General features: G+C 63.4%; 56 protein-coding genes, 1 tRNA gene and 2 pseudogenes (2 of these 59 cut by a window edge). 41 read left to right on the top strand and 18 right to left on the bottom strand.

What is annotated here, in order from left to right; all coding sequences use genetic code 11:
- The 17 genes from ACDI39_RS08210 to ACDI39_RS08130 all read left to right on the top strand — a co-directional run.
- Window positions 1–149 carry the final stretch of a phage tail protein I gene (locus tag ACDI39_RS08210; RefSeq protein ID WP_486538303.1) on the top strand. Its footprint begins 574 nt before the window's first position, so only the last 149 of its 723 coding nucleotides appear in the window; its start codon lies off the left edge, out of view; its stop codon occupies window positions 147–149.
- Window positions 146–1,012, top strand: a complete 867-nt coding sequence (locus ACDI39_RS08205; protein ID WP_486538301.1) for a phage tail-collar fiber domain-containing protein — start codon at window positions 146–148, stop codon at window positions 1,010–1,012. Before ACDI39_RS08210 ends, ACDI39_RS08205 begins: the two co-directional genes overlap by 4 nt.
- 2 nt (window positions 1,013–1,014) lie before the next feature.
- Window positions 1,015–1,776 (top strand): hypothetical protein, encoded by a 762-nt coding sequence (locus tag ACDI39_RS08200; RefSeq protein ID WP_486538299.1) that lies wholly within the window; start codon window positions 1,015–1,017, stop codon window positions 1,774–1,776.
- Between the two features lie 17 nt (window positions 1,777–1,793).
- Complete coding sequence (locus ACDI39_RS08195; protein ID WP_486538297.1) at window positions 1,794–2,258, top strand: hypothetical protein; 465 nt, start codon at window positions 1,794–1,796, stop codon at window positions 2,256–2,258.
- Window positions 2,259–2,323: 65 nt separating this feature from the next.
- Entirely contained in the window at window positions 2,324–2,635 is a 312-nt protein-coding gene (locus tag ACDI39_RS08190; protein ID WP_486538295.1) for a hypothetical protein, read from the top strand.
- Between the two features lie 90 nt (window positions 2,636–2,725).
- Window positions 2,726–3,892, top strand: a complete 1,167-nt coding sequence (locus tag ACDI39_RS08185; protein ID WP_486538293.1) for a phage tail sheath subtilisin-like domain-containing protein — start codon at window positions 2,726–2,728, stop codon at window positions 3,890–3,892.
- 11 nt (window positions 3,893–3,903) lie between these two features.
- Window positions 3,904–4,413: a phage major tail tube protein gene (locus ACDI39_RS08180; RefSeq protein ID WP_486538291.1), complete on the top strand. Its 510-nt coding sequence runs from the start codon at window positions 3,904–3,906 to the stop codon at window positions 4,411–4,413.
- A 29-nt stretch (window positions 4,414–4,442) separates the two neighbouring features.
- On the top strand, window positions 4,443–4,739 hold the full coding sequence (locus ACDI39_RS08175) for a phage tail assembly protein (RefSeq protein ID WP_486538289.1): 297 nt from the start codon (window positions 4,443–4,445) through the stop codon (window positions 4,737–4,739).
- 131 nt (window positions 4,740–4,870) lie between these two features.
- A complete protein-coding gene (locus ACDI39_RS08170) occupies window positions 4,871–7,861 on the top strand; it encodes a phage tail tape measure protein (protein ID WP_486538287.1) in 2,991 nt (996 codons plus the stop codon).
- Between the two features lie 9 nt (window positions 7,862–7,870).
- Complete coding sequence (locus ACDI39_RS08165; RefSeq protein ID WP_486538285.1) at window positions 7,871–8,716, top strand: phage tail protein; 846 nt, start codon at window positions 7,871–7,873, stop codon at window positions 8,714–8,716.
- Window positions 8,691–8,897: a tail protein X gene (locus tag ACDI39_RS08160; protein WP_368815588.1), complete on the top strand. Its 207-nt coding sequence runs from the start codon at window positions 8,691–8,693 to the stop codon at window positions 8,895–8,897. Before ACDI39_RS08165 ends, ACDI39_RS08160 begins: the two co-directional genes overlap by 26 nt.
- A 54-nt stretch (window positions 8,898–8,951) precedes the next feature.
- Window positions 8,952–10,004, top strand: coding sequence for a phage late control D family protein (locus tag ACDI39_RS08155; RefSeq protein WP_486538282.1), 1,053 nt, complete (start codon window positions 8,952–8,954; stop codon window positions 10,002–10,004).
- A gap of 22 nt (window positions 10,005–10,026) precedes the next feature.
- A complete protein-coding gene (locus ACDI39_RS08150) occupies window positions 10,027–10,578 on the top strand; it encodes a glycoside hydrolase family 19 protein (RefSeq protein ID WP_486538280.1) in 552 nt (183 codons plus the stop codon).
- Entirely contained in the window at window positions 10,575–11,132 is a 558-nt protein-coding gene (locus tag ACDI39_RS08145; RefSeq protein WP_486538278.1) for a lysis system spanin subunit, read from the top strand. Before ACDI39_RS08150 ends, ACDI39_RS08145 begins: the two co-directional genes overlap by 4 nt.
- 153 nt (window positions 11,133–11,285) lie before the next feature.
- A complete protein-coding gene (locus ACDI39_RS08140) occupies window positions 11,286–12,080 on the top strand; it encodes a DNA adenine methylase (RefSeq protein WP_486538276.1) in 795 nt (264 codons plus the stop codon).
- A gap of 176 nt (window positions 12,081–12,256) precedes the next feature.
- The gene (locus ACDI39_RS08135) at window positions 12,257–13,231 is read left to right on the top strand and encodes an ATP-binding protein (RefSeq protein ID WP_486538274.1); all 975 of its coding nucleotides are present in this window, start codon (window positions 12,257–12,259) and stop codon (window positions 13,229–13,231) included.
- Between the two features lie 89 nt (window positions 13,232–13,320).
- Entirely contained in the window at window positions 13,321–13,632 is a 312-nt protein-coding gene (locus ACDI39_RS08130) for an STAS-like domain-containing protein (RefSeq protein WP_486538272.1), read from the top strand.
- A 109-nt stretch (window positions 13,633–13,741) separates the two neighbouring features.
- On the opposite strand, the gene ACDI39_RS08125 is transcribed toward ACDI39_RS08130, so the two are convergent.
- Window positions 13,742–14,101, bottom strand: coding sequence for a helix-turn-helix domain-containing protein (locus ACDI39_RS08125; protein WP_486538270.1), 360 nt, complete (start codon window positions 14,099–14,101; stop codon window positions 13,742–13,744).
- Between the two features lie 32 nt (window positions 14,102–14,133).
- Window positions 14,134–14,475, bottom strand: a complete 342-nt coding sequence (locus ACDI39_RS08120; protein ID WP_486538268.1) for a hypothetical protein — start codon at window positions 14,473–14,475, stop codon at window positions 14,134–14,136.
- A 230-nt stretch (window positions 14,476–14,705) separates the two neighbouring features.
- On the opposite strand from ACDI39_RS08120, the gene ACDI39_RS08115 reads away from it, so the two are divergent.
- On the top strand, window positions 14,706–14,915 hold the full coding sequence (locus ACDI39_RS08115) for a hypothetical protein (protein WP_486538266.1): 210 nt from the start codon (window positions 14,706–14,708) through the stop codon (window positions 14,913–14,915).
- Here ACDI39_RS08115 and ACDI39_RS08110 read toward each other — a convergent pair.
- The 4 genes from ACDI39_RS08110 to ACDI39_RS08095 all read right to left on the bottom strand — a co-directional run bounded on the left by ACDI39_RS08110 (window position 14,886) and on the right by ACDI39_RS08095 (window position 19,644).
- Window positions 14,886–15,739 (bottom strand): IS5 family transposase gene (locus tag ACDI39_RS08110; RefSeq protein ID WP_277888226.1). Its coding sequence is split into 2 segments (ribosomal slippage): window positions 14,886–15,395 and window positions 15,398–15,739, totalling 852 coding nucleotides; the frame shifts between segments, so codons are not numbered across the junction. The two genes, ACDI39_RS08115 and ACDI39_RS08110, sit on opposite strands and share 30 nt — an antisense overlap.
- A 394-nt stretch (window positions 15,740–16,133) precedes the next feature.
- Window positions 16,134–16,874 (bottom strand): hypothetical protein, encoded by a 741-nt coding sequence (locus ACDI39_RS08105; protein ID WP_486538264.1) that lies wholly within the window; start codon window positions 16,872–16,874, stop codon window positions 16,134–16,136.
- A 470-nt stretch (window positions 16,875–17,344) separates the two neighbouring features.
- Window positions 17,345–18,253 (bottom strand): hypothetical protein, encoded by a 909-nt coding sequence (locus tag ACDI39_RS08100; RefSeq protein ID WP_486538262.1) that lies wholly within the window; start codon window positions 18,251–18,253, stop codon window positions 17,345–17,347.
- Window positions 18,250–19,644 (bottom strand): AAA family ATPase, encoded by a 1,395-nt coding sequence (locus ACDI39_RS08095; RefSeq protein WP_486538260.1) that lies wholly within the window; start codon window positions 19,642–19,644, stop codon window positions 18,250–18,252. The genes ACDI39_RS08100 and ACDI39_RS08095 overlap by 4 nt, the downstream gene beginning before the upstream one ends.
- A gap of 858 nt (window positions 19,645–20,502) precedes the next feature.
- On the opposite strand from ACDI39_RS08095, the gene ACDI39_RS08090 reads away from it, so the two are divergent.
- From ACDI39_RS08090 to ACDI39_RS08060, 7 genes are all read left to right on the top strand, one after another.
- Complete coding sequence (locus ACDI39_RS08090; RefSeq protein ID WP_225786887.1) at window positions 20,503–20,820, top strand: hypothetical protein; 318 nt, start codon at window positions 20,503–20,505, stop codon at window positions 20,818–20,820.
- Window positions 20,821–20,831: 11 nt separating this feature from the next.
- Entirely contained in the window at window positions 20,832–21,464 is a 633-nt protein-coding gene (locus tag ACDI39_RS08085) for a hypothetical protein (protein WP_225786886.1), read from the top strand.
- Between the two features lie 107 nt (window positions 21,465–21,571).
- Complete coding sequence (locus tag ACDI39_RS08080; RefSeq protein ID WP_225786885.1) at window positions 21,572–22,387, top strand: matrixin family metalloprotease; 816 nt, start codon at window positions 21,572–21,574, stop codon at window positions 22,385–22,387.
- Window positions 22,388–22,646: 259 nt separating this feature from the next.
- The gene (locus ACDI39_RS08075) at window positions 22,647–23,129 is read left to right on the top strand and encodes a formate dehydrogenase subunit gamma (RefSeq protein ID WP_225786884.1); all 483 of its coding nucleotides are present in this window, start codon (window positions 22,647–22,649) and stop codon (window positions 23,127–23,129) included.
- On the top strand, window positions 23,123–24,682 hold the full coding sequence (locus ACDI39_RS08070; protein ID WP_253081127.1) for a formate dehydrogenase beta subunit: 1,560 nt from the start codon (window positions 23,123–23,125) through the stop codon (window positions 24,680–24,682). Before ACDI39_RS08075 ends, ACDI39_RS08070 begins: the two co-directional genes overlap by 7 nt.
- Window positions 24,679–27,564 (top strand): formate dehydrogenase subunit alpha, encoded by a 2,886-nt coding sequence (fdhF, locus tag ACDI39_RS08065; RefSeq protein ID WP_253081126.1) that lies wholly within the window; start codon window positions 24,679–24,681, stop codon window positions 27,562–27,564. Before ACDI39_RS08070 ends, fdhF begins: the two co-directional genes overlap by 4 nt.
- Window positions 27,561–27,782, top strand: coding sequence for a formate dehydrogenase subunit delta (locus ACDI39_RS08060; RefSeq protein ID WP_225786881.1), 222 nt, complete (start codon window positions 27,561–27,563; stop codon window positions 27,780–27,782). The genes fdhF and ACDI39_RS08060 overlap by 4 nt, the downstream gene beginning before the upstream one ends.
- Before the next feature lie 77 nt (window positions 27,783–27,859).
- Here ACDI39_RS08060 and ACDI39_RS08055 read toward each other — a convergent pair.
- Window positions 27,860–27,970: pseudogene (locus ACDI39_RS08055) on the bottom strand (helix-turn-helix domain-containing protein); the annotation flags it as partial.
- A gap of 258 nt (window positions 27,971–28,228) precedes the next feature.
- Between ACDI39_RS08055 and ACDI39_RS08050 the strand changes: the two are divergent.
- From ACDI39_RS08050 to ACDI39_RS08025, 6 genes are all read left to right on the top strand, one after another.
- A complete protein-coding gene (locus ACDI39_RS08050) occupies window positions 28,229–30,469 on the top strand; it encodes a TonB-dependent siderophore receptor (protein ID WP_225786880.1) in 2,241 nt (746 codons plus the stop codon).
- A 145-nt stretch (window positions 30,470–30,614) separates the two neighbouring features.
- On the top strand, window positions 30,615–30,902 hold the full coding sequence (locus tag ACDI39_RS08045) for an iron transporter (RefSeq protein ID WP_410045824.1): 288 nt from the start codon (window positions 30,615–30,617) through the stop codon (window positions 30,900–30,902).
- On the top strand, window positions 30,899–32,425 hold the full coding sequence (locus tag ACDI39_RS08040; RefSeq protein ID WP_486538255.1) for a PepSY-associated TM helix domain-containing protein: 1,527 nt from the start codon (window positions 30,899–30,901) through the stop codon (window positions 32,423–32,425). Before ACDI39_RS08045 ends, ACDI39_RS08040 begins: the two co-directional genes overlap by 4 nt.
- Complete coding sequence (locus ACDI39_RS08035) at window positions 32,422–32,763, top strand: DUF3325 domain-containing protein (RefSeq protein WP_225786877.1); 342 nt, start codon at window positions 32,422–32,424, stop codon at window positions 32,761–32,763. The genes ACDI39_RS08040 and ACDI39_RS08035 overlap by 4 nt, the downstream gene beginning before the upstream one ends.
- Before the next feature lie 56 nt (window positions 32,764–32,819).
- Window positions 32,820–33,359, top strand: coding sequence for a histidine phosphatase family protein (locus ACDI39_RS08030; protein ID WP_368815612.1), 540 nt, complete (start codon window positions 32,820–32,822; stop codon window positions 33,357–33,359).
- A 116-nt stretch (window positions 33,360–33,475) separates the two neighbouring features.
- Window positions 33,476–33,916: a hypothetical protein gene (locus tag ACDI39_RS08025; RefSeq protein ID WP_225786875.1), complete on the top strand. Its 441-nt coding sequence runs from the start codon at window positions 33,476–33,478 to the stop codon at window positions 33,914–33,916.
- A 14-nt stretch (window positions 33,917–33,930) separates the two neighbouring features.
- Here ACDI39_RS08025 and ACDI39_RS08020 read toward each other — a convergent pair whose 3' ends face one another.
- Together ACDI39_RS08020 and ACDI39_RS08015 are read right to left on the bottom strand one after the other, a co-directional pair.
- Window positions 33,931–34,716 carry a sulfite exporter TauE/SafE family protein gene (locus ACDI39_RS08020; RefSeq protein WP_225786874.1) on the bottom strand — a complete coding sequence of 262 codons (786 nt, stop codon included), beginning with the start codon at window positions 34,714–34,716 and terminating at the stop codon, window positions 33,931–33,933.
- Between the two features lie 123 nt (window positions 34,717–34,839).
- Window positions 34,840–35,463 (bottom strand): helix-turn-helix domain-containing protein, encoded by a 624-nt coding sequence (locus ACDI39_RS08015; RefSeq protein WP_225786873.1) that lies wholly within the window; start codon window positions 35,461–35,463, stop codon window positions 34,840–34,842.
- A 113-nt stretch (window positions 35,464–35,576) separates the two neighbouring features.
- Between ACDI39_RS08015 and ACDI39_RS08010 the strand changes: the two genes are divergently transcribed.
- The 3 genes from ACDI39_RS08010 to ACDI39_RS08000 all read left to right on the top strand — a co-directional run bounded on the left by ACDI39_RS08010 (window position 35,577) and on the right by ACDI39_RS08000 (window position 38,230).
- Window positions 35,577–36,713, top strand: coding sequence for an NAD(P)/FAD-dependent oxidoreductase (locus ACDI39_RS08010; RefSeq protein WP_225786872.1), 1,137 nt, complete (start codon window positions 35,577–35,579; stop codon window positions 36,711–36,713).
- Window positions 36,714–36,725: 12 nt separating this feature from the next.
- The gene (locus ACDI39_RS08005) at window positions 36,726–37,103 is read left to right on the top strand and encodes a RidA family protein (RefSeq protein WP_225786871.1); all 378 of its coding nucleotides are present in this window, start codon (window positions 36,726–36,728) and stop codon (window positions 37,101–37,103) included.
- Between the two features lie 62 nt (window positions 37,104–37,165).
- On the top strand, window positions 37,166–38,230 hold the full coding sequence (locus ACDI39_RS08000) for a YkvI family membrane protein (RefSeq protein ID WP_225786870.1): 1,065 nt from the start codon (window positions 37,166–37,168) through the stop codon (window positions 38,228–38,230).
- Between the two features lie 86 nt (window positions 38,231–38,316).
- On the opposite strand, the gene ACDI39_RS07995 is transcribed toward ACDI39_RS08000, so the two are convergent.
- From ACDI39_RS07995 to ACDI39_RS07965, 7 genes and pseudogenes are all read right to left on the bottom strand, one after another.
- Window positions 38,317–39,105, bottom strand: a complete 789-nt coding sequence (locus ACDI39_RS07995; RefSeq protein ID WP_486538971.1) for a methyl-accepting chemotaxis protein — start codon at window positions 39,103–39,105, stop codon at window positions 38,317–38,319.
- 114 nt (window positions 39,106–39,219) lie between these two features.
- Window positions 39,220–40,203 (bottom strand): annotated as a pseudogene (locus ACDI39_RS07990) (cache domain-containing protein); the annotation flags it as partial.
- 141 nt (window positions 40,204–40,344) lie between these two features.
- Entirely contained in the window at window positions 40,345–41,346 is a 1,002-nt protein-coding gene (locus ACDI39_RS07985; RefSeq protein ID WP_253081342.1) for a hypothetical protein, read from the bottom strand.
- A 228-nt stretch (window positions 41,347–41,574) separates the two neighbouring features.
- Window positions 41,575–42,270, bottom strand: coding sequence for a GntR family transcriptional regulator (locus ACDI39_RS07980; RefSeq protein WP_225790133.1), 696 nt, complete (start codon window positions 42,268–42,270; stop codon window positions 41,575–41,577).
- A 16-nt stretch (window positions 42,271–42,286) separates the two neighbouring features.
- Window positions 42,287–42,997: a FadR/GntR family transcriptional regulator gene (locus ACDI39_RS07975; protein ID WP_225790134.1), complete on the bottom strand. Its 711-nt coding sequence runs from the start codon at window positions 42,995–42,997 to the stop codon at window positions 42,287–42,289.
- Window positions 42,998–43,063: 66 nt separating this feature from the next.
- On the bottom strand, window positions 43,064–44,377 hold the full coding sequence (locus ACDI39_RS07970) for a C4-dicarboxylate transporter DctA (RefSeq protein ID WP_253091345.1): 1,314 nt from the start codon (window positions 44,375–44,377) through the stop codon (window positions 43,064–43,066).
- Window positions 44,378–44,594: 217 nt separating this feature from the next.
- Entirely contained in the window at window positions 44,595–44,930 is a 336-nt protein-coding gene (locus tag ACDI39_RS07965) for a helix-turn-helix domain-containing protein (RefSeq protein ID WP_225790136.1), read from the bottom strand.
- Window positions 44,931–45,337: 407 nt separating this feature from the next.
- Here ACDI39_RS07965 and ACDI39_RS07960 point away from each other — a divergent pair, with 407 nt between their 5' ends.
- Window positions 45,338–47,020, top strand: a complete 1,683-nt coding sequence (locus ACDI39_RS07960; protein ID WP_486538249.1) for a putative bifunctional diguanylate cyclase/phosphodiesterase — start codon at window positions 45,338–45,340, stop codon at window positions 47,018–47,020.
- Between the two features lie 222 nt (window positions 47,021–47,242).
- Here ACDI39_RS07960 and ACDI39_RS07955 read toward each other — a convergent pair whose 3' ends face one another.
- The gene (locus ACDI39_RS07955) at window positions 47,243–49,021 is read right to left on the bottom strand and encodes a sigma-54-dependent Fis family transcriptional regulator (protein WP_486538247.1); all 1,779 of its coding nucleotides are present in this window, start codon (window positions 49,019–49,021) and stop codon (window positions 47,243–47,245) included.
- Between the two features lie 223 nt (window positions 49,022–49,244).
- Here ACDI39_RS07955 and ACDI39_RS07950 point away from each other — a divergent pair, with 223 nt between their 5' ends.
- From ACDI39_RS07950 to ACDI39_RS07925, 6 genes are read left to right on the top strand one after another with little or no spacing between them, the layout of a single operon-like run.
- Window positions 49,245–50,339, top strand: a complete 1,095-nt coding sequence (locus ACDI39_RS07950; protein WP_225790139.1) for an ABC transporter ATP-binding protein — start codon at window positions 49,245–49,247, stop codon at window positions 50,337–50,339.
- Window positions 50,339–51,436: an ABC transporter ATP-binding protein gene (locus tag ACDI39_RS07945; RefSeq protein ID WP_253081337.1), complete on the top strand. Its 1,098-nt coding sequence runs from the start codon at window positions 50,339–50,341 to the stop codon at window positions 51,434–51,436. The genes ACDI39_RS07950 and ACDI39_RS07945 overlap by 1 nt, the downstream gene beginning before the upstream one ends.
- Window positions 51,433–52,296, top strand: coding sequence for a carbohydrate ABC transporter permease (locus ACDI39_RS07940; protein WP_225790141.1), 864 nt, complete (start codon window positions 51,433–51,435; stop codon window positions 52,294–52,296). The genes ACDI39_RS07945 and ACDI39_RS07940 overlap by 4 nt, the downstream gene beginning before the upstream one ends.
- Before the next feature lie 3 nt (window positions 52,297–52,299).
- The gene (locus ACDI39_RS07935) at window positions 52,300–53,100 is read left to right on the top strand and encodes a carbohydrate ABC transporter permease (RefSeq protein ID WP_225790142.1); all 801 of its coding nucleotides are present in this window, start codon (window positions 52,300–52,302) and stop codon (window positions 53,098–53,100) included.
- A gap of 12 nt (window positions 53,101–53,112) precedes the next feature.
- Complete coding sequence (locus ACDI39_RS07930) at window positions 53,113–53,385, top strand: DUF2160 domain-containing protein (protein WP_225790143.1); 273 nt, start codon at window positions 53,113–53,115, stop codon at window positions 53,383–53,385.
- 34 nt (window positions 53,386–53,419) lie between these two features.
- Window positions 53,420–55,156 carry an ABC transporter substrate-binding protein gene (locus ACDI39_RS07925; protein ID WP_253081336.1) on the top strand — a complete coding sequence of 579 codons (1,737 nt, stop codon included), beginning with the start codon at window positions 53,420–53,422 and terminating at the stop codon, window positions 55,154–55,156.
- Window positions 55,157–55,482: 326 nt separating this feature from the next.
- On the opposite strand, the gene ACDI39_RS07920 is transcribed toward ACDI39_RS07925, so the two are convergent.
- A tRNA-Leu gene (locus ACDI39_RS07920) sits at window positions 55,483–55,516 on the bottom strand; it runs 51 nt beyond the window's last position.

Here is a 55,516-nt window from a genome sequence, read left to right as displayed (position 1 = left end):
AGCTGGCCAATGCCGCCAACATGCGTTGCCTGATTCGACAGTCTGTCAATCTGCAATGCGACCCCATCAACGCTGAATCGGGCCTACAGGTTGCCTGTGTGACCCGCGTCCTTGCTGTCGTGCGCGGCACGATGGAGGCTGTTCTATGAGTACACCGTTACAACCCGTTATCACCAAAGCTGGCCTGGCGGCGATCTTCACTGCCGATAAAACCGGGATCTCCGCCCGACTCGGCAGTGTTGTGCTGGGTACGTCCGGTTACGCGCCGAGTGCGAACCAAAAGAGTCTGGTCAGCCAGGTCGCTGAGTACCCCATCATCGGGGGTGAGCGCTTGAGCGACACGCTGTTGCATATCGTGGCCTTGGCTGACGGGCCCAAAGCGTTCTGGGTGCGTGAAATCGGCTTCAAGCTGACTGACGGCACCCTGCTGGCCGTGTGGTCCCACCCAACGGAGGCGCTGACCTACAAGGCAGTCAACGCCTCATTGCTGCTGGCGTACGACTTGTCGCTGGCCGCGTTGCCAGCGAACAGCGTGACGATCATCAGCAATGAGGCCGGGCTGAGTCTGAGTTTGGCAGAGCCGCTGGCTGCCCAAGCGCAGGCGCTGATTGCCGAACAGCTGCGTGGTCTGCGGCAGCAGGACCAACTGGACCTGCAGGCGGAGAAGCAGCGCATTGCCGGAGACCAGATCGCTCGCCTGCTATCGCGCATGCAAGTGGCCGAACAGCGTCAGGACGCTGACCGGGCGGGGCAGACGAGTGTTGCTCTCAGCCTCGCATCGGCGGTGGCTGGTGATCGGCTTCGAGGTATGCGGCAACAAGATCAGCTTGATGCCCTTGCGGAAGCCTCGCGCCGTTCTGGCTCGGCAATCGCACACCTCTCGTCACGCGTGCAGGCCACTGAAAAGCGTCAGGAAGATGACCGAAACGGCCTACTAAGTGTGGCTATCAGTAACGCAGCAGCAGTGATTGCTCTGCAATTGCAAATCTCAAAAGCAACCTATGGAGTGTAAAGATGAGCCTCGAATCGCAACTCGCGGAACTGGTGCGCGTAAATAGCAACCTGGTCGAATATTTTGCTAGCAAGAAAGACGGCATCGATAAGGCAGTGCGGGATGCAATTGCTGCCGTACCTGAGCCGGCACGGGTCTGGTACGTCGACCAGGTGAACGGCTTGGATACGAACCCTGGTACTCAGGAAAAGCCGTTGAAGTCGATCAACCAAGGGATCGCGATGACCCCGAAGAACGGCATCTGCACCGTCAACGTGATCGGCGACTATGAAGTGTCGGCGGGTATTGGATCGCTCAACTCGGTGCTAATCGTTGCGGGGGTGGCGAATAACGGCGTTCGCCCGAAACTCAAGCCCAAATATGCTTCGACCGTCGGCAATGATGGGGTGCTTACCACGACAATGGCGGGCTTCAACCAGTACCTGGCGTCGAACCTGATTTCGTTCCGCGATATCGACATCGCCTTGCCGTCGCCGGCGGGGGTAAACCCGGCGCCCAACAACGCCCGAGCAGGCTCGTTTATCCGAGGTTTCTCGAGCGTGAACGTTCCCACCGTCTTCAACGTCTCCCTCGAAAACGTGACAGTCACGATGGCTGATGACTGGTTCGGCAACTTCATCGGGCTGACTGCCAGCAGCCTGATCCTGGCCGTGACCAACGTGTCTTTCCCCAGCGGGTTCGCGGGTCGTTACGTCAGTAACGTGTCGGCGGGTGCGCTCACGAAAGATCTTCCCCACGTCATGTCCAATCTCACTTCCCTGTAACTTTGGAGAGTCATTCAATGCAAACACGTAACCTGAGCGTCAACTACGGCGGCCAGTTCTATGCCGGGTTCGACTACGAGAATTTGCCGCTGGCTGCGGCCCGGATGGTCGCTGCCGTGCAGATCGATCAGGCGGCGGACATTGCACGGGCCTCGGTGGTCAATGATCCGCTGCGCGCCTTGGAGCATCAGCGCGCCGCTGATGAAGCGCGTGTCTTCGCCCAGTCCGGCTATGTAGGCGAGGCACCACCGTACGTGAAAGCCTGGGCTGATGCCGCTGAACTGGAGCCACAGGCGGCTGCTGACAGCATCCTGGCCGAGGCCGAAGCGTGGTATGAGGCGCTGCTGACCCTGCGGGCCCTTCGCCTCAAAGGCAAGCAGGAGGTGCTCAAGGCGAACAGCCATGAAGAAGCTGAATCCATCGCAGACGCGGTCATCCAGGCCATCAAGGAAAGCGTCCAGGGCGTCGGCAACGCCGCCTGACTCGTTCTCCCGCAATGTCACTCCCAAGGCCGCTATGCGGCTTTTTTTGTGCCTGGAGGGCACGCATGAATCGAACTCACTTCGAGCACGTCCTGGCGGCGCTGCTGATCATGGGCGCCGTGTGGGGCGTCTTGGCCCTGCTGGGCGTCCCGGCCGGTCACTGGGCCGGCGCCGCTGCCGGCGTCTTCTTCTTCGCTGGTCGCGAGTACACCCAGGGCGAGCGCACTTTGGCCCAGGCCGAGGCAATCTACCTGGATGAGCTGAGCTGGTACGACGGCCTGCGCATCTGGCGTTGGACCCCTGACGGTCGCCTCGACTTCCTCTGTCCCCTGGTGGTGTGTCTGGTCGCGGCGCTATTGGTGCAGTTGCTGTTCTGACCTCAAGCCTCTGCAGCCCCGCCAGGCGGGGCACCTTTCCTTCATTCCAGGGCCGCGTACGACGCGGCCCTGTCCTTTCTGGAGTTTCACATGGCTGGATTCTTTCACGGCGTTACCGTTTCGAACGTCGACATCGGCTCGCGCAGCATTGCGGTACCGTCCTCCTCGATCATCGGTTTGGTCGACACGTTCACCGAGGGCGCGAATGCCACGGCCAAGGTGGGCGACCTGGTGCTGATCACCAGCGAGCGCGAGGCGGTGGCCGCATTCGGCGCTGATGCCGCAATCACCAAGGCCTGTCGGGCGATCTACACCCGGACCAAGGCGGTCATCGTGGCGTGTGGCGTGGCGAAGGTGGCCGACGCAGCTGCACAGACCTCTGCGATCATCGGTGGCGTCCAGGCCAACGGCAAGCGCACCGGCCTGCAGGCGCTGCTCGATGGCAAGAGTCGTTTCAATGCTCAACCGCGACTGCTGATCGCGCCCAAGCACAGCGCGACTCAGGCGGTGGCGACTGCCATGGACGCGCTGGCCGGCAAGCTGCGCGCTCTCGGCATCATCGACGGGCCGGGCACCTCCGATGAAGAGGCCGTTGCCTACGCCGGCAACTTCGGCACGCGGCGCTTGTTTATGGCTGACCCCGGTGTGCAGTACTGGGATACCGTGGCGAGCTCTACCGTAGACGCCCCCAGCTCGGCCTGGGTAGCCGGCCTGTTCGCCTGGACCGACAGTGAGTATGGCTTCTGGGCTTCGCCATCGAACAAAGAGTTTGTCGGTATCACCGGCACCACCCGTCCGGTGGAGTTCCTGGATGGTGATGAGACTTGCCGGGCCAACCTGCTGAACAACGCGAACGTGGCCACCATCATCCGCGACGATGGCTATCGCCTGTGGGGTAACCGCACTCTGTCGAGCGACCCGAAGTGGGCCTTCGTCACGCGCGTTCGCACGATGGACATCGTCATGGACGCGATCCTGTACGGCCATAAGTGGGCGGTCGACCGCTCGATCACCGCGACCTACGTCAGGGACGTCACCGAGGGGCTGCAGGCATTCATGCGTGACCTGAAGAACCAGGGCGCGATCATCAACTTCGAGGTCTATGCCGACCCGGAGCTGAACACTGCCAGCCAGCTGGAGCAGGGCAAGGTGTACTGGAACATCCGTTTCACCGATGTGCCGCCGGCCGAGAACCCCAATTTCCGCGTTGAGGTCACCAATCAGTGGTTGACCGAAGTGCTTGATTCCGCTGCTTAAGGAGCTCCCCGATGGCAATGATCCCCGAAACCCTGGCCAACCTGAACCTGTTCGTTGATGGCATCAGCTTCCAGGGCGACGTGCCCAGCCTGACGCTGCCCAAGCTGACCCTCAAGATGGAAGAGCACCGCACCGGTGGCATGGACATGCCCGTGGAGATGGACATGGGCATGGAGAAGCAGGAGGCCAGCTTTACCACCACCGGTGTGCGCAGGGAGTCGCTGAGCTTCTTCGGCCTGGCTGATGGCACCGCGTTCAACGGCACCTTTCGTGGTGCCTTCAAGGGCCTCAAGGGCAAGATCACCCCGGTGATTGTCACCCTGCGGGGCACCTTGAAAGAGATCGACATGGGCGACTGGAAACCCGGCGACAAGGCCGAGATCAAGCATGCCGTATCGGTCACTTACTACAAGCTGGAGGTCGACGGTCGCCTGGTCTACGAGATCGATCCGATTGGCATGAAGCGGGTCATCGACGGTGTCGACCAGCTCACTGCTCAACGCCAGGCCCTTGGCCTGTAACTCTCCCTCCGAACACAAGGAACTGACACATGAGCAAGAAAGCCCCCTCCTGGATGACCTTGCAGGCTGATCGCGTGACCGTCCGACTGAGCAAGGCCAGCGAGGCCAATGGCGTACAGGTCGACATGTTGACCCTGCGTGCCCCGACCGTGCGTGACGTGCGCGCCGCCCAGAGCGGTAGCGATGGCGACGATGATCAGCGTGAACTGAACCTGTTCGCCACGCTTGCCGAGGTCGGAGTGAAGGACCTCGAGGGTCTGACCATGAAGGATTACACGCGCCTGCAGGCCGGCTATTTTCGCCTGGTGCAAGACGACGAACTTTAGCCCACAGGTGCAGAAGTGGCTGGCCAAACGGCTGGCCCGCGAGCTGGGTTTCTCAGCCGCTGAAATCTCGACCATGCCCTGGGCGGACATGGTCTGGTGGCTCACGGATTGAGCCTGCTTGGGGGTAGCGTATGGCAAGAAAACTGGCGTTAGCGCTGGAAATCGGTGGCGCCGTCGCACCGTCAATCGGCGCCGCATTCAAGACTGTCGATGGGCACATCAAGAAGCTGGAGGAGAAGGGCAACAAGGCCAAGGTGCTGAAAAGCACCATTGGCGAAACCATCAAGCTGCGTGATGAGTGGAAGCGGGCGCACGATGCCGGTGCGGCAGGAGCCGACAAGCTGTTGCGCAAGCTGGACAGCAACCTCGAGGCCTTGCGAAAGCAGGGGGTGGAGATGGGCCGGCTGGGGCGCGAGTACCAGCGCCTCGGGCGTGAGGCCAAGGCTGCGGATCTGCAGTTCAAAGGCCACCAGCAGATCCAGCAAGGTCGGGATGGACTGAAGTCCAGCCTGGGCAAGGTCGCAATCGGCGTGGGTGCGGCGGCGGTACCAACGACGATCAGTGCCAACTACCAGGCGATCATTCGGGATATCGCGATCAAGGCCGATGTCGCGAACAAGCCTGAAGAAGCGCAGCTCACTCGGACGGTGATCGACACCGCTAAGGACACTGGCATGTCGCGCAACGACGTGGCGGACCTGGTCAACCAGTTGGTTGGTGCCGGCATGGAGCTGGACAAGGCCTTGGCCTATGCGCCGACGGCGGCCAAGTTCGCTGTTGGCCAGGGCTCCTCGGGTGTGGACACGGCCAGCATGATCATGGCGCTGCAACAGAACGCCAAGATCACCGACCCGAAAATCATGCAGCAGGCGTTGGAGGCGATCGCTTACCAGGGCCAGGCCGGCTCGTTCGAGGCCTCGGACATGGCGCGATGGTTTCCGCAGTTGCTCGCGGCGATGGAGAAGAGCGGCAGTACCGGCATGGATGCCGTCACGTCGCTGGGTGCGATGCTGCAGGTGCAGATGAAGACCGCCGGCAGTTCGGATGGCGCGGCGAACAACCTGAAGAACTGGATCGAGAAGATCGGTGCGGGGGATGTGGTCAAGGCGTACAAGGACGCCGGCATTGACTACCAGGCATCCCTCAACACCGGGATCCAGAAGGGCATGAACATGCTCGAGGCCAGCATGGCCTTGGCGCTGCAGTATGTTGAAGCCACCGATCCGGCGAAGGCGAAACAGATCAAGGATGCCCAGGCGAAGATCGACAAGGAAGCCGATCCGGAGAAAGCCCGGGCCGCGTTGGATGCCCTGGAGAAGACCCTGCGTACCGGCGACCTGTTCGCCGACATGCAGGTCAAGGCGGCGCTGACTGCCTATGCGCAGAACCGAGGCTTGTACAACGAGCTGAAGAGCGATTCGCAGAAGGCCAGCGGCATCCTGGAGAAGAACCTGGCAGAACGCCGAGAGACGTCGGCACAGCGCTGGGCCGAGCTGGGACAGGCGGTGGATGACACGATGCGTAGCATCGGGGATGCCATCCGTCCGGCCACGGATGCTGTTGCCCAGGGGCTGACCTGGGTGGCACGTGGCATGACGTCTCTGTCCGACAACTTCCAGCCGGTGGTCCTGGGCATCGCGGGCATCACGGCGGCGGTGGGGGCTTTCCTCACCGTCTCCAGCGCAGCGAAGATCGGGCGGGGGGTGTTCAATCTTGCCCGAGGCAAGCGCCTGGAGCGGCGTGCCAGGGACGGGCAGGGCGCCGATATCGAGTTGCCTCAAACCGGTAACCCGGTAGTCGATAGCGGCATTGGTGTCCTTGGGCAGGTGTTGGGCGCGAAGGCGTCACCAGAAGAAGCCACCAAGGAGCCCAGCGCTGGGCGCAGTGCCAAGGTGCAGAACGTCTTCGTGGTCAATGCGGATGCGATCAGTAGGACGAGTGGTGGCCTCACCAGGCGCGCTCCTGCAGCGGCGGGTGGTAGCCGACGGGCGCGTCGGCGCCGACGCCACCAGGCACGTGCCGTGGGCAGTACCGTCCGCCCCCGGGCCAGGGGCACGCCTGCGCCGTTGAGCACGCCGTCGACCAAGCCAGCAGTACCGGCCCTCAGTCGTGCAGGGCTCTTCGCCGCTGTGCCTGCTGCAGCGGGGGCGGAAGATCTTGGTCGGGTGGCTCGCTCGATCAGGGGTGTCACCCGGTTGGCCAAGCGCCTGCCGGGCGGCAACGTCGTGGACGCTGGTGCGGAAGCGCTTGATGTTGCGCTGAATGCCGAGACTCAGGACGAAAAAGCCGAGGGCTACGGTGGTGCAGCGGGCAGTCTTGCGGGGACGCTTGCGGGAGCAGCTGCAGGCGCGGCGATCGGCTCGGTCGTCCCGGTGTTGGGGACGGCAGTCGGCGGTGCGCTTGGCGCAGTCCTGGGCGGCATGGGAGGTGAGTCGCTCGGGGGCTGGCTGGGCAAGAAGCTGTTCGGTGAGGCTGAGCCAGACGGCCCGGCCAGGGATCGGGAAGCACCTGCTTCGCCGGCCATCGGTGATGCGATGCGCACCAATGTCCTGCCGGGTGCCGAGGCTTCCAGCAAGCCGCCCATGTCGGATCCGTCCAATACGTTGGGGGATGCTTCACGCACCACGAAGGCTGTAGTACCGACGGTGGTTTCACCGGTGGTCGGTGATGTTGTGCGCCCCAAGCCAGAGTCGCCTGCTGAAGCCGCCAAGCCGGTCAGATCCGATCCACCAGGCGCTTCGATGGGAGAGACACGCACGGCGCTGCCCGTGGTGCCGAGGGTAGTCCCGCCGGTTGTCGGTGACACCGTGCGCGCCAAGCCAGAACCGGCACCGCTGGCTCCCGGAGACCTGGTCCGCGACTTGGTGAAGGCGGTGCCACCAGCGCCGCCGGTGTTGGAGGTGGCCAAGCCGGCCCCGGCCGCGAAGGCGCCGCCGCCGAAAGTAGAGCAGTCGTTTCAGCTCTCGCTGAGCATTCCGGTGGTGGTGCAGGGCGACATGAAGGATCCGGCTCGGTTTGCCAGCGACTTGGAGCCTCACATCAGGCGTCAGGTGGACGCGATCTTGCGCGATGTCGCGAGTCGGCAGAGCGCGGTCCAGTTGTTCGATGCCCCACACGTTTAAGGAGGTACCATGGCATACATGGAGCAATTGCAGTCTGCGCTGAAATGGCTGGTCGCGGCCGGGGAAGCGGGCAGGCAGAGCCTGGATGGCATGTTGGGGCCGTTGACGGGAGCGGTGAGTGACATCACCGGCGCTGCGGCGGACTTGGAAAACGTACCGTTCGTGGGGCCGGTGATCGGCGAGAAGCTGGGCAGGGTAGTGCGTGGTATTGGGGTTGCACAGTCCCGCGTCGGTGAGGTGGCGGCCAAGTACGGTCAGGCCGTATCCGCGGCCAGCCAGGTGCAGGAACGCCTGGGGGCATTGAAGGAGCAGGCCGCCAAGGTCCGCTCGGAAGTGGGGCGGGTGGCGGGCACCATCAGCCCGACGCTGGCCCCGGTCGTGCCGACCGCCAGCCTCGCCGCCGAAGTCACGCCGCAGCCCGAGGCGGTGAAGCCGTTTCCACACCTGTTGATCATTCAACCCCACCGGCCGGACGCACAGCCGTACTACTTCAACCTGGACACGGCGGCATTCGACGAACTTCGTCGACAAGCGTCGTTCCGCTGGGCGGGGCAGGAGCGCTTGCGACGCACTGTAGCCCAGCAGGCGGTCAGCCTGGGCGAGGAGAAGATTACCCTCAAGGGGGTGATCTTCCCGGGTTACAAGGGCGGTATTGGCCAGCTCAATACGCTTCGCAGTATCGGTCGGAACCTGCAGCCGCTGAACCTGGTGACGGGGTATGGCGAGGTGCTGGGGGACTGGTGCTTGCTCAGTGTCGAGGAAGAACAGAGCAACCTGCTCGCCGGCGGCATTCCTCGAAAACAAGCCTTCTCGTTGGAGTTCGTGAGCTATGGCAACGACCTGCAGAACGTCTGACGGGGATCTGCTCGATGTGATCTGTCAGCAGTACTACGGGCACCTGAACGGCACGGTTGAGGCGGTGCTCGAGGCAAATCCGGATCTTGCCAGGGAGGCGCAACCCTACCGCGCCGGCCTGGTCATCCATCTGCCAGACCTGTCCGCACCGGCCGTGGAACTGCTGCAGATATTCGGCTGATTCCGCTTCACGTTACGAGCCCCGCCCAGTGCGGGGCTTTTTATTGGAGGAACCATGCAACCCACCTATCGCATCATTGCCGACGGCAAGGACGTCACTGCGCTGATCAACGACCGTCTGGTGTTGCTGCGGCTGTCGGATAAGCCCGGGATGGAGTCGGATGAATTCGAGCTGCGAATCGATGATCGCGACCAAGCGGTTGCGCTGCCGGGGCGCGGCAGCAAAGTTGAGATTCTGATGGGATACCAGGGCCAGGTGCTGACGCGTATGGGTTCGTACCTGGTGGATCAGGTTCAACTGTCTGGCCCGCCTGACACGCTGATCATTCGCGGCAAGGCCAGCGACATGCGTGGCAGCGGCAAGACCATTCGCAGCGGCAGTTGGGAAAACGTCCCGCTCTCCCAGATTGTCAGCGACATCGCCAAGCGCAATGGCTGGGAGCCGGTCTGCCCAGTCCAGACCAAGGTCGAGCGCGCCGACCAGCGCAATGAGTCGGATTTCAACTTCATCACCCGCCTGGCTAAGCAATACGACTGCACCGCCAAGGTCGCCGACGGCAAGCTGCTTGTCATGCCGCGCCAGGCTCAGGTGAGCACCAAGGGCAAGGCCTTTGGCGCGGTGATCATCCACAAAACCGATGTGGCTCGCTACGAGTTCCGCCTGGGTGATCGCTCGACGCAGAAGTCCGTGAAGACCCAGCACCAGGACAAGAAGACCGGCGAGCTGAAGGTGATCGAGCTGGGTAACGAAGATGCTCCCGACGGCCTGCCGGCGGTCCACACAGACCGCCACATCTACCCCAACAAGAGCGCTGCCGAGGCCGCTGCCAAGGCTCGTCTGGCTGCGTTCAACCGCAGCACCGCCGGAGTGCGTCTGGAGATGGCGGGTAGGACCGACCTGTTTGCTGAACGGGTAATCGATGCCCAGGGCTTCAAGATTGGGCTGGATGGCCAGTACCTGGTCGATGGAGTCGAGCAGGTGTTCACCCCGGCTGGTTGGACGACCGCAGTCGAGTGCAACGGCGGCAAGAAAGGCAAGGCCAAGGCCAAAGGCAAAAAGAAGAAAGAAACCAAGCCACTGAAAGTGGTGCAACTGAATTCGGCCTGAGCGGCCACCACAGGAGATACCCATGGCAATTACTGAAAAACAGCTGCAGCAGATCCTCCCCAACGCCGGCCGCCAAGCCGGCGTTTTTGTTCCTGGCCTCAACGCCGCGATGGGCAAGTACGGCATTGTTACCCGCCTGCGGATGGCAGCGTTCATCGCCCAGGTCGGCCATGAGTCGGGCCAGCTTCGCTACGTGCGCGAGCTGGGCAACGACAAGTACCTGTCGAAGTACGACACCGGCCGCCTGGCCCAGCGCCTGGGCAACACGCCCGAGGCCGACGGTGATGGTCAGAAGTATCGCGGTCGCGGCCTGATCCAGGTCACCGGGCGGGCCAACTACGAAGCCTGCAGCGAAGCGCTGTTCGGTGACAGCCGCCTGCTCAGCACGCCGGAGCTGCTCGAGCACCCGGTGTACGCCGCGATGTCGGCCGGCTGGTACTGGCACCGGGAGGGCCTGAACAGCCTGGCGGACAAAGGCGACTTCCTGGCTATCACGAAGCGTATCAACGGCGGTACCAACGGCCTTAAGGATCGCGAAGCCCTCTACAAGCGTGCGCTCGAGGTGCTGCAGTGAAGGCGCTGGATTGGCGTCTGGCCTGCCTGGCGCTGCTGCTGGGCTTGGCCCTGGGTGGGCGTGGCGCCTGGTTGTGGCAGGCCAACGCCTACGGCAAGCAGCTCGCCGACCAGGCGGCGGACTATGGCAGCCAGTTGGCGGCAAAGGACCGCGATCACAGCCGTGAGCGTGAGGAGGCCGCTGCGGCGGCGCTGGATCAACTGGCAGAACAGCAGGGCGCCCGTCGCGCCCTGGAAGCCCGCCTGCAGGAACAGAACCAGGCACACTGGAAGGAGATGAACGATGCTCAACAAACTCAAGCTCGCCTGCGTGACAGGCTTGCTACTGCTGACCTGCGGCTGTCAGTCCTTCTCGACGCCGGATCCCTTGCCGCCCAGGGTTGTGACGGTGGGCTGCGAGAAACCGCCGGCGCCGGAAGCCTGGTTCATGGAGCCGTACGCGCCGAACTTGACCGAGCGCATGCTCAACGAATTGTCGCCATCACCGACGAAGGCGACCGGGGGCTGATTGCACTGCAGGCCTGCCAGGCCTACGTGCGCGAAGTCACCAAGTAATTAAAGAGGCGAGCCGGGTGGATGCGCCAACATCCAGCCCGGCCCGCCGAACCCGCAGACCCTTCCTGCAAGTCCAGCCGTGGCCTCTGCCTTGTGCACAAAGCGCGGCGAGCCTAACACCTGTTTATCCATACAGTAAAGACTTGCAACCTTATGACCTCTCCAATCATCCCCTGGATGGGTGGCAAACGCCGCCTGGCCGACCGCTTGATCCCTCTCTTTCCCCCTCATGAATGCTATGTCGAAGTCTTCGCCGGCGGCGCCGCGTTGTACTTCATGCGACCTCAACCTGCACCGGTAGAGGTGCTCAACGACCTCAACGGTGACCTGGTGACGCTTTACCGGGTGGTGCAGAACCACCTCGAGGAATTCGTGCGCCAGTTCAAGTGGGCGCTCAGCTCCCGCCAGATCTTCGAGTGGCAGAAGATGACCCGTCCGGAGACGCTGACTGACATCCAGCGAGCGGCCCGGTTCTTCTATCTGCAGCAGCACGCCTTCGGTGGCAAGGTGACCGGGCAGACCTTCGGTACCGCGACCACCGGGCCGGCCATAAACCTGTTGCGCATCGAGGAGAACCTTTCTGCGGCGTGGCAGCGCCTGGCCGGCACGTACGTGGAGAACCTCTCCTGGCTCGACTGCGCCGAGCGGTATGACCGGGCGCACACGTTCTTCTACATGGACCCGCCCTACTGGCAGACCGCCGGCTATGGGCTCGACTTCCCGTTCGAGGAGTACGAGCGCATGGCCGACTTCATGCGGCATTGCAAGGGCCGGGTGATGGTCAGCATCAACGACCACCCGGATATCCGGCGAGCGTTCGGCGGCTTCCACTTCGAGTACCTGGATATCCGCTATAGCAACACGAACCAGCGCCAGGGCAAGGCGGAGGTGACCGGTGAGCTGGTGATCATGAACTGGCAGCCCGAATCGCTCGGTGGGTTGTTCTGAACTGCTTTGGTTCGGGGGCGGCTACTCATGGTCTGAGTAGCTGTCCTGCTGGCTACTCGTCCGCCTGTCGCCAAGGGGTGGCTGGAGCAGTCGAATCCTTGAAACTATGATGGCTAATAGATATAGTCGATCGCCCAAAAATTTCGCAAGGATTCGCTGGTGTGTGGGGAATGAATATGAGTTTGTCGGATGATGCTATCCATTTCCCCAAGTCGCTGAGCGAGTCGGATCCGGAGACGCTTTTTCGATTCTGCGCTAGTCTCAATGCTTGCACCGGCAACGCTACTTTGGATGCTTCGGACCTGTGTTTCATCGATCCCCTAGGCCTCGCAGTTTTGAGGGCGACGTTGGAGTGCCAGCCGGAGGAGCGAACATTCCACGTGCGCTTCATGAAGCGTGAAATGATCAAATATTTCGTGCGGATGGACTTCTTCCAAGGCCTCAGCGTCGAAGGTGTTGACGTTGAAAGCGGGAGGAATCCAGAGGGTGAGCCTGATAGCTGTGTAGAGCTCCAAAGGGTAGTAGACGGGCAGTCAGAGACTATCGCCTCTCGACTGGTGCAAGCCATGATTGGTCAGATAGCTGATAATCCTGACCAGATGATGGAGGCTTGTAGGAGGCCCATCGAGTATTCCCTCAAGGAACTGCTTGAGAATGCGCTGTCACATGCGAAGAAGGAAGGAAATTTTGGGTCATCGGTGTGGGTAGCATGCCAGCACTTCCAATCAAATGGCGTAGTACGGCTAGCGATTGTGGACAATGGGTGTGGGTTTCTTGCTACGCTGAAACACCACCCTGAGCTGGCTGAGCAGACCGACAGCGCTGCGATCCAGGCTGCTTTGAAGGAGCGGGTGAGCTGTAACCGAGGGCCTCTTGTCGGCTATGAGACCGATAGTCAAAATCAAGGGGTGGGCTTGACGACTACAGCTAAAATAGCTGAAGCAGCAGGTGGATTTTTAGTAGTAGCCAGCGGCGAAGCATGGCTCCGTACAGATCTTGAGCACGATCAGAGCAGTAGCCTCAGTGAGTGCCCGTGGAAGGGGGTGGCGATCTCTTTCCACTGCAACCGTGACCAGTTGCCGCAAGTCGACATCCCAGCATTGCTGCCTGCAGTCGAGGACGATGTCGGTGATGAGATCACGTTCGACTAGCCCTGTAATCTGGGTAACGGTTGCACATAGCGAAATTTTTTTCTGATGCGTACGATACAAGATACGCTGACATTGCCGAGGGAAGCGTCATGCAAACGATCAATCTGGCGACGGGACGAGAGTCCATCGGAACGCTGGGGATGAGAGCCTCTGCCACACCATTTCGACAGGAAATCGAAGGGTGTATCGGAAATGGATCCAAAGTGGCGATCGATTTTTCCGGTAAGGATGCTACTCAGTCTTTCGTGGATGAACTGATTGGCGGCTTGATCCTCAAGCATGGTCGAAAGGTTTTGTCGAGCCTGACCTTCAAGAATTGCTCCGATGACGTCAAGCTGATCATCAAATTTGTTGTCAATGATCGAGTTCATCAAGTGGAAGCAGAGCGTGCGATCGCTTGAGTCGCACCTATGCATGAAAAGGCCCCCTAAATTAGGGGGCTTTTTCTTTGGACGGCTCCTGCCCTAGCAGGTCAGTTCTAACGACTATCCTGCTAGATCGCGTGGGCGATCACTCGAGTAGATGGTAGTCATCTCTCCCTTTCGGGTCGGGGGTTGCCCCCCGGCAGTTCGCTCCTCGAGATGGCGGGTGGCCTGGGAAGAACATCAAGCCCTCGGCTTCTAGGGCATAAGCTAGGGCTTGCATCGTTACGCGGCGCAGCTCGGCCCCAGCCTCGATCTTTCTGATTGCGGCGGGAGATACGCCTGACCGGAACGCCAGGGCTTCTACGCTCCAGCCAAGCAATGAACGTGCTGGTTCGCAGTGGGCGCTTCGGAAACCGAGCGGGAGGCTGTCTAGTAACCTTGTGATGTCATCCCAGGTGATATCGCTACGCGGTCTACGTGGGAAGTCAATGATGTCTGCAGACATTGTGGTGCACTCCTATATCGCGGTGTCCTGAATCAGCACTGGTCCGATGACCCCTCACGCCGCTTGACCTGCTCAATGGGGTCAAGGTCGTAGCCATCGCGAGTGAGGTCTATGCCGTATTTGCACCGAGCCATGTTCATCAGGTGGATGTACTCGACGTGCGCCTCGTTTGCCCGGCGGTGCTCGACTGTGATCTGGGCCTGCAGGTTCTGGTTGATGTCGACCAGTTTCTGGATGTTGCGCCTGGTCCTGGCCAAGTCTCGTCGTAGCTGGTCGTTCTCGTTGCTGAGCGTGTGGCATTGGTGCTTGAGCAGTTCGACGTGTGTCGGCATGCCAAGCTCGAAGCCGGTTGTGTCGATGTCGGCGATGTTCACGGGGCACCTGTAGGTATACTGGTTTTATATACAGTAATTCAGAACGGTGGAATCGACTAGCCCCAGGTGACGATGTGCTGCTTTTCCAGGGGGCCGTAGGACGCTATGGGGAGGATTGGTGTTGGGGTTGGCTGCGTCAGTAGCTGATCGGGCATGAGAAGCAGCTTAGGCCGCTGTGAGCGCATGCCGCTGCCTATACTGCCCAGACCGTCTGGACGGAGCAGTCACCCATGAAGCGCACCTTGGAAGGAATGATTCTCGCCGGCGAGCCGCTAATGCAGCAGGCGATCGATGCGTTGCGTCGGTATCACGAAGCCGAGGACTCTGGCGCGGCCTCGGACGAGGTCGAGCGCCTACGGCTGCTGGCAGAGTCGCTATATCAGGCCGTGACGGACTATCAGTTGTACGCGCTAGGCACTGTACGAAAAGTACTGTCGTAGGCATCGCCGCCAGCAGGCCAATGTGACCATGGCGGCATAGCTTTTCGCGAGCTTGCAGTAACGGGTCGCCAAGCGACGATGCTCCTTCAGCCAGCCGAACAGTCGCTCGATAACGTTGCGTTCCCGGTACTTGGGTTTGTCGAACAGACGCGGCAATCCAGGTTTCGGTTTGCGCTTCATGATTCGGTAGGGAATCACGGGCTGCATGCGATACCGGTCGCAGTACTGCCGCAGCGATTCTGCGTCATAGCCTTTGTCCGCTATCAGCTTGCGGCATCGCTTACGGGGCCTACCTCGTTCGGTGGGAATGTGAACACCGTCCAGCAAGGGTTCAGCATGGGAAATATCGCTGGCTTGTCCACCGGAGAGGATGAAATGCAATGGCACACCTCGGGTGTCGCAGACCATGTGAATTTTCGTTGTCAGCCCACCCCGGCTTCTTCCGAGGGCGTGGTCCGTTGGTTCTTCCGCCCCCCTTTTTTGCCTGCTCCAGATGAGGCCCGGGACGCTTTGACTGCCGTTGAATCAATGCACCAAGTGTCCAAGTCGATCAGGCCTTGAGCGTTGAGTTTCACGTGTAGGCGCTTGAGCATTTTGTTGAAGATGCCCTGGTTTCGCCAATCTCGGAAGCGCTGATAGACCGTGGACCAAGGCCCGAATCGCTCCGGCATGTCTCGCCATGCGGCGCCAGAGCAAAGCACCCACAGCACGCCATTGAGCATCAGGCGATCATCAGCTCTTGGGCGTCCGGTACGCCGAGGGGCAGTAAAAAGATCGGCGACTATTTCCCAGTCTGCGTCGGAAAGTTCGTATCGCTTGGGCATGGCAGAATGCTTCGCCTAAAAGGTGAGAACTCTACGGAAAATCAGGCTTTCAGCGGCTCTGGTGGCGTTTCAAAGGTTTTCATACAGAGCCTAGGACATCAGGACTTGGTTCGCCACTAGATTGCGGCTAGACATTGCTTTCGGGGGCGGGATTGAAGGTTGTCAGAGTGTCGGGGGGCTGTCTAAAACAGCGCTGATGGCCCTTGCCATTACTGGGCGAAAACGGACGAAACTTGAGAAAAAGTATTAGACGAGGGAATAGTGTAGGCCGCATGGCTGGCGGCCTGCACTCGAATTTTAATGCTACTGCTGCATCATCGGGGTATGGCCGGAGGACATGTGAGCATGTAGTAATGCTGATTCAGCGTGCTGCTTGGCGAGTATTTTGTTGATGTTACTCAATCGGATCAGCTCCCTCCCAGATCCGTGCGTGAGCTTGGATTTTGAGCTGGGCTGTTTCTTGGTCCGCACGAAGAAGGCTGGTAGGGGCGCGGGCGGCCAGTGCATTGAATGATTGCCCAAGGCTCCACGAGTCTCGGCCATCAATGATGATCAATCGGTCATGTAGTGATCTATTTGGCGCAAGCCTGGCTTCCAAGGGGCGTGCTGATCCGTATTGCTGTGCCCAGGTTCTTACCGCCGGTGCGAGCGCGGGTTTGCGCCCGCTTGCATCTGCCAATATTTGCGTTGGGATGCCTTCTGGAACTAAGACAGCAAAATCTGTCAGTAAATTAGCATCCGCGAAAGGGTCGATGAAAAACACTGTACTTTGAGCTTCGGTCAGAATTTTTGCGAGGGCGGTGAATGCGGAAAAAGCCTCGCCCACCGGGATGAAGGCACCGCGGACGGACGGTGATGCCTGCAGTTCCGCACGGGCCAAGGTGCGATAAAGAATAGCTTTCATTGACTGGACATGGCCAGGGTAACTCTGCATGGAGTTCAAGTTTTGAGTTGCGATGTTGAAAGTGGCTATATCCGCAAGATTGCCACCTTGCTCAATGAGAGCTGCCGCCCGCCCCAACCATTGCTGGCCGTTGGGGGTCTGCCACTGAGTTGTATTCATATCAGGCATCTCGGCAATGAGGTAACCGAGTTCGTGGTAGAGGCGATCAGCTTCCATGGGCATGGTAGTCATGGCTCTTCTAAGGGTGGGGCATGACACTAGAATAGGCGAGAGGGTGAGGAATTTGTAGGGCAGATTTAGGGCAAATTCTAGGGCGCTATAGGCATAACCTGGCCATTTGCCGAAGGCAGAATAGCCGGTTTTGCTGGCCTATAGCGGTCTACTGATGAGGTTGGGCGGGTTTAGCTCTCTATGAGGAGGCGTTCGACTCGCGGCCTGGTGAGTCCATGACAAGAGCGCTGGCTTGGGGAGTGGGGCGTGCGCGGATGATCGCAGAAGAGGAAGTGCAGATCTACGCGCCAATACGGCTTGAATCGCTGCGTTAGGCGTGGGGCAAAAATGGGGCAAACCGAGCGCCATTCTATGCCCCTCTATGCCCTTTGGGCGCCTGGCGAGCAGATACAGAAAAGCGCCCAAGCCCTTTGTATATGGGGCTTGGGCGCTTTTTCTGGTTAATACCCCAGCACAATTGGTGTGTGTTTTTAACAAGCACCTCTGATCCAATTAAGCATTGCCGGGAATGGGCTGCATATTTCCTCGGGCAGAGTAGTCACATGGTCCGCATCTAGCTTTAATTTCTCTATTTTAAATCCATGAGTAATCGATTGTATTGTCGAATGCTCATAGCCCGCCTGAAGTGCTAATTGTCCCAAGCACGCTCGAATGGCTTGCTCTCCAAGATGGCCATGACACATCCATTGTAATGTAGCCTCATCTAACTGGCTAGTGAACGCAAGATGCTCGCTTACTTTGCCCGACAGATCACATGGTAGCCCTCTTTCATTAATTTTTGTGTTGATGCACGGTTTCGCTTCAAATTGGCCATTTTTACAGTCAAGGTTTTCATAGCTGATCATTTCGTCGGCTCTATTTAAAATTGCGAAATCGCGGCACGCCAGCGAATACGCAGCGGAGAACTGAAGAATTGCCGTGTAATTTCTGGAAACATCTTGAAGATATTGTGCGGAAACTGTTGTTGGATGCGTATGAATTATGAACTGAATAAAAGACTCGGAAGTAAACCAGTAGTTTTCAATGGAGTGGCCTTTTGTGGTGTAGGTGTTGTCTAAATACCCTATTTGGGTGTATTTCAAACTGTCTGGATCTAAGCCATCCCATTCTCGGTCTACAAGGCATCTAAATTTTTCGACATTTAATTTTTCGGCTATATTCAAAATTTTCTGCTTTGCCCCAATCGGACCAAGTGATTTGTCATCCACTAAAGAGGCATCGTCGATGCAATAGTCCGATGACGCGTTCTGCAGGAAGTTTTTTTTGAGAATGAAGTGGGACAGAACTTTTTTATCAGTTGATCCCTCAACAAGCAATGTCTTTTTGGTACGCAGTTGGACTGCTAGGAGATAGGAAGCAACGCTTGAGTAGCTACTCATTCACGGTCATCCAAGAAAGACTCATCATCCTCTGTAGAAGAGTTCTGAGTGTTGATTACCGGAGAGAAAAACAGAATGGAATCAGGATGATCGGCGCCCACTTCTGGTGAGTGTGTGCAAGCAATGATCTGCCGGTCAGTTGCTTGTTGTATGAGCTGACTTAAAATTATGCGTTGCCAATCAATATGTAGTGAAAGCTCTGGCTCATCAATCAAGAAAATACCAGTAGAATCGGTGCTCATTCGACTGGCGGTGAACAGCATTGTCAAAATTTGCCTTTCGCCGGAGGAAAGGGTAGTTAGGGGATACTCGTTGTCGTTTTCTTTGACGAATGCGTATTCACCCCATCTGTGATGCTTGGCTGCGAAATTCGAGGAAATTTCTAAGCTTTTATCATCAAAGAATTCATTGACCGCGGACTCAAAGCTTCTTATTTTTTTGAAGATTCGATCGTTGTCATCCTTGAGTCGTTCAAGCATATCTGCATAAAGCTTTAGTACACGCTTCGTTGCGTTATTATCTTGCGCGCCGGCGAATTTAGCTTGTCGCACGGTATCTACAAGTTTGTTTGTTACAATGCTAGAGCGAAATTGGTTTTGACTATCATCGAAAGCGTTTCGTACCCTCGCAAGTAAGGGTTCGACTTCAACATCGCTAGGTGTCTCATCCTTGGCGGTGATGGAATTTAGTACGCCCACAAAGATCGAGTTAAGCATTTGGCTTTGAGCTTGAGTCGCGCCCATTTGTGCTTCGTTGAACTCTTCGCCAATGATCTCAATTACTTCATTCAAACCGGGATATCTTATGGTGGGTACAAATGGCCCGAACCAGTCACGACACTGCAAAGTTTTAAAGGCCACCATGCCTGCTCGTTGCTCTTGACGGTGGCGAATGGGGCCTCCCTTGTCTTTTGAAAACTCATTTATCTCTTTGCGTTTAATCCTGTCGTATTCTACTGAGCGGTCCCTTTCGTACGGATTTCCAATGGCCTTAACTTTTTCCAAGATAGAACGGTACGCGGGAAGATACACCGGTCGGCCACCAAACGCGCTTCTGACCTCATCTTGCTCCTCTGGTGAAAGGACGGGATGAAATGAATCTTCAACAAATCCAAGCGGGCTTTCATTGAAGTAAGCGTGGATTCTACCGTCATACTGTCTGATCAGCCGCAGAACGCTATCATTGAAACTGACGGCTCTAATTGAGCTGAACTTTATGTGTCTAAATCTCTGGAAGTCAAGTTCTAGAATATTGGCTATAATGTGAAGTACTGTGGTTTTGCCTTTCCCGTTTTTGCCGTATATAACATTTAAACCTTCGGTGAAGCTTAAATGTATATCGATATAATTGTGCAGCATGCTGACAGATAGCTGCTTGATGGCTTGGTGCATTGATCTTCCCTGGCAGTATTGTCGAAAACTCGACTGTAACCGCTCAGAAGGCGAAATGCCATCGCCGCGGGGAGCGGATTGAATGAGGAAAACGCGCCTTGGTCGCTGGAGGCAGGTGAACGGCTGATTGCGGAGGCCATTGAGGCCCGACGAAGACGTCACCAAGCAGAAGCGAAGCTAGGCCGGCTGATGAGATTGAGTGGCTGAGAGTTTTGGAGATTCGCTGTACCTAGCAGTGACAAAGTACCGGACGTTGAAGGATGCTCCTAAGACGCTCCACTGGCTACGGCAATTTAGGGCAGATTTAGGGCGAATTTGGGATCGCAATAGGTCGTTTCAGTCCACCACTAGACTGAGATGATGCAACAAAACCGGGCCTAGCGCTGCCTCACATGGATGAAAGACGTGTTCAAATCCCCATGCCGCAGGCGGGTTGCCTCGACTGTTTTCAGGAAGAGGTCTCAAAGCAAGTGGTACAAAAGTGGTACTAAGGTTGGATGGGGCACCTGGAGACTGCTTGATCAGAGGCATTTAGAAAATATCTGCCCAATCCATCATCGGTGCCACGGAAAAGCGGCGGGATGGCTCAGGGCGCGTGGTGGTGGTTGGGATCACGGTTTCTGCTGGCATGGTTCACGGCGGGTAACGAAAGCGGTCGGGAATGTCTGCGGCGCACGCATGTCGGGGTGGACACATCGGGAAAGATTGCGAAAGCGGCGGTTACATTGCTGGGCGCCGCTGCGCAGACAACAGGGCCATAGTCTACCAAGAGTGTTCGCGGTTTACCTCCCGAAGGGTTGGGCAACCGTCGGTCGCTCAGGTTCACCACATGGGTGGACGTCCTCATGAATTTGTACGATGATTTTCGTATCGACAGGGAAGACTATGGAGAATGGCTTCAGGAAGGCCAGGCGCGACCTGATCGCGGCCCTTGAGAGGGGTGACTACCTGCATGTGTCGCGTGGCGACATCGAGGTGAAGAACCTGCTGGCGACAGGGGCGGTTTCGGCGCAGGAGGTGATCGGCATCGTTCGCGCGTGCAGCGGCATGCACCACGCCTGCAGCCCCCATCACGCCGTCGCGCAAATCGATGTCCATGTGCTCAGGCGGCACGGCTGGTACATCAAGTTCTATTTCATCGAGCCAGGAGCCTGGTTCATCAGCGTACATCGGTGAGACCCCAGATCATGAAGATCCTTTTCGAAGGCGATAGCGGCAAGGCGCTCTGCGAGCATTGCCAGGCCGTGGTGCAGACCCGCTACGTGCGTCGCGACGTGCCATTCAGCGATGGCCAGGGCCAGGCGCGGGACATCCTGGTCGGCGTGTGCACGCACTGCGATACGGTAGTCGCCATTCCGCCGCAGTCCACGCCGGCCATCCGCGAGGCGCGCAAGCAACAACTCAAGTCCATCGAGGCGCGGTTGCCGGCGGTCTACCTCGATGCCCTCGACGCGGCCATGCACGCGGTCAGCTGCGAAGCCGGGGCCAACCTGCGCAAGCTGTTCCTCGGCCATTACTTCCAGTTGCTGGTGCAGGCCAGCCAGGGCGAGCAACTGCTGCCGGCCCACGAGGCGTTCGCCCGCTCGCTGGACGAGCAACGGCGTCAGCGCGGCCTGCCGCCTTCGGGGGCGACCCGGCGCCTGTCGATGAAGGTCAACCCCCACGTGGCCGAGGATTTCCTGGCGTTGCAGCAGCAAACCCGGATGACCCAGACCGAGCTGCTCAAGTCGGTGATCGCGCGGATCCAGGCGGATGTCCTCGAGGCGCGCGATCCGGGGGTGATCCTCGCCCTGCAACGCTTGGCGCGGCTGGCCGTGTAGGCGATCGAGGCGTGCGCGGGCCTGGGGCGACTGACAGCCCTGGGCTTGCAGGCGGCCCAGGGTCAGCTAGCTTTTCGTGCAATCATCCCCCATGCAAGGAGAACGCAATGGCGGCTCGAACCCCCAGGAAGAAAACCGACAACCACCCGGCACAGGCGTCCGTCGACCCGTTCCGCCTCAAGCCGAGCGGCGGGCCAGAGGAAGGCCTGGATCCGAAAGTGCACGTGTATGGACATAAGCAGAACATCATCTGTGCCACCGAATCCCGCGGCCATGTGCGCAACGTTGCCGAACTGCAGCTGGACGCCACCCAGGGCTTCATTCCGCTCTGGCGCGAAGACACCATCCTCAGGTGGCGCTTCCAGGAGCAATCGCTGGCGCGCTTCGCTGCGCCCGACGCCGCCAAGGCCAGGATCGAACAGCTTTTCTGCCAGGCCCTACGGGCTTGGGGCGACGCCGTGCCGATCGCCTTCGCCAGGGATGACGACGCCTGGGATTTCCAGATCGTCGTCCAGCAGGTCGAACGCTGCGACGGGGCAGGAGCCTGCGTGTTGGCGAGTGCCTTCTTTCCCGACCCCGGGCGGCACGACCTGGTGATCTACCCGACGCTGTTCAAGCAGGACGAGGCCGAGCAGGTCGAGACCATCGCCCACGAGCTGGGCCATGTGTTCGGCCTCCGGCACTGGTTCGCGCCCCAGCAGGAGGCGGATTTCCCCAGCATTCCATTCGGCTCGCAGAAACCGGTCTCGATCATGAACTACGGCCCTGACAGCCAACTGACCGAGGACGACAGGAACGACCTGAAAGCCCTGTACTCGGCCGCCCATAGCGGGGCGCTCACCCACATCAACGGCACCCCCATCCGCCTGGTGGCGCCGTTCCATACCCTGCGGGAACAGTTCCAGGCCCTGCCGTTGAAGTGAGTACGGCGGCCGCCACGGCATCCTGGGCGGACCCCTGGTCGGTTTCAGGATGCGCCTGGTCGTTTGGGTGCAACCTGCCGGCGCCAGGAGTGCCATGCTTGCAGGATGCCCAGGGGAACCAGTGCGCGCAGACGCACGGCCATGGGCAAGGAGGGCGCCCGTATACCACGTGACCGTGACGTGACCGGTGCGCCACAGCAGAACACGCCGGACGCCTGCCCGCCGCGGCAGCCTTGTCCGTGATGCCGAGGTCCGCTGTATGCCTGATGAGACGCTTCACCTGCCATTGATCCAGGACGCGCTGGAACGCCACAAGGCCATGCCCGGCGCCCTGTTGCCAATCCTCCACGCCATCCAGGACGGCGCAGGCTTCGTGCCGGATGCCGCCGTCCCCGAGATCGCCCATGCTCTCAACCTCAGCCAGGCCGAGGTGCGCGGGGTGATCAGTTTCTACCACGATTTCCGTACCACACCGCCGGCGCGCCACACCCTGCGCCTGTGCCGGGCCGAATCCTGCCAGAGCCGGGGCGCCGAGGCCCTGGCTGCACAGTTGCGCGAGCAGTTGGCGCTGGATGACCACGGCACCAGCGCCGATGGCGCCATCAGCCTGCGACCGGTGTACTGCCTGGGCGCCTGCGCCTGCTCGCCGGCCCTGGAACTGGACGGCCGGCTGCATGCCCGCCTCACCCCCGAGCGCCTGCGTGCCCTGGTCAACGGCTGCCTGGAGGACGAAGCATGCTGAAGCTCTTCATCCCCTGTGACTCGGTGGCCCGCGCCGTGGGCGCCGACCAGGTCGCCGAGGCGCTGGCCGACGAGGCCGGGCGCCGGCAAGTGGCGTTGGATATCCAGCGCACCAGTTCCCGAGGGCTGTACTGGCTGGAACCTTTGCTGGAGCTCGAGGGCGCCACTGGGCGCATGGGCTTCGGGCCGGTCACGCCTGAAGACGTGCCCAGCCTGCTGGATGCCCTGATGGGCGAAGCAGGTGGCCATTCCCTGGCCCTGGGGCCGGTGGAGGACATCCCCTACCTCAAGTCCCAGCAGCGTCTGCTGTTCGCCCGTGCCGGTATCACCCGGCCGTTGTCGCTGGAGGACTACCGTGCCCATGACGGGTTCGAAGGGCTGGCCCGTGCCGTGGCGCTCGAGGGGGCGGACGTGGTTGCCGCCGTGCTCGACTCCGGCCTGCGTGGCCGTGGCGGCGCGGCATTCCCCGCCGGCATCAAGTGGCGTACCGTGCGCGAGGCTGGGGCAGGGCAGAAGTACGTGGTGTGCAACGCCGACGAGGGTGACTCGGGCACCTTCGCCGACCGCATGCTGATGGAGGGCGACCCCTTCCTGCTGATTGAGGGCATGGCCATCGCCGGCCTCGCCGTGGGGGCCGACAAGGGCTACATCTACGTGCGCTCGGAGTACCCGGACGCGATTCGTGTGCTGGACGCGGCCTGCGCCATCGCCCGTGAGGCAGGCTACCTGGGCGAGGACGTCGCCGGCAGTGGCCGGGCCTTCGACCTGGAGGTGCGGGTCGGTGCCGGCGCCTACATCTGTGGCGAGGAAACCGCGCTGCTCGAATCCCTCGAAGGCAAGCGCGGCATCGTCCGCGCCAAGCCACCGCTCCCGGCCCTGGAGGGGCTGTTCGGCCGACCGACCCTGGTGCACAACGTGCTCACCCTGGCCTCGGTGCCGGTGATCCTGGCCAGGGGCGCGGCGTTCTATCGCGACTTCGGCATGGGCCGCTCGCTGGGCACCATGCCGTTCCAGCTGGCCGGCAACATTCGCCGGGGTGGCCTGGTGGAGCGTGCCTTCGGCCTGAGCCTGCGCGAGCTGGTCGAGGACTATGGCGGCGGCACCGCCAGCGGTCGGCCGTTGAAGGCGGCGCAGGTTGGCGGCCCCTTGGGCGCCTGGGTGCCCCCCAGCCATTTCGACACCCCGCTGGACTACGAGGCCTTCGCTGCCATGGGCGCGATGCTGGGCCACGGTGGCGTGGTGGTGGCCGACGATACCCTGAACATGGCCAGCATGGCGCGCTTCGCCCTGCAGTTCTGTGCCGAAGAATCCTGCGGCAAGTGCACGCCGTGCCGGATCGGCTCGACCCGTGGCATGGAGGTGGTGGACCGGCTGATCGCCAGCAGCGACCTCGGCGAACGCCACGACCAGGCCCTGCTGCTGCGCGACCTGTGCGACACCATGCAGTACGGCTCGCTCTGCGCCATGGGCGGCATGACCGCCTATCCCGTGGCCAGTGCCCTCAAGTATTTCCCCGCCGACTTCGGTCTGACCACCACGGAGGCCGCGCAGTGATCAATTTCTTCGACCCCGCCAACGACATCGACCTGGGCACGCCGGCCCGCGACAGCGACGTGCAGGTCAGCCTGGTCATCGATGGCCGCTCCATCAGCGTGCCTGCCGGCACCTCGGTGATGCGTGCCGCGGCACTGCTCGGCACCAGCATTCCCAAGTTGTGCGCCACCGACAGTCTGGAGGCCTTTGGCTCCTGCCGCCTGTGCATGGTGGAGATCGAGGGCATGCGCGGCTATCCAGCCTCGTGCACCACACCGGTCAGCGAAGGCATGGTGGTGCGTACCCAGACGTCGCGCCTGGCCGACCTGCGGCGCAACGTCATGGAGCTGTACATCTCCGACCACCCGCTGGACTGCCTGACCTGCTCGGCCAACGGCAACTGCGAGCTGCAGACCGTGGCCGGCCAGGTCGGCCTGCGCGAGGTGCGCTACGGCTACGACGGTGCCAACCACCTGGCCGAGCAGAAGGACGTCTCCAACCCGTACTTCGACTACGAGCCGAGCAAGTGCATCGTCTGCAGCCGCTGCGTGCGTGCCTGCGAAGACATCCAGGGCACCTTCGCCCTGACCATCACCGGGCGCGGTTTCGAGTCGCGGGTGGCCGCCGCCGGCGGGGACAACTTCCTCACCTCCGAATGCGTCTCCTGCGGCGCCTGCGTGCAAGCCTGCCCGACCGCCACCCTGAGCGAGAAAAGCCTGGTCCAGCTCGGCCAGCCCGAGCGTGCCGTCATCACCACCTGCGCCTATTGCGGCGTGGGCTGTTCGTTCCGCGCCGAGATGAAGGGCGACCAGCTGGTACGCATGGTCCCGGACAAGAGCGGTGGCGCCAACCACGGCCACGCCTGTGTCAAGGGCCGTTTCGCCTGGGGCTATGCCACCCATCCGGACCGCATCACCAAGCCGATGATCCGCAAGCACATCGACGATCCGTGGCAGGAAGTCAGCTGGGACGAGGCGCTCACCTACGCCGCCAGCGAGTTTCGCCGTATCCAGCTCAAGCATGGGCGCGACTCCATCGGCGGCATCACCTCCAGCCGTTGCACCAACGAGGAGGCCTACCTGGTGCAGAAGCTGGTGCGCGCCGCTTTCGGCAACAACAACGTCGACACCTGTGCGCGGGTCTGCCATTCGCCGACCGGCTACGGCCTCAAGCAGACCCTGGGCGAGTCGGCCGGCACCCAGAGCTTCGACTCGGTGATGCAGGCCGACGTCATCCTGGTGATCGGCGCCAACCCCACCGACGCCCACCCGGTGTTCGGCTCGCAACTCAAGCGCCGCCTGCGCGAGGGCGCGCGGCTGATCGTCATCGACCCACGGCGCATCGACCTGGTGGACTCGCCCCATGCCCGCGCCGAACTGCACCTGCAACTGCGCCCTGGCACCAACGTGGCCATGCTCAATGCCCTGGCCCATGTGATCGTCACCGAGGGACTGCTCGACCAGGCCTTCGTCGACGCCCGCTGCGAGGCGGAGGATTTTGCCCGCTGGCGCGATTTCGTCAGCCTCGCGGAAAACGCCCCCGAGGTGCTGGGGCCGGTGTGCGGCGTGCCCGCCGAGCAGATCCGCGCCGCTGCCCGGCTGTATGCCACCGGCGGCAACGCGGCGATCTACTACGGCCTGGGCGTCACCGAGCACAGCCAGGGCAGCACCGCGGTGATGGGCATCGCCAACCTGGCCATGGCCACCGGCAACATCGGTCGCGAAGGGGTAGGGGTGAACCCCCTGCGTGGGCAGAACAATGTCCAGGGCTCTTGCGACATGGGCTCGTTCCCCCATGAGCTGCCAGGCTACCGGCACATCTCCAACGAGGGGGTGCGCAGCGAGTTCGAGCAGGCCTGGGGCGTCACCTTGCAGCCTGACCCGGGCCTGCGCATCCCCAACATGTTCGAGGCGGCCCTGGATGGCAGCTTCAAGGCCCTCTACTGCCAGGGCGAGGATATCGCCCAGAGCGACCCCAACACCCAGCACGTCACCGCGGCCCTGATGGCCATGGAGTGCGTGGTGGTGCAGGACATCTTCCTCAACGAGACGGCCAAGTTCGCCCATGTGTTCCTGCCGGGCAGTTCGTTCCTGGAGAAGGACGGCACCTTCACCAACGCCGAGCGGCGCATCTCGCGGGTGCGCAAGGTCATGGAGCCGCTGGCCGGCAAGGCCGACTGGGAAGCCACCGTGGCCCTGTCCAATGCCCTGGGCTACCGCATGGACTACCGCCATCCCTCCGAGATCATGGACGAGATCGCCCGCCTGACCCCGACCTTCCAGCGGGTCAGCTACGCGCAGCTCGACCGCCACGGCAGCCTGCAATGGCCGTGCAACGATGCCGCGCCGCAGGGTACCCCGACCATGCACATCGACCAGTTCGTGCGCGGCAAGGGGCGCTTCATGCTGACCGGCTACGTGCCGACCGACGAGAAGGCCAACAGCCGCTATCCGTTGCTGCTGACCACCGGGCGTATCCTCAGCCAGTACAACGTCGGCGCCCAGACCCGACGTACCGGCAATGTCGCCTGGCACGCCCAGGACCGTCTGGAAATCCACCCGACCGACGCCGAGAGCCGCGGCATCAAGGACGGAGACTGGGTCGGCGTGGGCAGCCGCGCCGGGCAGACGGTGTTGCGCGCCAAGGTCAGCGGTCGGGTAGCGCCGGGGGTGGTGTACACCACCTTCCACTTCCCTGAGTCGGGCGCCAACGTGATCACCACCGACAACTCCGACTGGGCCACCAACTGCCCCGAGTACAAGGTCACGGCCGTAGAGGTGGTGCGGGTGTTCCAGCCATCGGAGTGGCAGAAGCGCTACCAGGCGTTCAGCGATGAACAACGGCGCTTGCTCAAGGAGCGTCGCCAGGCCGAGAAGTCCGAGAAAGCCGAGGTGCGCCGATGAGCAGCGAGAACCTGGTCAAGATGGCCAACCAGATCGCCCACTACTTCGCCAGCGAGCCCGACCGGGCGCTGGCGGTGCAGGGGGTGAGGCAGCACCTGCAGAACTTCTGGACGCCGGCCATGCGTCGGCAACTGGAGGCGTGGTTGCAGGCCAACCCGGGGGAGGGGTTGGACCCGCTGGTTCGGGAGGCGATCGAGGTAGCGAAGGCGCCGGCGTAGCGGTTCTGGACTCGCACTTCGAAGGTGTTTGCCCAAGAGTCCCGGCGACACCCGGGGTGTCGCCAAGGACAGGGATGTCACCTTCCCTGCAATACCTCTCGAAACACATCTGGCCGTGCGGCCGCCATGTGGAGCAGGGTGCGAACGGCGCCGGATGGCGTGCGTCGCCCCTGTTCCCATTCTTGAAGCCCGCATCGTCGATGTGGGGGCTGGGGGCCAAACCCAGCGCACGGCAGTGCCAAATCCGATGCATGCTCACAAACGACTGGCATGAAAGTTCCCCCCGCAATCTGTAAATTTCGTAAATAAGATACAAACCCATTTGAGAATCATTATATTCGCCATCCCTGAGGGCCCCACGCAACGTTCGTGAGGCCAGTGGCTCTGTGTGCGCTGTCTTCCAGGCGGTCGCGCCTTTTCGCTCATGAACTGCAGGAGATGTGTCGATGCAATCCAGAACCTCCCCCAACAGCCTGGCCCTGGCCTTCGTCGCATTGGCGTCGCCGGCCATGCTGGCCACGGCGGCACAGGCCGAGGAGAACCCGTCCGGCGAGGTGCTGGAGGTGCCGGTCGACAGCAACGCGCTGGTGATCCAGAACACCCTGGTCACGGCCGAGCGTGAGGCACGCCAGGCACTGGGCTCGTCGATCATCACCGAAGAGGACATCAAGCGCCGCCCCCCGGCCAACGACCTGTCCGACATCATCCGTCGCGAACCAGGGGTCAACCTGACCGGCAACAGCGCCAGCGGCGCGCGTGGCAACAACCGCCAGATCGACCTGCGCGGCATGGGCCCGGAGAACACCCTGATCCTCATCGACGGCAAGCCGTCCAACGCCCGCAATGCCGTGCGCTACGGCTGGAACGGCGACCGCGACACCCGCGGCGAGACCAACTGGGTGCCGGCCGAGGCGGTCGAGCGCATCGAGATCCTCCGTGGCCCAGCCGCGGCGCGTTATGGTTCCGGTGCCATGGGCGGGGTGGTGAACATCATCACCAAGCGCCCGACCGACGAGCTCAAGGGCAACCTCAACCTGTACACCCAGTTGCCCGAAGACAGTGCCGAAGGCGCCAGCCAGCGCGCCAACTTCAACGTCAGCGGCGGGCTGACCGACGACCTGGGCTTTCGCCTCTACGGTGGCCTGGCCAAGACCGACGCCGACGACCTGGACATCAACGCCAAGCACGCCAACAGTGCCCTGGTGGCCGGGCGCGAGGGCGTGCGCAACAAGGACATCAATGGCCTGCTGAGCTGGAGGCTCAACGACGAGCATCGCCTCGAGCTCAGCGCCGGCTATAGCCGCCAGGGCAATATCTACGCCGGCGACACCATGAACAGCAACGGCGGTGGCAACATCGACCTGATCTCCAGCCTGTATGGCCACGAGACCAACGTCATGCAGCGCAACACCTACGACCTGACCCACCTGGGCGACTTCACCTGGGGTACCAGCAAGACCGTGCTGGCCTACGAGTACGTGCGCAACTGGCGCCTCAACGAAGGCCTGGCAGGGGGCCCGGAAGGGTCGATCAACGACTCTGGCGCGGCGATGTCGCGGCTGCGCAACACCCGCCTGACCAGCGAAGCGAGCCTGCCGTTCGCGATGGGCAGCACCGAGCACGTGCTGACCCTGGGTGGCGAGTACCTCTATGAAACCCTCAACGACCAGGGGTCGTTCCGCCCGCAGAGCTTCGACCCGAGCGGCTCCGGCAGCGACGTGATCGCCGGTTTCGATCGCAGCGACTCGAAGATGTCGGCCAAGAGCTATGCGCTGTTCGTCGAGGACAACATCGTCATCGGCGACACCACCGTCACCCCTGGCTTGCGCCTGGATCATCACGAGGAATTCGGCGACAACCTCAGCCCGAGCCTGAACCTGTCGCACAAGCTCACCGACGATCTGACCGTCAAGGGCGGCATCGCCCGGGCCTACAAGACGCCGAACCTGTACCAGTACAACCCCAACTACCTGCTCTACAGCCGTGGCAACGGCTGCAGCGTGCAACAGACCAACTCCGGGGGCTGTTACTTGCAGGGTAATGCCGACCTCGATCCGGAAATCAGCGTCAACAAGGAAATCGGCCTGCTGTATGACCGTGGCACCTGGCGTACCAGCGCGACCTACTTCCGCAATGACTACAAGAACAAGATCATCGGCGGTACCGACGTGGTCTACACCATCAACAGCGGCCGCCGCGTGACCCAGTGGGAGAACGCCGGCAAGGCACGGGTGGAAGGTATCGAGGGCAACTTCTTCATCGAGCTGAGCCCGACCCTGGACTGGAACACCAACCTGACCTGGATGCTCGACAACGACAACCGCGAGACTGGCGAGCCGCTGTCGGTGATCCCCGAGTACACGGTCAACACCACCCTCGACTGGCGTGCCACCGACAAGCTGTCGTTCCAGCTGGCGGGCACCTACTTCGGCAAGCAGAAGTCGCCGACCTACAACTACCGCACCCAGCAGGACTATGACCAAGAGGCCCAGCAGGACGTGGAGGCCTATGGCCTGGTGGATGTCAGCGCCGGGTACAGGTTCAACGCCAACTATGACGTGCGGGTAGGGGTGAACAACGTCTTCGACAAGCAGATCTACCGTGGCGGCAATGCCAGCAGCTCGGGCGCCAATACCTACAACCAGCCGGGGCGTGCGGTGTTCGCTTCGTTGAACATCTCGTTCTGATCGTTGGAACCGCTTCGCGCCCCGACAAGCCCGCGCCCACATGGACCGCGCCGATCTTGAGATCGGCGCCGAATCTGTGGGCGCGGGCTTGTCGGTGTGCCGAGCCGACGCGAAGCGGCCCCGAATGCCCCTCAAGGAGCAACCGATGAGCACTCTCCCCACCTGGCTGGCCATCTTCTCCCGCAGCGCCGCCGCACTGCTTGGCGGCTACGCCTTCAGCTACGCCGCCACCGCCTGCCTGGCCCGCGTGCTGCCACTGGCACCTGGCGACGCGGTGATCGTCGCCACGCTGCCGGCGTTCGTTTTCTACACCGCCGCGATCCTCTGGGCGTTCGCCAGCCGTGACGCCCTGCATGCCTGGATGCCCTTGGCCATTTCCGTACCGCTGGCGCTGCTGGGCTTCTGGCCGCAGGCGATGGGGTGGTTGCCATGAAGAACACCTTCACCCAATCGATGGCCTGGCTGCATACCTGGGCCGGGCTGATCTTCGGCTGGCTGCTGTTCGCCATCTTCGTCACCGGCACCCTGGCGGTGTTCGACAAGGAGCTCAACCACTGGATGCAGCCGGAGATCCCGGCCACCGACGTCTCCCAGGCCGATGCCGCGCGGCGTGCCATCGCCTACCTGCAAGCCCACGAAGCGGATGCCAACAACTGGGGCATCAGCCTGCCCAGCGAACGCGCCCCGGGGCTGCGCGTGTCCACCGGCGAACGCCGCCATGGCGGTGGCGTGCAACTCGATCCGCAGACCGGCGAGCCGTTGGCGGTGCGCGACAGCGTTGGCGGTAATTTCTTCTTCCGCTTCCATTTCACCCTCGACCTGCCGCGCAACTGGGGCATCTTCGTGGTCGGAGCGCTGGCCCTGGTGATGCTGGCGGCGCTGGTGACCGGTATCGTGATCCACAAGAAGATCTTCAAGGAGTTCTTCACCTTCCGCCCGGACAAGGGGCAGCGCTCCTGGCTGGATTTCCACAATGCCAGTGCCGTGCTGTTGCTGCCGTTCCACCTGATGATCACCTACACGGGGTTGGTGATCTTCATGCTGATCTACATTCCCGCAGGCGTGGATGCCCTGTTCGACGGTGATACCCGGGCGTACTTCCAGGCCCAGGGCAATACCCGCCTGGAACAGCCACGGCGCCTGGCCAAGGTGCCGGGCGAACTGGTCGACATCGCGCCGCTGCTGGCCCAGGCCGAGGCACGGCTGGGGCCGATCGGTGGCCTGAATATCCGCAACCCCAATACGGCTGGGGCACGCATCGAGATCCGGCCGCAGCTGGGCAACCGTATCGCCTTGACCAAGGGCCAGGCGATGGTCTTCGACGGCGTCAGCGGCAAGCTGCTCAGCGATGTGCCCGAGCTGCGCCCGGCGCCATTGACCCAACGGGTGATGGTCGGCCTGCACTTCGCCCAGTTCGGTGGCTACCCCATGCGTTGGCTGTACTTCGTCTGTGGCCTGGTCAGTTGCGCGATGATCGCCAGTGGTTTGGTGCTGTTCTGCGTCAAACGCGGGCGCAAGTACGCCACGGTCACGGCCGAGGCATCGGCGCGACGCTGGTATCGCCTGGCCGAGGTGTGCAACGTCGGTTTCATCGCCGGCTTGCTGCTGGCCTGTGTCGCGCTGCTGTGGGCCAGCCGCCTGCTGCCTGCGGAGCTGGCCGGGCGTGAAGCGTGGGAGGTGCGGGTGTTCTTCGGGGCCTGGTTGCTGGCCTTGTTGCATGCTGGGTCGCGGCCGGCCAAGCGCGCCTGGGTCGAGCAATTGGGGCTCGTGGCGCTGCTGAGTGGTGGCCTGGGGGCGCTGGGCATGGTTACCGGCACGGCAGACAGCCTGCGCCTGGGTGTGGAGGTTACCGGGTTGGTGCTGGGCGTGGGTCTGGCCCTGGCGGCCTGGCGGGTGGCCCGTTCGGTGCCGGTGAAGGCCCGGACGCCCGCTCGGCGGATGGAGGTGGCAGGATGATGACGATGGTCATGGGGGGATTGCTGTTCGCCTATGCCGGCATGCTGGGGCTGTGCCAGGGGTTGGAGCGGCACTACAAGCAGGTTTGGCACAGGCCATGCCCGCGTGGGCTGCGCCTGGCCCTGCGCGGGTTGGGCTGGTCGTCGCTGCTGGGCAGCCTGTTGCTGTGCGCCGGGGCCTGGGGCTGGGCCATGGGACCGGTGGCCTGGTTCGGGGCGATGTCGCTGGCGGGGATGGTGCTGGTGATGGTGCTGCCGTACTGGCCGCGGGTGGCGGTGGGGCTGGTGATGCTGGTGCCGGTGTGGGGGCTGGTATTCTCCTGTGTTTCGTTGCGGTAAAAAAATCGCTGGCATGCTAAACCGGATGCCTGAACATCGCCCACGAAGAGCCCCCCGTGAAAGCTGTCCACCTTGCCTTGATCTGCCACGCTCCGACCCATGCCCTCAAGACCGGGTATTTACACGGTATCGACGATGCCCTGTCGCCAGGCTCGGAGCGGCCTTCGCCGGCCGCGCCAGGAACCCAGCTGCTGAGCGCACCGGAGCGTCGGGCACTGGAGACGGCGGCCTGCCTGGGAACGTGCGTGGGTATCGAGCCAGCCCTGGCCGATTGCGACCTGGGGCGCTGGCAAGGCCAGGCGCTCAAGCACCTGCAGGCCGAGCAGCCGCAGGCCCTGGCCCAATGGCTGGACGACCCGCACAGTGCGCCCCACGGCGGCGAATCGATCGCCGCCTTGTGCCAACGGGTCGGCGCCTGGCTGGAGGGGTTCGACCCACCGGGCGACTGGCTGGCAGTGACCCACCCCTTCGTCATCCGTGCGGCGATGGTCCATGTGCTCGGCTGTCCGCTGGAGGCTTTCCAGCGCATCGATGTATTGCCGCTGTCGCGCCTGCCACTCAGCCGTGTGGGGCGTTGGCGGTTGCGCCTGGCCTGACGCGCGTCACAACGTGCAGAAAAAACCCGCCGCCACGTTTGAACTTGTGCGGCCCTTTGCAATCATCTTTGCGTCTCCGGCTGGAGGCTCTTTCACAGGCAATACAGGAAAGCAGCATGATGCTCACGACAAGACGGAATTGGCTGGCCCTGGCACTGGGCCTTTTCATCACCACGCCGTTGCTGGCCGCCGAGCCCGAGCGCCCACCGGTGGCCGACAAGGTGGTCGCCTACAGCGGCGAGCAGGGGATCAAGGTCTGGACCCTGCGCATCGGTGAGCGCTCGGCGAACCAGGCGCTGGTACAGGTCGATGGCATCGACCATGACTGGCAGATGCGCATCCAGAAGATGAACGTCGAGAAGTCCGAGCGGGATACGCGTTACTCCACCGAGGTCGACGGCAAGAAGTACGTTGCCCTGATCGTTCGTGGCGACTGGGCCAACCTCTACCTGCCGGGCGAGGCGCAAGAGACATCCCTGCGCTACGACCCTTCTCTCTCCGAGCAGGGCAATGCCCAGTACTTCCTGACCGACTACCTGCAACAGGCGGCCAGGTAAGGGCAGCGGGCGCGTTAGAACGCCAGCTTGTAGCCGATCATCAACAGCATCCCGGCCAGGCAAGGCCGCAGCAGGTGGTCGGAGATACGCCCGGTGAGGTGGCTGCCCAGGTAGATGCCGGGCAGCGAACCGAGCAGCAGGTAGCCGAGCAACGCCCAGTCCATGTTGCCCATCCCGGCGTGGCCGAGGCCGGCCACCAGGGTCAGGGGCACGGCGTGGGCGATCTCGGTGCCCACCAGGCGGCGGGTGACCAGGAACGGGTAGAGCAGGAACAGCGCCACCGTGCCCAGAGCGCCGGCACCGATGGAGGTCAGGGTGACCATGACGCCCAGCACCACCCCGGTGAGCACGGTGAGGATGTTCAGGGTGCGGTCGCTGAGGTGGTAGTGGTCGCCGGCGTGGCGATTGGCGAAGGCCTGCAGGCGCGACTTGAACAGGATCGCCAGCGCGGTGAGGATCAGCACCACGGCCAGGCCCTGCTTGATCACCGCATTGAGCGCCGAGGTATCGGTGTGCAGGGTGCTGAGGAACCACAGCGTCAGCGCTGCCGCCGGCACGCTGCCCAGGCTCAGCAGGCCGGTGATCTTCCAGTCGATGTTCTTGTTGCGCCCATGCACCCAGACGCCACTGGCCTTGGTGATGGCGGCGTAGAGCAGGTCGGTACCCACGGCGGTGGCCGGGTTGACCCCGAACCAGAGCAGGATCGGCGTCATCAGCGAACCGCCACCGACGCCGGTCATGCCGACGATGAAACCCACGACCAGTCCCGCAATGGTGAAACCGAAAGAACCTACATCCATACGCTACTCGACTGTCCAGCTGTGCCCGTGATCGGATGGCTGCCAGCATAAAGGTTTTTTTATAGCGAAATAGACTTGTTCGTTATTAGGTTATAACCAGATATCGACTGCGGGCCTCCAAGATCAGCGGTCGGTCATCACCACCATGACATGGGCATCGCCGCCATCCTCGCTCTCAGACAGGTAGATATGCCCCACCTGGCTGTCGAAGTAAGCCGTCTCCTGGGGCCCGATGCTCACCGCCTCGCCCGTTTCGAACAGGATGCGTACCCGCCCGCTCAGGACGAGGGCGAACTCCTGGCCGGGATGGCGGATGAAGTCATCGAACTGGCCGCGCTCCCGGGCGATGATGCGGGCGTAGGCGGGGGTCATGCGCCGTTCGGGGAAGGCCCCTGCGATCGGGTGGTAGTCGTAGGTGCCGGTGGAGTAACCGGCTGCCGCGGGCAGCGAATCGACCACCACGGTCGCCGGGGCTGGCGCGCTGGCCGGGCCGCTGGCGCGGAACAACTGGGCGATGTCCAGGTTCAGGGCACGCGCCGCTGCGGCCAGCTTCTCGTAGCTGACCGAGACCTGCGCCAGCTCCATCTTCGACAGGGTCGAGACCGGCACGCCACTGAGCGCGGACAACTGCTTGAGGGTCATCTGCCGCGCCTTGCGCACCTGGCGCAGGCGCGCGCCAACCTCGGCGCGGTCGAGCAGGGGGAGGGCACCGGGGCGGTTTGGCGGGCGGGTTCGGTCGTCGGGCATCGGGGCTCTCATGTACGGCTTTGGTCGGGCATCTTACCTTGGACCCTTGCGCGATCCGAAATTCTCATATATTAGAATTCTCATAAATGATAATTGGCGCGACAGGAGCGTGCATGGCACAGATCTACGACACCCTGATCATCGGCGCCGGCATCGCCGGTGCTTCCCTGGGCTACCGCCTGGCCGGCCAGCGCCGGGTGCTGCTACTCGAGCGCGAGATGCAGCCGGGCTACCACTCCACCGGGCGCTCGGCCGCCATGTTCATGGAGGCCTACGGTACGCCGCAGATCCAGGCCCTCACCCGTGCCAGCCGTGCCTTCTACGAGCAGCCGCCGGAGGGCTTTTGCGAGCATCCCCTGCTCGAGCCCCGTGGCTGCCTGTACGTCGCTACCACCGAGCAACGCGAGCTTCTCGAAACCACCTACGCGCAGAACCTGGCCAACGGCACCGAGGTCAGCCTGCTCGACCGCGAGGCTGCCGTGGCCCTGGTACCCAGCCTGCGTGGCGAGGTCCTCGGCGGTGCGCTGCTCGAGCCGGGGGCCATGGACCTGGACGTGCATGGCCTGCACCAGGGCTTCCTGCGTGGCTACCGCGCGGCCGGTGGCGAGCTGCGCTGCAACGCCGAGCTGGTCCAGGCCCGCTACCTCGATGAGCTGTGGCAAGTGGAACTGGCCGATGGCAGCCAGTTGCAGGCTCGCCAACTGGTCAACGCCGCCGGAGCCTGGGCCGACCAGGTGGCCGGGCAGTGCGGGGTGGTCAAGGTTGGCCTGCAGCCCTGTCGGCGGAGCGCCTTCACCTTCCCGGGCCCATCGGCGCACGACTTCAGTCGCTGGCCGGCGGTGATCGGCGTGGACGAAAGCTTCTACTTCAAGCCGGACGCCGGCCAGTTGCTCGGCTCGCCGGCCAACGCTGACCCGGTCGAGCCCCAGGACGCCGCGCCAGAAGAGCTGGACGTGGCCCTGGGCATCTACAACATCGAGGCCATGACCACCCTGCAGATCCGCCGTCCCAGCCACAGTTGGGCCGGGCTGCGCTCGTTCGTCGCCGACGGCGACCTGGTGATCGGCTTCGACCCGCGTATGCCGGCGTTCTTCTGGCTGGCGGCGCAGGGCGGCTACGGCATCCAGTCCGCCGCCGGTGCCTCCCGCCTGGCCGCCGACCTGCTGCTCGGCCAGCCCCTCTGTCCGAGCTTGCTGGCCCAGGGCGTGTCGCCAGAGCAGCTGTCGCCGGCCCGTTTCCCACAACCCTGAAAGGAGCTTTCCATGAGCGATGATATCCAGCGTTTTCCCAGCAGCCTGCCGTTTCCGTTCTCCCGTGCGGTGAAGGCCGGTGGCTTTCTGTTCCTGTCCGGCCAGGTGCCGATGAGCGCGACGGGCGAAGTGGTGCGTGGCGACATCCAGGCCCAGACCCGTGCGGCCTGCGAGCGTATCGGCGAGAGCCTGGCGGCGTGCGGGGCGCGTTTCGACCAGGTGGTCAAGGTCACCGTGTGGTTGTCGGACATGGCTCATTTCGCGGGTTTCAACGAGGTCTACACGACGTTCTTCGGCGAGGCCCTGCCGGTGCGCTCCACCGTGGCGTCGGCGCTGGCGCTCGGCGTCGACGTGGAGATCGAAGTGCAGGCGTTCGTCGGGCAGGCGTGAATCGAATGCCGGGCCGTCGTGGCCTTCCCTGAAACACAACAACAATAGAGCCAGAGGTTCACATGCAAGAGCAGCTGAAGATCGCCGGTGCCTTCATCGGCGTGATCGTGGGGGCGGGCTTCGCGTCCGGGCGGGAACTGTTGCTGTTCTTCGTCGACTTTGGTGTCTGGGGGTTGGTCGGTGCGCTGGTCAGCGCCGCGTTGTTCACCTTCCTGGGCATGGCCCTGGCGGGGTTGGGCAATCGCCAGCAAGCCACCTCGCACAAGGACGTCATCCAGGCCATCTGCGGCCGTCACCTGGGCTGGTTCGTCGACTGGCTCATCACCTTCTTCATGTTCGCCGTCACCGTGGTCATGCTGGCGGGTGGTGGCGCCTTGCTGGAGCAGCAGTTCGGCGTGCCGGCTCTGGCTGGCAGCGTGCTGGTGACCCTGCTGGTGGTGGGCATCGTGTGCCTGGATGTACAGAAGGTGATCGTCGCCATCGGCGCCATCACGCCGTTGCTGATCCTGATCGCCTCGGCGATCGCCCTGTACGCGATGTTTTCCCGTGGGCAGAGCTTCGCCGAGCTCGACCGGCTGGCCAGCCAGCAGCAGGCGGGCGCCCGTCACTGGCTGCTGGGGGCGTTCCTCTATGTGTCCTACAACATCGTCGCGGGTGCGCCGATCCTGGCCATCCTCGGTGGTTCGGCCAAGGGCGAGAGGACGGCGATATGGGGCGGCTTGCTCGGTGGCGCGGCGTTGGGCGGGCTGATGCTGGTGATGAGCGCGGGGTTGCTGTCGCGCCTGGACAGCGTCGCCGAGCTGCCCATGCCGATGCTGTCGATCGCCAGCGAGGTTTCGCCGCTGCTGGGGCTGGTGATGTGCCTGATCATCTTCGGGATGATCGTCAACACGGCGGTGGGGACGTTGTTTTCCTTCCTGTCACGGTTGCTGCCGGCGGGGACGACGCAGTTTCGCTGGGGCTCGGTGGTGACCGGGGTGGTGGCGTTCGCTTGCAGCCTGGTGGGGTTCATCAGCCTGGTCGGGGAGGTGTATCCGTTCTTCGGCTACCTGGGCTTCGTGCTGATGGCAGCGGTGTTGCTGGGGTGGTTGCGGCGGGGCAAGGGCAGGAAGGTGGCGGTGGCCTGAAGGTGGGGCAAGGGATCCTCTGGGCGATCATAAAATGATGTGAGTCTCCAATCGGGGGCGCTTTGCGCCCCACTGCGGCCTTCCCCTCAGATCCTGAAGCTCCCCACCAACTGCTTCAACCGCCCGGCCTGCTGGCTCAGGGCATCGCAGTGACGCAGGGTCTCGTTGAGGTTCTCCACCCCTTGCTGGTTGAGGGTGTTGATCTGGGTGATGTCCAGGTTCAGGCTCTCGACCACCGCGCTCTGCTCCTCGGTGGCGGTGGCCACCGACTGGTTCATGCCGTCGATCTCGCCGATGCGCTGGGTGACGCTGGACAGCCGTTCGCCGGCCTGGTTGGCCACCTGCACGGTCTGTTCGCTGGACACCTGGCTTTCGTTCATGGTGTGCACCGCCTCGCGTGAGCCGACCTGCAGGCCGGTGATCATGCGGTGGATCTCCTCGGCCGAGGCCTGGGTGCGGTGGGCCAGGTTGCGCACCTCGTCGGCGACCACCGCGAAGCCACGCCCGGCCTCGCCGGCGCGGGCGGCCTCGATGGCGGCGTTGAGCGCCAGCAGGTTGGTCTGCTGGGAGATGCCCTTGATCACGTCGAGGATCTTGCCGATCTCGTCGGTGCTGGCGTTGAGCGCCTCGATCTGCCCGCAGGACTCGCTGATCTTCAGCGACAGGGCGGTCATGGCGTCGATGGCTGCATCGACCACCTGGCGGCCGTCGTTGGCCTGCTCGCTGGCACCGCTGGCGTGCTGCGAGGCGTCGGCGGCGTTGCGGGCGATCTCCTGGGTGGCCGCGCCCAACTGGTTGATCGCCGCGGCGACGCTGTTGGTGCGCAGGCTCTGCTCCTCGGAGCCGATGATCGAGGCGTTGGAGGCGCTGACCACCTTCTCCGACAGGTCGTGCACCAGGCGTGTGGCCGAGGACACCTCGGTGATCGAGGCATGGATGCGCTCGACGAAGCGGTTGAACGAGCTGGCGAGCTCGCCGAACTCGTCCTGCTGCTGCACCGCCAGGCGGCGGGTCAGGTCGCCCTCGCCCTCGGCGATGTCGCGCATGGCGCGGCCCATGGTGGTCAGCGGGCGCATCAGCACGGGGATCAGCAGGCCCAGCAGGCCGGCGATGGCGGCCACGGCGATGAGCATGGCGATGATCGCCGAGGTACGGAACTGGCCGAGGGCGGCGTAGGCCTTGTCCTTGTCGATGGACAGGCCGATGTACCACTGCGCCGAGGGCAGGCCGGCGACCGGGGCGAAGGAGATGATCCGCGCCTGGCCGTCGAGGGTCACGTCCTGCATGCCCGGCTCGACGCGCAAGGTGCTACCGGGGTAGATGTCCTTGAGGTTCTTCATCACCTGGGCCTTGTCGGGGCTGACGATCACCTGGCCGTCGCGGTCGGCCAGGAAGGCATGGCCGATGCCGCCGAAGTCCACGGCGTTGATGATGTCCACCAGGGTGTCCAGGCTCAGGTCGCCGCCGACCACGCCCAGCAGTTCAGCGTCGGCACGGGCCTTCACCGGGATGGCGATGGTCACTACCTGGCCGCCCACCGAGGCTTGGTAGGGCGGGGTCAGCAGGGTCTGGTCGGCGGTCACCGCCGCGGTGTACCAGGGGCGCTGGCGCGGGTCGTAGCCGTCGGGCATCTTGGCGTCCGGACGTTGGGTGAACAGCCCGTCGTTGCGGCCGAAGTAGGTGAACTGGAAGTTGCGGGTATAGGACGGCTGGTCGACCAGCCCCGGCAGGTTGTCGCCGGCACCTTGCTGGGCGATGTCCTGGGCTAGGTTCTCCAGCACCAGGATGCGCCCGCTCATCCAGTTCTGCACGCTGCTGGCGGTCTGCGCGCCGGCCTGGCGTACGGAGGCCTCGATGTTCTGGCGGATGATGTTGCGCTGCAAATAGTCGTTGTAGAGGGTGAACGAGGCGAATGCCAGGACCACGACGGCGCAGGCGCTGAGCAGGATCTTGTGGCGGAATTTCAGGTTCATGTTTCGAGACCTTGGGCCAGTGGGAGGGGGCGCCGCGCGCTTGTGGCGCGCATGGCGGGACCTGTCATCACCGGTATCGGCCGATCCTGAAAAATATTGAAAGGCCCTGCGTCGTAGGACATGGCCGGAATTCGTAACCCATTACTCGCGCGCCCTTGGCGTGCTGCCCAGCAGGCTGTCCTCGACTTGCCCGGACAGGTAGTAGACCCCGGCCATGGCGCCGCTCTGACGGTTCTCCATCAAGTCGCGCCATTCCTCGTTCAGTGCCACGTTGAGGAGCACCCGCAACTGCTCGACCATCTGCGGGTGCTCCTGGTCATGGCTGACCATGCCGAAGCCGGCCACCGCCACCGAGATCATCGCCCCGGCCGCCTTGCCCACCGCCGCCGCGACGGCGCTGGCGATGCCACGCGGGGCGAGGGTGGCGCCGAGTTTCTCGCTGGCGCGGTTGGCCACCGACGACAGCCCCGCCTGGGTCTGCCCCGGCGCTCGGGTGGCCTGCTGGTGCAGGTGCTGGCGCAGGGCCTGCCAGGCCGGTTGCTGTGCCAGGGACTTGGCCCGCAGGAGCTGGTACAGCGTGGCGTCGCGCGCCTGCGGCGGGCCCAGGGCGATGGCCGGGATGCGGTTCAGGCGTTGGCTGAACTGGTCGGGCGGGGCGTTGTAGCGTTGGATGATGGCCGGCAACTGCTGGCCGAGCAGTTGCAGGTACAGCTCGCTGGCGCGGTCGCGAATGGCTTCGGGGTCGATCTGTTCGGCGACGGGTTCGATCACCCGCTTGTGGTACTGCGCCTGCAGGTATTGGGCCAGGCGCCGTTCCGGCGGTTGCGCGCCGTTGCCGCTGTTCATCTTGTACCAGGCCACCTTGAGGGTGAGCCATTGCTGGGTCCAGTAGCCGGTGAACCAGGGGATGAAGTCGCTCTCGGTGCGTCGCTGCACCTGCTCCTTCCAGACCCGCATGGAGCGCCGGGCATAGTCGTTGGCCGAGCCGGTGGCGGCGACCGAGGCGCCGATCAGATCCTGGTCGATGCGCTGCCAGACCGCCGGTGTCGGGGTTATCGGCGGCGGAGCAGGGGGCTGCTTGCTGGCGCAGCCAGACAGCGCCAGGAGCAGGCAGAGCAGCAGGAGCGGGATGCGCGGGTTCACGCGGCGAGCCTCCCTGGATAGAGGCTGGAGTGATTCCCTGAGTATAGGTGGGGGGAGGTGGGGGCTGATCAGTTAAGCGGGGCCTTGTCATGTTGGGGCTGCTTTGCAGCCCATCGCGGGCAAGCCCGCTCCTACAGGTTCGGCGCCGCTCTGAAGAATGGCGCAGTCTCTGTGGAGCGGGCTTGCCCGCGATGGGCCGCAAAGCGGCCCTGAATGGCTCGCCAGGGGTTACGCCTGGCCGCTCTCATCCAGGTCGAGCTTGGCCTCCAGGCGGTCCAGGTGTTCGTTCATCAGCGCCTGGGCCGTTTCGACGTCACCGCTTTCCACGGCATCGATGATCGCCGCATGCTCCTGCCAGGCGCAGTGCTCGCAGCAGGGCGACTCGTAGCGGGCGATGATCAGCGAGGTCATCGGCACCAGCCCGTTGAGAAAGCGCGCCAGCGGCGCATTGGCCGCCACCTGGGCCAGCTTGAGGTGGAACTCGCCGCCCAGGCGGATCGCCGCGCAGCGTTCGCCGTGTTCGTGGTGCAGGCGCTCGCGTTCGACCAACTGGCGCAATTGGCGGATCTGCGCCGGGCGGGCGCGCTGGGCGGCCAAGCTGATCAGCGTGCTCTCGGCCAGGCGCCGGGCGCTGAGCACCTGGCGCGCCTGCTGCGGATCGGGGGTGGCCAGGTGCGCGGTGTGGCTGGGGCGCTGGACCACCACCTGCTGGTCCGACAAGCGTCCCAGTACCCGGCGGATCACCGTGCGGCTGACCCCGAAGGCATTGCCCAGGGCCTGTTCGGGCAAGGCGCTGCCGGGCGGCAGGCGCTGCTCGAGGATGGCGTCGAACAGGCGCGGGTAGATCTGCTCGGCCGACAGGCGGGTCTCGCCGGCGGCGAGCAGGGCTGGCAGGTGAGGGGCGGCGTGGGCGCAGGCGGTCATGGTCGCTCTCCTGGGGTCATGGGCCCGGGTGTTCGTCGGGGATGTTCAGTTCGATGCCCATGCGCTGGCCCTCCTCGAGGATGTGCCGGCGCATCTGGGCACTGGCCTGGGCGCTGTTCTTGTCGCGGATGGCACGCACCACGGCTTCGTTCTCGGTCAGCCGCGCGGCCAGGTGTTCAGGCGAGTTGCGCAGCATCTCGGCGCTCTGCTTGAGGGCATTGCCGGTCTGCTGCACCACGCTCTGGAAGATCGGGTTGGTGGTCAGGGCGAACAGCGCCTCGTGGAAGGCGATGTAGGCGTTGACGCCGGCCTCGCTGTCACCGGCCTCCAGGGCCTCGCGCATGTCCATCAAGGTCAGGCGCAGTTGGCCGATGTCCTGGCTGTTGGCCGATTGGGCGACCAAGCCGACGATGAAGGGCTCGAGGGTGTAGCGCAGTTCCAGCACGTCGGCCAGGCTGGCCGTGGCCAGGGTGTCGGCGGCCTGTTCCTGCTCCTGGGCGGCGACCTCGGCCTCGAGCACCAGCACGCCCTTGCCGGGCAGCGAGCGTACCAGGCCCTGGGTTTCCAGCACGGTCACCGCTTCACGCAGGCTGGGCCGGCTGATGCCCAGCTGTTCGGCCAGCTCGCGTTGGCCGGGAAGCATCTCGCCGCTGCGCCACTGGCCGCGGGCCAAGGCCTGGCGGAGTTTTTCCACCACCGAATTGACGACGGTCGATGAGCTGATCACGGTTCGCTCCCTTGAAGTTGCATCGGGTCTCCTTGCGGCCGGCGCATCGCACCGGCCGCGGGTCATTCAGAATTCCTGCTGGTGGGCCTGGGGGGGCTGCTTGCGGGGCGTCGGGGCGAAGCCAGGCTTGCCGGACAGTACATTGTGCGCACGCTCCAGGTCGATGTCCTTCTCCCAGCGGGCGATGGCCACGGTGGCGACGCAGTTGCCGATCAGGTTGGTCAGCGCCCGGCCGATGCCCATGAACCAGTCCACCGCCAGCACCAGCACCAGGCCCACCACCGGGATCGCCGGCACGGCGGTCAGGGTCGCGGCGAGGATCACCAGGGCCGAACCTGGGATGCCATGGGCACCCTTGGACGTCACCAGCGACACCAGTAGGATGGTCAGCAGGTCGGTCATGGCCAGCGGCGTGCCGGTGGCGTTGGCGATGAACACGATGGCCAGGGTCAGGTAGATGGAGAAGCCGTCGAGGTTGAACGAGTAGCCGGTGGGGATCACCAGGCCCACGGTGGAGCTGCCGATGCCCAGGTGCTCGAGCTTGCGCATGATCTGCGGCAGCACGGCGTCGGAGGAGGCGGTACCGAGGACGATGGTCAGCTCCTCGCGCAGGTACTTGATGAACGGCAACAGCTTCATGCCCGACAGGCGCATCACCGTGCCGAGGATGATCAGCACGAAGCCCGCGCAGGTCAGGTAGAACAGCGCCACCAAGCCGCCCAGGTGCTGCAGCGACTCCAGGCCGTACTTGCTGGTGGTGAAGGCGATGGCGCCGAACACGCCCAGCGGCGCCAGGCGCACGATCATGCCCATGATGCGGAACACCACGTGGCTGAGCTCGTTGATCAACCGCGAGATACCCGAGGCCGACTCGCCTACCAGGTTCAGCGCGCTGCCGAACAGCACCGAGAACAGCAGCACCTGGAGGATGTTGTTGTCGGCGAAGGCGCCGACCACCGATGTCGGGATCAGGTCCATGAAGAATGCTGCTGCGCCGTGGATGTGTTGGCTGCGCTCGGCCAGGTTGCTGGCATCGGCGCTGGAGAGCTGGTCCAGGTGGATGTTGGCGCCGCTGCCGATGCCGGTGCTGAAGGCGAACACCAGGCCGATCACCAGGGCGATGGTGGTCAGCACTTCGAAGTAGATCACCGACTTCAGGCCGATGCGTCCGACCTTCTTCAGGTCGCCCGCGCCGGAAATGCCGCTGACCACCACGCAGAAGACGATCAGGCCGATGAGCATCTTGATCAGCTTGATGAAGCCGTCACCCAGGGGTTTGAGTTGCAGGGAAAGGTCGGGGAAGCTGAGACCGCAGGCAATGCCGAGGGCCAGGCCCAGCACGACTTGGAGGAAGATCGAACGCGAGCACCATTTGAGCATGGGAGGGATCTCTGGTCGGTGTCCTTGCTTCGATGCCGGGAGGGGCGAAAGAGCGCAGGACTTAATTATTGTGGTCTTACCGGTTTGTTCAGCGCCGGATCATAAAACCGTGAAATTTTCGTTTTTGCAAGGATTTTTGGCCTTACCGGTCTGACCAGTTGTGGTGCAGTCTGGTACAACACGCTCTGGGACGGTGCAGAGGGGTCAATGGGGCCGTTCATCGCTCCCGGGGCGGGGCTTCAGGCGTGGCCAAGGCCTGGTCCACGGCTGCAATTAGCTTGCCAAGGTCCTTGGGCGGGGCCTTGTGGATCACGCCGAACAGGTAGGCACGCTGCTCCTCTTCGTCGTCCGGTTCGGCGAAGAAGGCCTTGGGTTTGACGCCCAGCACCGTGGCGAATAGCAGGAGGGCATCGATGCTGGGGGTGTAGGTACCGGTCTCGAAGCGGCTGATGGTCTTGGGATCGAAGCCGGTCCGCTCGCCAAGTTGCGCCTGCGTGAGGCCCGCCAGCTTGCGATAGCGGCGCAGGGCAGAGCCCAGACCTGATCTCGTCATCGCTTGTTTCCCATTTGGAATCAAGAACTTAACGCTAAATTTCAGCGTAAGGCAACAGCATGCGGCATCACCTTTGTTGGCAAAATGTGATGGTGTTCGTAGAATTCGATTTTCGGCCGATCAGCCATCGTTGATGTACGGGCCTCGGCCGGGTTCGTGCCGGGCCGTAAGTGAAGGCGCCAGCGGATATTGGAACTGATCGAGGATGAACGGTTCCGGCCTGCCTCCGTCATGGGGCGGGGCGTCGGATCGTCAGTGAATGGAGTCTCATCGTGCCTCTCGACCTGCCGGGTTTCCCGGCCGAACACTGCGTTCCCGACCAGCCACGGCGTATGCTTCATTGGCATGGTCGGATCGGTGCCGGGCCTCGCGCCCTGGCACGGCTCTTCGAACGCTAGGGTGCCGCGATGGACGAAAACTACCGCGCCGCCGTGGATGCCGCCGCGATCTTCTCGGAAACCGACCTGCGCGGGCGGATCACCTATGTCAACCAGCAGTTTTGCCGTATCTCCGGCTACAGCCGCGAGGAGTTGCTCGGGGCCAACCATCGCATTCTCAATTCCGGCCTGCACGAGCCGGAGTTCTTCAGCGGCATGTGGCGTGCCCTGGTCGCCGGCAAAGTGTGGCGGGGCGAGATCTGCAACCGTGCCAAGGACGGTTCGTTGTATTGGGTCGACAGCACCATGGTGCCGCTGCTCGATCCGCTCACCGGGACGGTGCGCAAGTACGTGTCGATCCGCTTCGACGTCACCGAGAAGCGCCAGTTGCTGCATACCCTGCAATGGCGGGTCGGTCACGATGTGCTGACCGGCCTGCCCAACCGCGCCTACCTCTGCGACCTGCTCAGCCAGGCCATGGCCTTTTCCCGCCGGGAAGACATTTCCCTGGCGGTCTGCATGCTCGACCTGGATGGCTTCAAGGCGGTCAACGACGGCTATGGTCATGCCATCGGCGACCTGCTGCTGGTCGAGGTGGCGCAGCGCCTGAAGGGTATCCTGCGCGGTGGCGATGCGGCGGCACGGCTGTCGGGCGACGAGTTCGTGCTGATCCTGCGGCATGTCGAAGGCAGCCGCCAGTTGCATGCCGCCCTGCAACGGATTCTCCGGGCCCTGGCTGCGCCCTATGTGATCCGTGGTCAGCCGTTGTCCTTGAGCGCCAGCATCGGCGTCACCCTGTTCCCCCAGGACGACGAGGATGCCGACACCCTGGTGCGCCATGCCGACCAGGCCATGTACGTGGCCAAGCAGCGCGGGCGCAATCGTTACCATGTGTTCGACGTGTCCCATGAGCTGGAACTCAGGGCTACCCACCAGGCCGTGGCCCGGGTGCGCAAGGCCTTGCGCCAGGACCAGCTGGTGTTGCACTACCAGCCCAAGGTGAACATGCGCAGTGGCCAGGTGCTCGGCTTCGAGGCGTTGCTGCGCTGGCTGCACCCGGACAAGGGGGCGGTACTGCCTGGCGAGCTCCTGTCGCAGGTGGAGCAGACCGACCTGGTCGTGGAAATCGGCGAATGGGCCATCGGCCAGGCCCTGGCACAGCTGCAGCGATGGCAGGGCTGCGGTTGGTCGGTGAGCGTCAACATCGCCGCACGACACCTGCAGAGTGGCGACTTCGTCGAACGCCTGGAGAGGTTGCTGGCGCGGTACCCAAGCGTAGGCCCGGGGCAACTGGAGCTGGAGATCGTCGAGTCGGTGGCGGTCGACAACCTGCAGCACGTCAGCCGCTGCCTGGAGGCCTGCCGGGCGCTGGGGGTCGCGGTTTCCCTGGACAACTTCGGCACCGGCCATTCCTCGCTGAACCACCTCAGGTGCCTGCCGGCCCGGACTATCAAGATCGACAGCACGTTCGTGCGCGATATCCTGCATGACCCTGATGAGCGGGCGCTGGTCCGTGCGGTGCTCGGCCTGGCCCATGCCTTTGGCCGCAGGGTGATTGCCGAGGGGGTGGAGAGCCTGGAGCATGGGCAGGTGCTGATGGAGCTGGGGTGTGATCTGGGCCAGGGGCACGGCATTGCCCCGCCGATGCCGGCGCAGGCGGTGCCGGGATGGGTGCAGGGGTTCCGGCAGCCGGTGGCGTGGCGGCAGGTGTGAGTCGGGGGAGGGGATGGTAGGAGGAAGAGAGGGCTTGCGAGTACTGGGACCGCTTCGCCCCCCATCGTCGGCAAGCCCCACACAAGTTGGGCGTAAGCCTCAAGAGCGGCGCGGTCTCTGTGGGAGCGGCCTTGTCGGGGCGCCGTACCGGTCGAAAAGGGGCGCGAAGCGGCCCCAGATTTCAGGAAGTGGCCGCCACAGCAAGAAAGCCGGCTCACCCGCTCACTCGTTCGAGGCCGCCACCCCTCGCTCCCGCAGCCGCTTGTATAAAGTCGTGCGGCTGATCCCCAATGCCCGGGCCACCGACGAAAGATTGCCATTGGCCTGGCGCAGCAACTCGCCCAGGTCCGCCTCGCGTGGCGCCGCGCACACGGGGTACACGGACTCTTCCACCTCGGCCAGGAAGCTGCCGGGCAGATGCTCCACGCCAATGGGGGCCGGCCCCGCCAAGGCCAGGGCCACCTGCATCACGCTGACCAGCTCGCGCAGGTTGCCCGGCCAGGGATGGCGCTCGAACAAGACGAGGATCTCGGCCGGCAGGCGCTGCGGCTGGCCAGGCTCGCGGTAGCGCGCATGCACCTGTTCGATCAGCGCCCGCCGGTCGCTGCGCTCGCGCAAGGGCGGCAGCAGCACTGCCAGCCCGGCGATACGGTAGTACAGGTCCTGGCGGAAGCGCCCCGCCCGGACCTCGGCGGCCAGGTCGCGGTTGCTCGCCGAGACCACGCGAATGTCCACCGCCACCGGTTCGCCGCTGCCCAGCGGCTGGATGCTGCGCGTCTGCAGCACGCGCAGCAGGCGGGCCTGGGTCGGCAGGGGCATGTCGCCGATCTCGTCGAGGAACAGGATGCCCTGGTCGGCCTTGCGGATCAGCCCAGGGTTGCCCTTGTGATGGGCGCCGGTGAAGGCGCCTTTCTCGTAGCCGAACAGTTCCGACTCCACCAGTTCGGCAGGGATCGCCGCGCAGTTGACCGCCACCAGCGCTTGCCCGGCGCGGCTGCTGGCCTGGTGCAGGGCCTCGACGAAGACCTCCTTGCCAACGCCGGTCTCGCCCTGGACCAGCACCGGTATGTCCTTCTCCAGCAGCAGGCCGGCCTGGGCCAGGGCTTTTTCCAGCCGCGGGTCGCCGCTGCGGGGCGAAGGCGGGAGGGGCGCGCCATGCGGTGCATGCCATAGGCAATGGAAGCGATTGCGGCCGGTAGCCTGCAGGGCGAAGGCCTGGCCTTCGGCCTGTGCCAGGATCTGCCGCAGGGGGATCTGGAACAACTGCTCCAGGCTGTGTTGCAAGGGGTTGCGGCCGAGCAGGCTGTCGGCCCGGTGGTTGGCGGCCAGCACCCGGCCGCGCTCATCGAACACCAGCAGGCCGGCCCAGGGGCTGTCCAGGTTGTCCGGGGCGCTGTTGAACAATAGCTGCCGGTGCTGCCCGCCATGGCGAGCCAGGATCAGGCGGTTCTCCAGGCTCTGGCCCATCATGCGTACCAGGCCGAGGGTCTGGGCGGCGGGCAGGTAGCCGTCGCTGGTGACATCGAGCACACCCACCAGTTGGCGCTCGGCATCGAACAAGGGCGCCGCGGCGCTGGCCATGTAGCGGTTCTGGCGCAGGAAGTGCTCGTCCTGGCCCACATGCAGCGGCTCGCCGCAGACCAGCGCGGTGCCCAGGGCATTGGTGCCCACGCCGCGTTCGTGCCAATGGGCGCCGGCGACGAAGCCGTGTTGCTGGCCCGGGTCGACGAAGCGCCGCGTGCCCCATGCGTCGAGCAGGCAGCCGCTGGCATCGCCGAGCATCACCAGGTAGCTGGAGTTGCCCAGCAGGTGCGCGTAGTGCGGCAGGACCTCGTCGCGGGTCAGGCGCAGCAGGGCCTGGCGGCGTTCCAGCAGGGCGTTGAGCTCGGCCTTGGTGAGGCAGTCGAAGTCCGGCGCGCTCTGGGGCTCCAGGCCATGGTCGCGGCAACGCGCCCAGGAGGCCTGGATCAGTTGGGCATGGGTCGAAGCGGATGCGGCCATGGGCCTGTCCTTTAGGGTTATCGTTTTCTGCCGACCGCTGTTCAGTGTCGTCCAGGGTTGTTCATTGTCAAACCCACAGCTGTTCAGTTGTTCAGCGAATGTGTTCAGTTGCGAACCGGTGCTGGCCACTGTGAGCGCCCCACGCCCCGGGCCAGAGCGGGTGAGGGAAACTGGCACGGAACTGGCTTTTTTCGTCGGACGATCACCACAGGAAGGCCACGCCATGTCTCTGGTGCTGGAACAGGTCAGCCGTAGCGTCGACAACCAGGCATGGATCGCCGACGCCAGCCTGCGCCTGGAGCCCGGATCGTTCAATGTCCTGCTGGGCCGCACCCTGGCCGGCAAGACCAGCCTGATGCGCCTGATGGCCGGCCTCGACCGCCCGGACCGTGGCCGCGTGCTGATGGATGGCGAAGACGTCACTGGCCGGCCGGTACGCTCGCGCAACGTGTCGATGGTCTATCAGCAGTTCATCAACTACCCGACCCTTACGGTGTTCGAGAACATCGCCTCGCCCCTGCGCCAGGCGCGGCTGCCCGAGCAGCAGATCCGTCGCCGGGTACAGGAAACCGCCAAGATGCTGCACATCGAGCCCTACCTCCAGCGCCTGCCATTGGAGCTCTCCGGTGGCCAGCAGCAACGCACGGCGATGGCCCGGGCATTGGTCAAGGATGCCTCGCTGATCCTGTTCGACGAGCCGCTGGTCAACCTCGACTACAAGCTGCGCGAAGGCCTGCGCCAGGAGCTGCGCGCCCTGTTCGCCGCGCGCCGCTGCATCGCCGTGTACGCCACCACCGAGCCCAGCGAGGCCCTGGCCCTGGGGGGCACCACCACCCTCCTGCATGAGGGGCGCATCATCCAGAGTGGTCCCACGGCCGAGGTCTACCACCGCCCCTGCAACGTGCTCGCCGCCGAGCTGTTTTCCGAGCCGCCGATCAACCTGGTGCTCGGACGTATCAGTGGTAACGAGGTGAGCCTGGCCGACGCCGTGCACTTCGCCCGCAATGCCGACCTGCGCCACCTGGGCGATGGTGGCTACCGCTTTGGCGTGCGGCCCAGCCACATCACCCTGGTGCCGTCCCACGATGACGACCTGGAGCTGGCGGTGCTGGTGGAACTGGCCGAGATCAGCGGTTCGGAGACCTTCCTGCATGTGCGCAACGAGCACTGGCGGATGGTCCTGCACCTGCCCGGCGTGCACGAATACCCGGTGGACACGCCGATACGCGTGTTCATCCCCACCCACAAGCTGTTCGTCTTCGACAGCGACGGGGCACTGGTGCAGGCACCGGGCCTGCGCGAAGCGAGGAGCGCCTGATGGCCGAGATCCGCCTGCGCCGACTGGCCCATAGCTACGAGCGTCGACCATCGACCCAAGCCGACTACGCCCTGCATGAGCTCGAGCATGTGTGGGAACAGGGCGGGGCCTACGCCTTGCTCGGGCCGTCGGGCTGTGGCAAGTCGACCCTGCTCAATATCATTTCTGGCCTGCTCAGCCCGTCCCAGGGCGAGGTGCTGTTCGATGACCAGCCGGTCAACCACCTCTCGCCCCAGGCGCGCAACATCGCCCAGGTGTTCCAGTTCCCGGTGGTGTACGACACCATGAGCGTCTTCGACAACCTGGCCTTTCCGCTGCGCAATCAGGGCCTGGATGAGGCGCGGGTGCGCGCCCGGGTCGAGGAAATCGCCGAGGTGCTCGAGCTCGCCGGGATGCTGGGCAAGAAGGCGCGCAACCTCAGCGCCGACGAGAAGCAGAAGGTCTCCATGGGCCGTGGCCTGGTGCGTGACGATGTCTCGGCGATCCTCTTCGACGAGCCGTTGACGGTGATCGACCCGCACCTGAAGTGGAAGCTGCGGCGCAAGCTCAAGCAGATCCACGAGCAGTTCAACATCACCATGATCTACGTCACCCATGACCAGTTGGAGGCTTCGACCTTCGCCGACAAGATCGCGGTGATGCATGGCGGGCGCATCGTCCAGTTCGGCACCCCGCGAGAATTGTTCGAGCGGCCTCGGCATACCTTCGTCGGTTATTTCATCGGCAGCCCGGGGATGAACCTGGTCGAGGTGCGTGCCGAGGGCCGCGGGGTGGCCTTCGGCGATGTGCACCTGACGCTGCCGGAGGGGATCGTCGAACGCCTCGCCGAGCGCCCCGGCGCGCGGCTGCAGGTCGGCATACGCCCAGAGTTCGTGCAGGTCTGGGACGGGCCGTTCGACGGTGCTTTCGAGGCCCGCGTGCTGGATGTGGAAGACTTGGGCACCTACCGCATTCTCACCTTCGCGCTGGGCGGTGCGACGCTCAAGGCGCGCCTGGGCGAGGATCGCACCTTCCCCACCGGGATGGCCTGGGTCAGCCTGCCGGCGCAATGGCTGATGCTCTATGCCGACGACGTGCTGGTGGAGACTCAGCCGTGAACAAGGTGCCGAACAACAAGGCCTGGTGGCTGGTGCTGCCGGTGTTCGTCCTGGTGGCGTTCAGTGCCGTGGTGCCGATGATGACCGTGGTCAACTATTCGGTGCAGGACATTTTCGACCCGTCCAACCGCTATTTCGTCGGCACCGACTGGTATCGCCAGGTGCTGCGCGACCCGGCCCTGCACGATGCGCTGTTGCGTCAGTTCGTCTACTCGGGTTGCGTGCTGCTGATCGAGATTCCTCTGGGGATCGCCATCGCCCTGACCATGCCGGGCAAGGGGCGCCTGGCGTCGGCCTGCCTGATCGTCATGGCCATCCCGCTGCTGATCCCGTGGAACGTGGTGGGCACCATCTGGCAGATTTTCGGGCGTGCCGATATCGGCCTGCTCGGCGCGACCCTGGGGCAACTGGGGATCAACTACAACTATGCCAGCGACCCCTTCGATGCCTGGATCACCGTGCTGGTGATGGATGTCTGGCACTGGACGTCGCTGGTAGCGCTGCTGTGCTATTCCGGCCTGCGTGCGATACCCGACGTCTACTACCAGGCCGCGCGCATCGACCGTGCCTCGGCCTGGGCGGTGTTCCGGCACATCCAGTTGCCCAAGCTGAAGAACGTGCTGTTGATCGCGGTGATGCTGCGCTTCATGGACAGCTTCATGATCTACACCGAGCCGTTCGTGCTCACCGGCGGTGGGCCTGGCAACGCGACCACTTTCCTCAGCCAGACCCTCACGCGCATGGCGGTGGGGCAGTTCGACCTGGGGCCGGCGGCGGCGTTTTCGCTGGTGTATTTCCTGATCATCCTGCTGGTGTCCTGGCTGTTCTACACGGCCATGACCCATGCCGACAAGGACTAGGCCATGACCCTGCGCAAGGCGTTGCCGCTGCTCCTGTACGTGCTCTTCTTGCTGGTGCCGATCTACTGGCTGCTGAACATGTCGTTCAAGAGCAACAGCGAGATCCTCGGCGGCCTGACCCTGTGGCCACAGGACTTCACCCTCGACAACTATCGGGTGATCTTCACCGATGCCAGCTGGTACAGCGGCTACATCAATTCGCTGTACTACGTGTGCCTGAACACCCTGATCTCGCTGGCGGTGGCGCTGCCGGCGGCCTATGCCTTCTCGCGCTATCGTTTCCTGGGCGACCGTCACCTGTTCTTCTGGCTGCTGACCAACCGCATGGCGCCGCCGGCGGTGTTCCTGCTGCCGTTCTTCCAGCTGTATTCGTCCATCGGCCTGTTCGACACCCACATCGCCGTGGCCTTGGCCCATTGCCTGTTCAACGTGCCGCTGGCGGTGTGGATCCTCGAGGGGTTCATGTCTGGGGTGCCCAAGGAAATTGACGAAACCGCCTACATCGACGGCTACAGCTTCCCGCGCTTCTTCGTGAAGATCTTCATTCCGCTGATCGGCTCGGGGATTGGTGTCACGGCGTTCTTCTGCTTCATGTTTTCCTGGGTCGAGCTGCTGCTGGCGCGCACCCTGACCTCGGTGAGCGCCAAGCCGATCGCTGCGGTGATGACCCGCACCGTGTCGGCCTCGGGGATCGACTGGGGCGTGCTGGCCGCCGCTGGGGTGCTGACCATCCTGCCGGGCATGCTGGTGATCTGGTTCGTGCGCAACCATGTGGCCAAGGGTTTCGCCCTGGGCCGGGTGTGAGGAGGGCAGACGATGGAGTGGATGGCCTGGACCTTGCCCACGGCGCTGTTCTTCGCCGCCGTTGGCGTGCTGTTGGTGTGCATGACGTTTTACGAGCTGCGCCGCCCGTGCCTTGCGCGCCGCGGTTTCCTGCCGATCGCCACCACCCGCGGCGACCGGCTGTTCATCGGCCTGCTGGCCAGCGCTTACCTGCACTTGCTGGTGATCGGCGTCAGCGACTGGCCGCTGTGGGTAGCCTCGCTGCTGTCGCTGGCCTGGCTCGTGGTGGTGCTGCGCTGGGGCTGACCGGCGCCGTGGATCAATCAATCGGGAGAGCACAATGTTCGATAACGACAAGAACCGGCGACATCTGACCCTGGCCGTGCTGCTGCTCGTCGGCGTGCAGGGTTCGGCCTGGGCCGACCAGTACGAGGACGCGGCGAAGAAGTGGATCGACAGCGAATTCAAACCCTCGACCCTGACGCCGGAGCAGCAGTTGGCCGAGCTCAAGTGGTTCATCAAGGCGGCCGAGCCGTTCCGTGGGATGAAGATCAACGTGGTGTCGGAAACCATCACTACCCACGAGTACGAGTCCAAGGTGCTGGCCAAGGCCTTCAGCGAGATCACCGGCATCCAGCTGACCCACGACCTGCTCCAGGAGGGCGACGTGGTGGAGAAGCTGCAGACCCAGATGCAGTCGGACAAGAACATCTATGACGGCTGGGTCAATGATTCCGACCTGATCGGCACCCACTTTCGCTATGGCAAGGTGGAGTCGATCACTGACCTGATGGCCAATGAAGGCAAGGCCTACACCTCGCCGACCCTGGACCTGCAGGATTTCATCGGCCTTTCCTTCACCACCGCGCCAGATGGCAAGGTCTACCAGTTGCCGGACCAGCAGTTCGCCAACCTCTACTGGTTCCGTGCCGACTGGTTCGAGCGGCCGGAGCTCAAGGCCAGGTTCAAGGAGAAGTACGGCTACGAGCTAGGGGTGCCGGTGAACTGGTCGGCCTACGAGGACATCGCCCAGTTCTTCAGCGAGGACGTCAAGGAAATCGATGGCAAGCGCGTCTACGGGCACATGGACTACGGCAAGAAGGATCCATCCCTGGGCTGGCGCTTCACCGACGCCTGGTTTTCCATGGCCGGTGGCGGCGACAAGGGCCTGCCCAACGGCCTGCCGGTGGACGAGTGGGGGATTCGCGTCGAGGACTGCCATCCGGTCGGCTCCAGCGTCACCCGTGGCGGCGACACCAATGGCCCGGCGGCGGTGTATGCCACGCAGAAGTACGTGGACTGGATGCGCGCCTATGCGCCCAGGGAGGCGCAGGGCATGACCTTCTCCGAGGCAGGGCCGGTCCCGGCCCAGGGCAACATCGCCCAGCAGATCTTTTGGTACACCGCTTTTACCGCCGACATGACCAAGCCTGGTCTGCCGGTGGTCAACGCCGATGGCACACCGAAATGGCGCATGGCGCCGTCGCCCAAGGGGCCGTACTGGGAGGAGGGGATGAAGCTGGGCTACCAGGATGCCGGCTCGTGGACCTTCTTCAAGTCCACCCCCGAGAAGCAGCGCCTGGCCGCCTGGCTGTACGCCCAGTTCGTCACCTCCAAGACCGTGTCGCTGAAGAAGACCATCGTCGGCCTGACACCGATCCGCGAGTCGGACATCAACTCCCAGGCCATGACCGACCTGGCGCCCAAGCTCGGTGGGCTGGTGGAGTTCTACCGCAGCCCGGCGCGGGTGCAGTGGACGCCCACCGGCACCAACGTGCCTGACTATCCGCGCCTGGCCCAGCTGTGGTGGAGCCACATCGCCGAAGTGGCCAGCGGCGAGAAGACCCCGCAGCAAGCCCTGGATGGCCTGGCCCGCGACCAGGACCGCATGCTCGAACGCCTGCAGCGCTCCAACGCCCAGGCCACCTGTGCACCCAAGCTCAACCCCGAGCGCGATGCCCAGTACTGGTTCGACCAGCCAGGTGCGCCGAAGCCGAAACTGGCCAACGAGAAGCCCAAGGGGGAGACGGTGAGCTATAGCGAACTGCTCAAGTCGTGGGAGGCGGCGCGCAAGTGATCGGGTGGGGAACCCTGGTTGTTCCGTCGCCGGCTTTCAGCGGTTTCGTCATTTGAGGCCGCTTCGCGGCTCATCGCCGGCAAGCCGGCTCCCACAGGGGGGCCGGTAGCGCTCACGAATCACGTGTCATGCCCAGGGCTCTGTGGGGCGGCCTTGCTGGGGGAGGGGCATGATCGACATGCTTGAGCACGCATTCAAACTGGAGAAATCGACCTTCCAGATACGACAAAGGCAGCTAAAAAGCTGCCTTTGCGTGCCCGAGATTCTCAAGGTCTTCCCAATCTTGTGAGCGGCTGGGGAGAAGCCTTTGAAAACGGGCAGTCATATGGTGCGGACGAAGAGACTCGAACTCTTACAGCT

This window comes from Pseudomonas sp. Tun-23181 (assembly GCF_057415455.1).
Note: the sequence above shows the minus strand (reverse complement) of the source record. Positions and strands in the feature narration are given on the sequence as shown.

Excerpts from the sequence above, each read along its gene's own strand:
- ACDI39_RS08205 (WP_486538301.1), top strand. The coding sequence starts at position 146 with ATGAGTACACCGTTACAACCCGTTATCACCAAAGCTGGCCTGGCGGCG.
- ACDI39_RS08200 (WP_486538299.1), top strand. The coding sequence starts at position 1,015 with ATGAGCCTCGAATCGCAACTCGCGGAACTGGTGCGCGTAAATAGCAAC.
- ACDI39_RS08195 (WP_486538297.1), top strand. The coding sequence starts at position 1,794 with ATGCAAACACGTAACCTGAGCGTCAACTACGGCGGCCAGTTCTATGCC.
- ACDI39_RS08190 (WP_486538295.1), top strand. The coding sequence starts at position 2,324 with ATGAATCGAACTCACTTCGAGCACGTCCTGGCGGCGCTGCTGATCATG.
- ACDI39_RS08185 (WP_486538293.1), top strand. The coding sequence starts at position 2,726 with ATGGCTGGATTCTTTCACGGCGTTACCGTTTCGAACGTCGACATCGGC.
- ACDI39_RS08180 (WP_486538291.1), top strand. The coding sequence starts at position 3,904 with ATGGCAATGATCCCCGAAACCCTGGCCAACCTGAACCTGTTCGTTGAT.
- ACDI39_RS08175 (WP_486538289.1), top strand. The coding sequence starts at position 4,443 with ATGAGCAAGAAAGCCCCCTCCTGGATGACCTTGCAGGCTGATCGCGTG.
- ACDI39_RS08170 (WP_486538287.1), top strand. The coding sequence starts at position 4,871 with ATGGCAAGAAAACTGGCGTTAGCGCTGGAAATCGGTGGCGCCGTCGCA.
- ACDI39_RS08165 (WP_486538285.1), top strand. The coding sequence starts at position 7,871 with ATGGCATACATGGAGCAATTGCAGTCTGCGCTGAAATGGCTGGTCGCG.
- ACDI39_RS08160 (WP_368815588.1), top strand. The coding sequence starts at position 8,691 with ATGGCAACGACCTGCAGAACGTCTGACGGGGATCTGCTCGATGTGATC.
- ACDI39_RS08155 (WP_486538282.1), top strand. The coding sequence starts at position 8,952 with ATGCAACCCACCTATCGCATCATTGCCGACGGCAAGGACGTCACTGCG.
- ACDI39_RS08150 (WP_486538280.1), top strand. The coding sequence starts at position 10,027 with ATGGCAATTACTGAAAAACAGCTGCAGCAGATCCTCCCCAACGCCGGC.
- ACDI39_RS08140 (WP_486538276.1), top strand. The coding sequence starts at position 11,286 with ATGACCTCTCCAATCATCCCCTGGATGGGTGGCAAACGCCGCCTGGCC.
- ACDI39_RS08135 (WP_486538274.1), top strand. The coding sequence starts at position 12,257 with ATGAGTTTGTCGGATGATGCTATCCATTTCCCCAAGTCGCTGAGCGAG.
- ACDI39_RS08130 (WP_486538272.1), top strand. The coding sequence starts at position 13,321 with ATGCAAACGATCAATCTGGCGACGGGACGAGAGTCCATCGGAACGCTG.
- ACDI39_RS08125 (WP_486538270.1), bottom strand. The coding sequence starts at position 14,101 with ATGTCTGCAGACATCATTGACTTCCCACGTAGACCGCGTAGCGATATC.
- ACDI39_RS08115 (WP_486538266.1), top strand. The coding sequence starts at position 14,706 with ATGAAGCGCACCTTGGAAGGAATGATTCTCGCCGGCGAGCCGCTAATG.
- ACDI39_RS08105 (WP_486538264.1), bottom strand. The coding sequence starts at position 16,874 with ATGACTACCATGCCCATGGAAGCTGATCGCCTCTACCACGAACTCGGT.
- ACDI39_RS08100 (WP_486538262.1), bottom strand. The coding sequence starts at position 18,253 with ATGAGTAGCTACTCAAGCGTTGCTTCCTATCTCCTAGCAGTCCAACTG.
- ACDI39_RS08095 (WP_486538260.1), bottom strand. The coding sequence starts at position 19,644 with ATGCACCAAGCCATCAAGCAGCTATCTGTCAGCATGCTGCACAATTAT.
- ACDI39_RS08090 (WP_225786887.1), top strand. The coding sequence starts at position 20,503 with ATGATTTTCGTATCGACAGGGAAGACTATGGAGAATGGCTTCAGGAAG.
- ACDI39_RS08085 (WP_225786886.1), top strand. The coding sequence starts at position 20,832 with ATGAAGATCCTTTTCGAAGGCGATAGCGGCAAGGCGCTCTGCGAGCAT.
- ACDI39_RS08080 (WP_225786885.1), top strand. The coding sequence starts at position 21,572 with ATGGCGGCTCGAACCCCCAGGAAGAAAACCGACAACCACCCGGCACAG.
- ACDI39_RS08075 (WP_225786884.1), top strand. The coding sequence starts at position 22,647 with ATGCCTGATGAGACGCTTCACCTGCCATTGATCCAGGACGCGCTGGAA.
- ACDI39_RS08070 (WP_253081127.1), top strand. The coding sequence starts at position 23,123 with ATGCTGAAGCTCTTCATCCCCTGTGACTCGGTGGCCCGCGCCGTGGGC.
- ACDI39_RS08060 (WP_225786881.1), top strand. The coding sequence starts at position 27,561 with ATGAGCAGCGAGAACCTGGTCAAGATGGCCAACCAGATCGCCCACTAC.
- ACDI39_RS08050 (WP_225786880.1), top strand. The coding sequence starts at position 28,229 with ATGCAATCCAGAACCTCCCCCAACAGCCTGGCCCTGGCCTTCGTCGCA.
- ACDI39_RS08045 (WP_410045824.1), top strand. The coding sequence starts at position 30,615 with ATGAGCACTCTCCCCACCTGGCTGGCCATCTTCTCCCGCAGCGCCGCC.
- ACDI39_RS08040 (WP_486538255.1), top strand. The coding sequence starts at position 30,899 with ATGAAGAACACCTTCACCCAATCGATGGCCTGGCTGCATACCTGGGCC.
- ACDI39_RS08035 (WP_225786877.1), top strand. The coding sequence starts at position 32,422 with ATGATGACGATGGTCATGGGGGGATTGCTGTTCGCCTATGCCGGCATG.
- ACDI39_RS08025 (WP_225786875.1), top strand. The coding sequence starts at position 33,476 with ATGATGCTCACGACAAGACGGAATTGGCTGGCCCTGGCACTGGGCCTT.
- ACDI39_RS08020 (WP_225786874.1), bottom strand. The coding sequence starts at position 34,716 with ATGGATGTAGGTTCTTTCGGTTTCACCATTGCGGGACTGGTCGTGGGT.
- ACDI39_RS08015 (WP_225786873.1), bottom strand. The coding sequence starts at position 35,463 with ATGCCCGACGACCGAACCCGCCCGCCAAACCGCCCCGGTGCCCTCCCC.
- ACDI39_RS08010 (WP_225786872.1), top strand. The coding sequence starts at position 35,577 with ATGGCACAGATCTACGACACCCTGATCATCGGCGCCGGCATCGCCGGT.
- ACDI39_RS08005 (WP_225786871.1), top strand. The coding sequence starts at position 36,726 with ATGAGCGATGATATCCAGCGTTTTCCCAGCAGCCTGCCGTTTCCGTTC.
- ACDI39_RS08000 (WP_225786870.1), top strand. The coding sequence starts at position 37,166 with ATGCAAGAGCAGCTGAAGATCGCCGGTGCCTTCATCGGCGTGATCGTG.
- ACDI39_RS07980 (WP_225790133.1), bottom strand. The coding sequence starts at position 42,270 with ATGACCGCCTGCGCCCACGCCGCCCCTCACCTGCCAGCCCTGCTCGCC.
- ACDI39_RS07970 (WP_253091345.1), bottom strand. The coding sequence starts at position 44,377 with ATGCTCAAATGGTGCTCGCGTTCGATCTTCCTCCAAGTCGTGCTGGGC.
- ACDI39_RS07965 (WP_225790136.1), bottom strand. The coding sequence starts at position 44,930 with ATGACGAGATCAGGTCTGGGCTCTGCCCTGCGCCGCTATCGCAAGCTG.
- ACDI39_RS07960 (WP_486538249.1), top strand. The coding sequence starts at position 45,338 with ATGGACGAAAACTACCGCGCCGCCGTGGATGCCGCCGCGATCTTCTCG.
- ACDI39_RS07955 (WP_486538247.1), bottom strand. The coding sequence starts at position 49,021 with ATGGCCGCATCCGCTTCGACCCATGCCCAACTGATCCAGGCCTCCTGG.
- ACDI39_RS07950 (WP_225790139.1), top strand. The coding sequence starts at position 49,245 with ATGTCTCTGGTGCTGGAACAGGTCAGCCGTAGCGTCGACAACCAGGCA.
- ACDI39_RS07945 (WP_253081337.1), top strand. The coding sequence starts at position 50,339 with ATGGCCGAGATCCGCCTGCGCCGACTGGCCCATAGCTACGAGCGTCGA.
- ACDI39_RS07935 (WP_225790142.1), top strand. The coding sequence starts at position 52,300 with ATGACCCTGCGCAAGGCGTTGCCGCTGCTCCTGTACGTGCTCTTCTTG.
- ACDI39_RS07930 (WP_225790143.1), top strand. The coding sequence starts at position 53,113 with ATGGAGTGGATGGCCTGGACCTTGCCCACGGCGCTGTTCTTCGCCGCC.
- ACDI39_RS07925 (WP_253081336.1), top strand. The coding sequence starts at position 53,420 with ATGTTCGATAACGACAAGAACCGGCGACATCTGACCCTGGCCGTGCTG.